47 protein-coding genes are annotated in these 50480 nt (G+C 66.9%); 20 read left to right on the plus strand and 27 right to left on the minus strand.

Annotated features, from left to right (window positions below):
* From A5779_RS05065 to A5779_RS05075, 3 genes are all read right to left on the minus strand, one after another.
* Positions 1-191: hypothetical protein (locus A5779_RS05065; protein ID WP_131811564.1), on the minus strand; the 191-nt coding region annotated here is incomplete at its 3' end.
* Between the two features lie 22 nt (positions 192-213).
* Entirely contained in the window at positions 214-1809 is a 1596-nt protein-coding gene (locus A5779_RS05070; RefSeq protein ID WP_064879608.1) for a sensor histidine kinase, read from the minus strand.
* A complete protein-coding gene (locus A5779_RS05075) occupies positions 1787-2491 on the minus strand; it encodes a response regulator transcription factor (RefSeq protein WP_064879676.1) in 705 nt (234 codons plus the stop codon). Before A5779_RS05075 ends, A5779_RS05070 begins: the two co-directional genes overlap by 23 nt.
* A gap of 178 nt (positions 2492-2669) precedes the next feature.
* Here A5779_RS05075 and A5779_RS05080 point away from each other — a divergent pair, with 178 nt between their 5' ends.
* Positions 2670-3125 (plus strand): hypothetical protein, encoded by a 456-nt coding sequence (locus tag A5779_RS05080; RefSeq protein ID WP_064879610.1) that lies wholly within the window; start codon positions 2670-2672, stop codon positions 3123-3125.
* Here the strand turns inward: A5779_RS05080 and A5779_RS05085 are convergent.
* Together A5779_RS05085 and A5779_RS05090 are read right to left on the minus strand one after the other, a co-directional pair.
* Complete coding sequence (locus A5779_RS05085) at positions 3122-3361, minus strand: hypothetical protein (RefSeq protein WP_055116241.1); 240 nt, start codon at positions 3359-3361, stop codon at positions 3122-3124. The genes A5779_RS05080 and A5779_RS05085 overlap by 4 nt on opposite strands.
* A gap of 409 nt (positions 3362-3770) precedes the next feature.
* Positions 3771-4025 carry a hypothetical protein gene (locus A5779_RS05090; RefSeq protein ID WP_064879612.1) on the minus strand — a complete coding sequence of 85 codons (255 nt, stop codon included), beginning with the start codon at positions 4023-4025 and terminating at the stop codon, positions 3771-3773.
* Positions 4026-4187: 162 nt separating this feature from the next.
* Here A5779_RS05090 and A5779_RS05095 point away from each other — a divergent pair, with 162 nt between their 5' ends.
* Genes A5779_RS05095 through A5779_RS05105 form a run of 3 tightly spaced genes read left to right on the plus strand, consistent with a single transcriptional unit; the run spans position 4188 to position 7959 of the window.
* Positions 4188-5165 carry an oligopeptide ABC transporter permease OppB gene (locus tag A5779_RS05095; RefSeq protein WP_064879614.1) on the plus strand — a complete coding sequence of 326 codons (978 nt, stop codon included), beginning with the start codon at positions 4188-4190 and terminating at the stop codon, positions 5163-5165.
* The gene (locus tag A5779_RS05100; RefSeq protein WP_064879616.1) at positions 5162-6112 is read left to right on the plus strand and encodes an oligopeptide ABC transporter permease OppC; all 951 of its coding nucleotides are present in this window, start codon (positions 5162-5164) and stop codon (positions 6110-6112) included. The genes A5779_RS05095 and A5779_RS05100 overlap by 4 nt, the downstream gene beginning before the upstream one ends.
* Complete coding sequence (locus tag A5779_RS05105; RefSeq protein WP_064879618.1) at positions 6109-7959, plus strand: oligopeptide ABC transporter ATP-binding protein OppD; 1851 nt, start codon at positions 6109-6111, stop codon at positions 7957-7959. Before A5779_RS05100 ends, A5779_RS05105 begins: the two co-directional genes overlap by 4 nt.
* A 2-nt stretch (positions 7960-7961) precedes the next feature.
* On the opposite strand, the gene A5779_RS05110 is transcribed toward A5779_RS05105, so the two are convergent.
* Positions 7962-9326 carry a hypothetical protein gene (locus A5779_RS05110; protein WP_064879620.1) on the minus strand — a complete coding sequence of 455 codons (1365 nt, stop codon included), beginning with the start codon at positions 9324-9326 and terminating at the stop codon, positions 7962-7964.
* Positions 9327-9416: 90 nt separating this feature from the next.
* On the opposite strand from A5779_RS05110, the gene A5779_RS05115 reads away from it, so the two are divergent.
* The gene (locus A5779_RS05115; RefSeq protein ID WP_064879622.1) at positions 9417-11099 is read left to right on the plus strand and encodes an oligopeptide ABC transporter substrate-binding protein OppA; all 1683 of its coding nucleotides are present in this window, start codon (positions 9417-9419) and stop codon (positions 11097-11099) included.
* Positions 11100-11107: 8 nt separating this feature from the next.
* Complete coding sequence (locus A5779_RS05120; RefSeq protein WP_064879624.1) at positions 11108-11617, plus strand: hypothetical protein; 510 nt, start codon at positions 11108-11110, stop codon at positions 11615-11617.
* On the opposite strand, the gene A5779_RS05125 is transcribed toward A5779_RS05120, so the two are convergent.
* Genes A5779_RS05125 through A5779_RS05145 form a run of 5 tightly spaced genes read right to left on the minus strand, consistent with a single transcriptional unit; the run spans position 11598 to position 15176 of the window.
* Positions 11598-12842 (minus strand): alpha/beta hydrolase, encoded by a 1245-nt coding sequence (locus A5779_RS05125; protein WP_064879626.1) that lies wholly within the window; start codon positions 12840-12842, stop codon positions 11598-11600. The genes A5779_RS05120 and A5779_RS05125 overlap by 20 nt on opposite strands.
* A gap of 25 nt (positions 12843-12867) precedes the next feature.
* Positions 12868-13134: a cytochrome C oxidase subunit IV family protein gene (locus A5779_RS05130; protein ID WP_064879680.1), complete on the minus strand. Its 267-nt coding sequence runs from the start codon at positions 13132-13134 to the stop codon at positions 12868-12870.
* 2 nt (positions 13135-13136) lie between these two features.
* Positions 13137-13655, minus strand: coding sequence for a cytochrome c oxidase subunit 3 (locus A5779_RS05135; protein WP_236734655.1), 519 nt, complete (start codon positions 13653-13655; stop codon positions 13137-13139).
* A gap of 46 nt (positions 13656-13701) precedes the next feature.
* Positions 13702-14373, minus strand: coding sequence for a hypothetical protein (locus A5779_RS05140; RefSeq protein WP_234789915.1), 672 nt, complete (start codon positions 14371-14373; stop codon positions 13702-13704).
* A 44-nt stretch (positions 14374-14417) separates the two neighbouring features.
* Positions 14418-15176, minus strand: a complete 759-nt coding sequence (locus A5779_RS05145) for a hypothetical protein (RefSeq protein WP_064879682.1) — start codon at positions 15174-15176, stop codon at positions 14418-14420.
* A gap of 121 nt (positions 15177-15297) precedes the next feature.
* Between A5779_RS05145 and A5779_RS05150 the strand changes: the two genes are divergently transcribed.
* Positions 15298-15909, plus strand: a complete 612-nt coding sequence (locus A5779_RS05150; RefSeq protein ID WP_064879630.1) for a TetR/AcrR family transcriptional regulator — start codon at positions 15298-15300, stop codon at positions 15907-15909.
* A gap of 45 nt (positions 15910-15954) precedes the next feature.
* Positions 15955-17169: an acyl-CoA dehydrogenase family protein gene (locus tag A5779_RS05155; protein ID WP_064879632.1), complete on the plus strand. Its 1215-nt coding sequence runs from the start codon at positions 15955-15957 to the stop codon at positions 17167-17169.
* Here the strand turns inward: A5779_RS05155 and A5779_RS05160 are convergent.
* Together A5779_RS05160 and A5779_RS05165 are read right to left on the minus strand one after the other, a co-directional pair.
* The gene (locus A5779_RS05160) at positions 17166-19799 is read right to left on the minus strand and encodes an AAA family ATPase (protein WP_064879634.1); all 2634 of its coding nucleotides are present in this window, start codon (positions 19797-19799) and stop codon (positions 17166-17168) included. The two genes, A5779_RS05155 and A5779_RS05160, sit on opposite strands and share 4 nt — an antisense overlap.
* Entirely contained in the window at positions 19796-20947 is a 1152-nt protein-coding gene (locus A5779_RS05165) for a metallophosphoesterase family protein (protein ID WP_064879636.1), read from the minus strand. Before A5779_RS05165 ends, A5779_RS05160 begins: the two co-directional genes overlap by 4 nt.
* Positions 20948-21062: 115 nt before the next feature.
* On the opposite strand from A5779_RS05165, the gene A5779_RS05170 reads away from it, so the two are divergent.
* Positions 21063-21584 carry a SixA phosphatase family protein gene (locus A5779_RS05170; protein WP_207549029.1) on the plus strand — a complete coding sequence of 174 codons (522 nt, stop codon included), beginning with the start codon at positions 21063-21065 and terminating at the stop codon, positions 21582-21584.
* Here the strand turns inward: A5779_RS05170 and A5779_RS05175 are convergent.
* Positions 21581-22126 carry a DUF3558 domain-containing protein gene (locus A5779_RS05175; RefSeq protein ID WP_064879638.1) on the minus strand — a complete coding sequence of 182 codons (546 nt, stop codon included), beginning with the start codon at positions 22124-22126 and terminating at the stop codon, positions 21581-21583. The two genes, A5779_RS05170 and A5779_RS05175, sit on opposite strands and share 4 nt — an antisense overlap.
* The gene (locus A5779_RS05180) at positions 22126-22719 is read right to left on the minus strand and encodes a DUF3558 domain-containing protein (RefSeq protein ID WP_082941536.1); all 594 of its coding nucleotides are present in this window, start codon (positions 22717-22719) and stop codon (positions 22126-22128) included. Before A5779_RS05180 ends, A5779_RS05175 begins: the two co-directional genes overlap by 1 nt.
* 114 nt (positions 22720-22833) lie before the next feature.
* Between A5779_RS05180 and A5779_RS05185 the strand changes: the two genes are divergently transcribed.
* Genes A5779_RS05185 through A5779_RS05195 form a run of 3 tightly spaced genes read left to right on the plus strand, consistent with a single transcriptional unit; the run spans position 22834 to position 28670 of the window.
* Positions 22834-24579, plus strand: coding sequence for an ABC transporter ATP-binding protein (locus A5779_RS05185; protein ID WP_064879640.1), 1746 nt, complete (start codon positions 22834-22836; stop codon positions 24577-24579).
* Positions 24576-26468: an ABC transporter ATP-binding protein gene (locus A5779_RS05190; RefSeq protein WP_064879642.1), complete on the plus strand. Its 1893-nt coding sequence runs from the start codon at positions 24576-24578 to the stop codon at positions 26466-26468. The genes A5779_RS05185 and A5779_RS05190 overlap by 4 nt, the downstream gene beginning before the upstream one ends.
* Before the next feature lie 36 nt (positions 26469-26504).
* On the plus strand, positions 26505-28670 hold the full coding sequence (locus tag A5779_RS05195) for a molybdopterin-containing oxidoreductase family protein (RefSeq protein ID WP_064879644.1): 2166 nt from the start codon (positions 26505-26507) through the stop codon (positions 28668-28670).
* On the opposite strand, the gene A5779_RS05200 is transcribed toward A5779_RS05195, so the two are convergent.
* Positions 28667-29206 (minus strand): ATP-binding transcription factor AbmR, encoded by a 540-nt coding sequence (locus tag A5779_RS05200; RefSeq protein ID WP_064879646.1) that lies wholly within the window; start codon positions 29204-29206, stop codon positions 28667-28669. The two genes, A5779_RS05195 and A5779_RS05200, sit on opposite strands and share 4 nt — an antisense overlap.
* Positions 29207-29282: 76 nt before the next feature.
* Positions 29283-29486, minus strand: coding sequence for a hypothetical protein (locus A5779_RS05205; protein WP_036448363.1), 204 nt, complete (start codon positions 29484-29486; stop codon positions 29283-29285).
* 142 nt (positions 29487-29628) lie between these two features.
* Between A5779_RS05205 and A5779_RS05210 the strand changes: the two genes are divergently transcribed.
* Positions 29629-30510 (plus strand): AIM24 family protein, encoded by an 882-nt coding sequence (locus A5779_RS05210; protein WP_064879648.1) that lies wholly within the window; start codon positions 29629-29631, stop codon positions 30508-30510.
* Here A5779_RS05210 and A5779_RS05215 read toward each other — a convergent pair.
* The 6 genes from A5779_RS05215 to A5779_RS05240 all read right to left on the minus strand — a co-directional run bounded on the left by A5779_RS05215 (position 30491) and on the right by A5779_RS05240 (position 36536).
* Positions 30491-31750 carry an MFS transporter gene (locus A5779_RS05215; protein ID WP_064879651.1) on the minus strand — a complete coding sequence of 420 codons (1260 nt, stop codon included), beginning with the start codon at positions 31748-31750 and terminating at the stop codon, positions 30491-30493. The genes A5779_RS05210 and A5779_RS05215 overlap by 20 nt on opposite strands.
* Complete coding sequence (locus tag A5779_RS05220) at positions 31747-32835, minus strand: PLP-dependent cysteine synthase family protein (RefSeq protein WP_064879653.1); 1089 nt, start codon at positions 32833-32835, stop codon at positions 31747-31749. The genes A5779_RS05215 and A5779_RS05220 overlap by 4 nt, the downstream gene beginning before the upstream one ends.
* Positions 32836-32906: 71 nt before the next feature.
* Positions 32907-33290 (minus strand): putative copper homeostasis (lipo)protein LpqS, encoded by a 384-nt coding sequence (gene lpqS, locus A5779_RS05225; RefSeq protein ID WP_064879655.1) that lies wholly within the window; start codon positions 33288-33290, stop codon positions 32907-32909.
* Positions 33287-35503, minus strand: a complete 2217-nt coding sequence (locus A5779_RS05230; RefSeq protein WP_064879656.1) for a heavy metal translocating P-type ATPase — start codon at positions 35501-35503, stop codon at positions 33287-33289. Before A5779_RS05230 ends, lpqS begins: the two co-directional genes overlap by 4 nt.
* On the minus strand, positions 35500-36315 hold the full coding sequence (locus tag A5779_RS05235) for a DUF8832 domain-containing protein (protein ID WP_064879657.1): 816 nt from the start codon (positions 36313-36315) through the stop codon (positions 35500-35502). Before A5779_RS05235 ends, A5779_RS05230 begins: the two co-directional genes overlap by 4 nt.
* A 14-nt stretch (positions 36316-36329) precedes the next feature.
* Positions 36330-36536 carry a heavy-metal-associated domain-containing protein gene (locus tag A5779_RS05240; protein WP_064879659.1) on the minus strand — a complete coding sequence of 69 codons (207 nt, stop codon included), beginning with the start codon at positions 36534-36536 and terminating at the stop codon, positions 36330-36332.
* Between the two features lie 98 nt (positions 36537-36634).
* Here A5779_RS05240 and A5779_RS05245 point away from each other — a divergent pair, with 98 nt between their 5' ends.
* A complete protein-coding gene (locus A5779_RS05245) occupies positions 36635-37351 on the plus strand; it encodes a response regulator (RefSeq protein WP_064879686.1) in 717 nt (238 codons plus the stop codon).
* Positions 37348-38451 (plus strand): HAMP domain-containing sensor histidine kinase, encoded by a 1104-nt coding sequence (locus A5779_RS05250; RefSeq protein WP_064879661.1) that lies wholly within the window; start codon positions 37348-37350, stop codon positions 38449-38451. Before A5779_RS05245 ends, A5779_RS05250 begins: the two co-directional genes overlap by 4 nt.
* On the opposite strand, the gene A5779_RS05255 is transcribed toward A5779_RS05250, so the two are convergent.
* From A5779_RS05255 to A5779_RS05270, 4 genes are all read right to left on the minus strand, one after another.
* A complete protein-coding gene (locus A5779_RS05255; protein ID WP_064879662.1) occupies positions 38448-39107 on the minus strand; it encodes a DUF305 domain-containing protein in 660 nt (219 codons plus the stop codon). The two genes, A5779_RS05250 and A5779_RS05255, sit on opposite strands and share 4 nt — an antisense overlap.
* A 63-nt stretch (positions 39108-39170) precedes the next feature.
* A complete protein-coding gene (locus A5779_RS05260; RefSeq protein WP_064879689.1) occupies positions 39171-40268 on the minus strand; it encodes an adenylate/guanylate cyclase domain-containing protein in 1098 nt (365 codons plus the stop codon).
* A gap of 4 nt (positions 40269-40272) precedes the next feature.
* Positions 40273-41553, minus strand: coding sequence for a GAF domain-containing protein (locus tag A5779_RS05265; RefSeq protein WP_064879663.1), 1281 nt, complete (start codon positions 41551-41553; stop codon positions 40273-40275).
* Positions 41554-41694: 141 nt separating this feature from the next.
* Positions 41695-42750 carry a 2,3-butanediol dehydrogenase gene (locus A5779_RS05270; protein WP_064879664.1) on the minus strand — a complete coding sequence of 352 codons (1056 nt, stop codon included), beginning with the start codon at positions 42748-42750 and terminating at the stop codon, positions 41695-41697.
* A 153-nt stretch (positions 42751-42903) separates the two neighbouring features.
* Here A5779_RS05270 and A5779_RS05275 point away from each other — a divergent pair, with 153 nt between their 5' ends.
* From A5779_RS05275 to A5779_RS05295, 5 genes are all read left to right on the plus strand, one after another.
* Positions 42904-44733, plus strand: coding sequence for a flavin-containing monooxygenase (locus tag A5779_RS05275; RefSeq protein WP_064879666.1), 1830 nt, complete (start codon positions 42904-42906; stop codon positions 44731-44733).
* An 82-nt stretch (positions 44734-44815) separates the two neighbouring features.
* Positions 44816-45520: a polysaccharide deacetylase family protein gene (locus tag A5779_RS05280; RefSeq protein WP_064879668.1), complete on the plus strand. Its 705-nt coding sequence runs from the start codon at positions 44816-44818 to the stop codon at positions 45518-45520.
* Positions 45517-46008 (plus strand): DNA-deoxyinosine glycosylase, encoded by a 492-nt coding sequence (locus tag A5779_RS05285; protein ID WP_064879670.1) that lies wholly within the window; start codon positions 45517-45519, stop codon positions 46006-46008. Before A5779_RS05280 ends, A5779_RS05285 begins: the two co-directional genes overlap by 4 nt.
* A gap of 59 nt (positions 46009-46067) precedes the next feature.
* Entirely contained in the window at positions 46068-46910 is an 843-nt protein-coding gene (locus tag A5779_RS05290) for a sensor domain-containing protein (RefSeq protein ID WP_082941537.1), read from the plus strand.
* 150 nt (positions 46911-47060) lie between these two features.
* Positions 47061-50228 (plus strand): ATP-binding protein, encoded by a 3168-nt coding sequence (locus tag A5779_RS05295; RefSeq protein WP_064879674.1) that lies wholly within the window; start codon positions 47061-47063, stop codon positions 50226-50228.
* Positions 50229-50480 lie beyond the last annotated feature (252 nt).

The following is a 50480-nucleotide window of genomic DNA, read 5'->3' on the forward strand; positions in this document are numbered from 1 at the left end:
TGCGCGGCGGCCGAGTAGAACGCGTTGGCCCACCCGCTGATCGACAGGTTCCACAGGTAGAGCACCGCGGTGCCGGCCAACAGCAGGCCCACCGCGATGCGCTGGGTGATCGGGGTCGAGTTGCGGGGCTTCGACTCCTCGGGTGTCGCCGCCGGCACCTCGGCAGCGGGATGCGCGGCAACAAGGGTCACGTTCTCATCGTTGCCGTGGCCGCTAGGTGCCGGATTGGTCCGTCCTGTGCGTGCCCTGTGAGCTGACGACCGGCAGCCGCACCACGAATTCGGTCGAGCCCGCGGTACTGCTCACCGCGATGGTGCCGCCGTGCGCCTTGAGCACCGCGGCCACGATCGCCAGCCCCAACCCGGTGCTGCCCTCCCTTCGTGACCGCGACGAGTCTCCGCGGGCGAACCGTTCGAACACGTCGGGCAGCAGTGTTGCGGGTATGCCAGGACCGTCGTCTGCGACGCTCAGCAGCACCGCATCCCGGTCGGGTTTCAGCGACACCGTGACCGAGGTGCCCGACGGGGTGTGTGTTCGGGCGTTGGCCAGCAGGTTGGCCAGCACCTGGTGCAGCCTGGCCTCGTCGCCTTCAACCACCACCGGTTCCTCGGGTAGATCCAACGCCCACTGATGGTCCGGGCCGGCGATGTGGGCGTCACTCACCGAGTCGACGATCAGCCTGGACAGATCCACGCTGTCGCGCTCCAGAGGCCGGCCGGCATCGAGGCGCGCCAACAGCAGCATGTCCTCGACCAGTTGCGTCATCCGCGTGGTCTCGGACTCCACCCGGTTCATCGCATGGGCCACGTCGGCGGGCAGGTCATCACGTTTGCGCTGGGCCAGCTCGGTATAGCCCCGGATCGCCGCCAGGGGCGTTCGCAACTCATGGCTGGCGTCGGCGACGAATTGACGCACCCGCGTCTCACTGGCGTGCCGGGCCGACAGCGCGCTGGCGATGCGGTCGAGCATCCGGTTCAGCGAGGTACCGAGCTGACCCACCTCCGTGTGGGCACTGGCGGGGTCGACCGGCACGATCGGTGTCGGCAACTCCACCTCGCCGCGGTCGAGTTCGAGATCGGCCACCCGGCGTGCCGCCGCCGAGACGCGAGACAGCGGGGCGAGTTGGCGCCGCAGGATCAGGATGCCCGCTGTCGTCGCGGCGATGAGCGCGATGGCGGCCAGTACACAGAACATGCCGAGGACCCACAGCAGAGTGTCGTCGACGACGGCCGTCGGCAGCCCGGTCACGATGGTCTGCGGGCCGCCGTGACGCGGGTGCAGGCCGATGAGCCGGTAGCGGCCCAGTCCGTCGAGGTCCACGGTTTCGGGTTCCCGGGTCGCCGGCACCTGGGACAGCTGGACGGCCGCGGCCGCACTGACCTCGACGCGGTCGCCGTCGGCGGTGATGACCCCTGCGTCCACCGGACGGTTCGGCGCCACCACCGCTCCGACCGTGCGGGCGGCCTGCCCCGGGGCATTGAGGAATCCGGGTCCCGGCCCCTCCTCAGGGTCGAACGGAACCCGGTGATGACGGTGCATTCCCGGCGGGGGTGGGGTTCCCGGTGGTGGCGGCGGCAATTCGAAGATGGCAGCCGAGCGGCGGCCGGCCTCGATCAGTTGATCGTCGAGCTGGTTCATCAAAAACCGTTGCAGCGCAAACTCTGTCGCCACTCCGATACTGGCGCACACCACCGCCAGCAGGGCCACCTGGGTGACCACCAGCCGGGCCCGCAGCGTCCAGGTCCGCGGTGACCACCAGCGGGTGACGCTTGCCCCGGCCGTCACCTCAGCGCGCGGGCCGGAGGACATAACCCGCACCGCGCAGCGTGTGGATCATCGGTTCCCGTCCGCTGTCGATCTTCTTGCGCAGATACGAGACGTACAGCTCGACGATGTTGGACCGGCCGCCGAAGTCGTAGCTCCACACCCGGTCGAGGATCTGGGCCTTGCTCAGGACCCGCTTGGCGTTGCGCATCATGAAGCGCAGGAGTTCGAACTCGGTGGCGGTCAGGGTGATCGGATCACCGGCCCGGGTCACCTCATGGCTGTCCTCGTCGAGCACGAGATCGCCGACGACGATCTTGGCGCCGCCGTCCTCACTGGTGACTCCGGTGCGCCGCAGCAGTGCCCGCAACCGCAGCACCACTTCCTCGAGGCTGAACGGTTTGGTGACGTAGTCGTCGCCGCCGGCGGTGAGGCCCGCGATGCGGTCCTCCACCGAATCCTTGGCGGTCAGCAGCAGCAGAGGCAGGCCGGGAATCTGTTCCCGCAGTTTGCGCAGGACGTCCAGACCACTCATGTCGGGCAGCATCACGTCGAGGACGACCACATCGGGCGGGCTGTCCCGGGCAGCGGCGATGGCGCTCGCGCCGTCACCTGCCGTCGCGATGTCCCAGCCCTCATAGCGCAGCGCCATCGACACCAGTTCCGCCAGTACGGGTTCGTCGTCGACTACCAGGACCTGGATCGGATTGCCATCGGCGCGGCGCATGACGGCGCGCCCGGACTCGGAATCGGTGCCATTGGTCGTGCTGCTCACCCGCTCATTATTCGTCCGTTCGTTAGGCCCCGACTGAGCGCTTTCTATGTGCCGGCTGTGAAACAGCGCCACATCTGCGCCAGAGCCCGCACACAGCCGGCACACAGCCGGCCCCGGCAACGTGGACCATATGAGCATCCGACCCGCTGTTGCCTCAGTCGGCATCGCGGCGGCCATTGCTGGGCTCGGCGGCGCGGCGGTGTATGCCGCCACCGATACGCAGGGCCCTGGCCACCACGGTCCGCCCAATGCAGAGGGCGGGCCCCCGCGCTGGATGGGCGGGCCGGGAATGGACGGACAACCCCACGACGGGACCGATCCCGCCACGATCCACAGCGAGGCCGTGCTGACCGAAGGCGGCGGCTACCGTACGACGCTGTTTCAAACCGGCACGATCACCGAGCTGTCCGCAACGTCGGTCACGGTGCGCAGCAACGACGGATTCACCCAGAGCTACGCCCTGCCTGATGCCGTCAAACCGCTGTACGGAGTCAACGACCGGGTCCTGATCCGAGCCACCCGCACCGGGTCGGCATCGACGGACAAGCCGACTGTCACCAGCATCGGCGAGGCACCCCGCCCCTAGCCGTTGCCGTACCCGTCGGGCAGGTCCACCTTCACCTTCGGCTTGGCGAACGATGTCTCGAGTTCGGTGGGAGCCGTTGTCTTCGTTACGGTTTCACCAACATTGACGGCCGGGACCGCGCCACTGCTCGGCGCCTCGGCCACCATCGCACCGAATGCGCCCATCGCTGCAAGTGCGATCGCCCCGACACCGGCCATCGCGTACTTGGTCCGCTTGTTGCGTTCGTCTCCTGTCACAGAGACCTCCCTACCGGGGCCTGCGGGCGAGGTAAACCCGACTTCGCAGGCCCCGGTCGGCGAGATCAGCCGCGATCAGTGTGGCGTGGCAAACCCCGACGGGGTGGTCGCCGAGACCGACGGAGTGCCCTTCGAGGTCTCAGGGGCTGTCGGCGGAGTCGTCTCGGTAACCGTTTGTCCAGTGGTGATGACAGGTGGTTCCTCCCGCTGCTGGGCTCCGGCGACGCCTCCGCCCATCGCGACTCCGAGCACGGCGGTAGCTAACCCACCGATCGCGCCCATTCCGGCAGTGACCAATTTCAGATTTCGCTGAATGTTTTCCTTCGCGCTACCCAATGCGCTCACCTCCGCGCGACGTATAGCCACGGCGGGTGGCGGTGAAACCACTACCCGGCACTTTGCGCAGTGATCAGTGCGTGACGGCGAACCCGGACGGCGGCGTGTAGCCCCTCATCGCAGGCACTGCCATCGAAACCTGCGGTGCAGTCGGAGGCGTCGTCTCCGTGCTGGTCTGGCCGACGTTCATGTGGGATCCGGAAGCCAGGGACTCGCCGGCCCCCGAGTGAACGTCCGAGACCGCTCCGAACACGCCCAGCCCCACCACGGCCGCACCACCGGCGACCGCAGCGATCACTTTCACATTCTTCAGTCCGCTGACCTTCATGTATTTCAGTGAACGCCTGATTGCTATGCCGAAGCTGTGAGCCGACTACCAGTTACCCATCGAGCGCGGGGCGCGCCGAACCTCACATCACCGCGATGACCGGGTTCCGGTGCCCGGCTGCTCTACCCTGTCTGGCATGCAGCCGTGGGCAGGAACAACCGGATGACGCGCTTTCTGGCGCGCCGGCTGCTCAACTACATCGTGTTGCTGGCCCTGGCATCGTTCCTGACGTTCACGCTGACGTCGCTGAACTTCAAACCCCTCGACAGCCTCGAGCAGCGCAATCCGCGGCCGCCGCAATCCGCGATCGACGCCAAAGCCGCTGAACTCGGCCTCGACCAGCCCATTCCGCTCCGCTATGCGAACTGGGCAGCCGACGCGGTCCGCGGCGACTTCGGAACCACGGTGACCGGCCAGCCGGTGGTCGACGAGTTGTGGCGACGCATCGGGGTGACCCTGCGCCTGCTCGTCATCGGCGCGATCTCGGGCGCGGTGATCGGCGTGGTGGTCGGCGCGTGGGGAGCGATCCGCCAGTACCGGCTGTCGGACCGCGTCATCACCGTGCTGTCCCTACTGGTGATCAGCACGCCGTCCTTCGTGATCGCCAACATGCTGATCCTGGCCGCACTCAACGTGAACTCGATTCTCGGCGTGCAAATTTTCGAGTACACGGGGGAAACGGCGCCGGTGCCCGTCGGCGGCGCCTGGGACCAGTTCGTCGACCGGCTGCAGCACCTCGTGCTGCCGACGTTCACCCTGGCCCTGATGGCCATCGCCGGCTACAGCCGGTACCAGCGCAACGCGATGCTCGACGTGCTCGGCCAGGACTTCATCCGCACCGCCCGGGCCAAGGGGCTGACCCGACGTCGCGCCCTGTTCAAACACGGGCTGCGGACCGCACTCATTCCGATGGCCACCCTGTTCGCCTACGGGGTGGCCGGGCTGGTAACCGGTTCGGTGTTCGTCGAGAAGATCTTCGGCTGGCACGGGATGGGCGAATGGGTGGTGCAGGGCATCGCCACCCAGGACACCAACATCATCGCGGCGATCACGGTGTTCACCGGGACCGTGATCCTGGTCGCCGGCCTGCTCTCCGACGTCATCTACGCGATGCTCGACCCGAGGGTGCGAGTCACATGACCCAGACGTCTGCTCCCACCGGGGATGCCGCCGCGGCCCGCTCGGGCCTGCACACCGAGGAATTCGCCACCCGGCGCACCCTCGTGTTCCGCCGGTTCCTGCGCAACTGGCCCGCCGTGGTGTCGCTGACACTGCTGGTGATCATGTTCGTGGCCTGCTACGCGCTGCCTTCGGTGCTCCCCTACAGCTATTCGGACCTCGATTACTACGCGCTGCAGGAGCCGCCGTCGACCGACCACTGGTTCGGCACGAACGCACTCGGGCAGGACATCTTCGCCCAAACCCTGCGCGGCATGCAGAAATCCATGCTCATCGGTGTGTGCGTGGCGTTCATCTCGACCGTCATCGCCGCCACGGTCGGCTCGGTCGCCGGATATTTCGGCGGCTGGCGCGACCGCACGCTCATGTGGATCGTCGACGTGTTGCTGGTGGTGCCCAGCTTCATCCTGATCGCGATCGTCACGCCCCGGTTGAGCCAGTCCGATCGGGTGTTCTGGCTGATCGTGCTGCTCTCGGCGTTCAGCTGGATGATCAGCTCCCGCATCGTGCGCGGGATGACGCTGAGCCTGCGGGAGCGCGAATTCGTCTTGGCTGCCCGCTATATGGGTGTCAGCAGCGCGCGCATCATCGTGCGGCACATCCTGCCGAACGTGGCGTCCATCCTGATCATCGACACCGCGCTCAACGTGGGAGTGGCGATCCTGTCCGAAACCGGTTTGAGCTACCTGGGATTCGGCATCCAGGCCCCCGACGTCTCGCTGGGCACGCTGATCGCCGACGGCACCAAGTCCGCCACCACCTTCCCCTGGGTGTTCTTGTTCCCGGCCGGGGTATTGGTACTGATCATCCTGTGCGCCAACCTGATCGGAGACGGCCTCCGCGACGCCCTCGACCCGGGCAGCGGCCGGTTGCGACGGCGGAGTCGGCGGAAGGGCGGCACCCGATGAGCCGGCTACTCGAGGTATCTGATCTGACGGTGGACTTCCCTACCGACACCGACGCGGTACACGCGGTGCGGGGCCTGAACTTCCATGTGGATTCCGGTGAGGTGGTCGCGCTCGTCGGCGAGTCCGGTGCCGGGAAATCGGCCAGTGCCATGGCGGTGATCGGGTTGCTGCCCGAGTTCGCCGAGGTGTCCGGATCGGTGCGGCTGCGTGGCGAGGAACTGATCGGGTTGTCCGACGCGCAGCTGTCACGGGTCCGGGGCAACACCGTCGGCACGGTGTTCCAGGACCCGATGTCCGCACTCACGCCGGTCTACACCGTGGGTGATCAGATCGCCGAGGCGCTCGAAGCCCACAACCGCGATCTGGGGCGGCGCGCGGCGCGGTCCCGGGCCGTCGAACTGCTGGAGCTGGTCGGGATCGCCCAGCCGGAACAACGCGCCCGCTCGTTCCCGCACGAGTTGTCCGGCGGCGAACGCCAGCGGGTGGTCATCGCCATCGCCATCGCCAACGATCCTGATCTGCTGATCTGCGATGAGCCCACCACCGCCCTCGACGTCACGGTCCAGGCCCAGATCCTCGACGTGCTCAAGACCGCGCGCGACGTCACCGGCGCCGGGGTGCTCATCATCACCCACGACCTCGGTGTGGTCGCCGAATTCGCCGACCGGGCACTCGTGATGTACGCCGGACGGGCCGTCGAGGACGCTCCGGTGGCCAAGCTGTACGAGAACGCCCGGATGCCCTACACCGTCGGCCTACTCGGCTCGGTGCCACGCCTGGATGCCTCGCAGGGCACGCGTCTGGTCCCCATCCCTGGTGCACCGCCGTCGCTCACGACGGTACCGACCGGCTGCCCGTTCGCGCCCCGCTGCCCGCTGGCCATCGACGAATGTCTGGCCGCCGAGCCAGAACTCATCGAGCTGGCGCCGGATCACCATGCAGCCTGCATCCGCACCGATCAGGTGAGTGGGCGCAGTGCCGCCGAGATCTACGGGTTGGCGGGCGGCCCCGAGACCGACGTCACCGCCCCGGAGAAGCTTTCCGGCGACGCCGATGTGGTACTGCGGGTGCGCGAGCTGACCAAGACCTACAAGCTCACCAAAGGCGTGGTGCTGCGCAGGCAGGTCGGTGAGGTCCGCGCGGTCGACAAGGTCAGCTTCGACCTGCGCAGCGGCCGCACCCTCGGCATCGTCGGCGAGTCCGGATCGGGAAAATCCACCACCCTGCACGAGATCCTGAATCTGTCTGCACCGCAATCGGGCTCGATAGAAGTGCTCGGCTCGGACGTGGCCACCCTGGACCGCAAGACGCGGCGTACCCTGCGAACCGACCTTCAAGTGGTGTTCCAGGACCCCGTGGCTTCACTGGACCCGCGGTTGCCGGTCTCGGATGTGTTGGCAGAGCCGTTGACCGCCAATGGCTTCGACAAACCGCGCATCGACGGACGGGTGGCCGAGCTGCTCGAGTTGGTGGGCCTGCGACGCGCCGACGCCGCCCGCTACCCGGCCGAGTTCTCCGGGGGACAGAAGCAGCGCATCGGGATCGCCCGTGCCCTGGCCCTGCAGCCCAAGATCATCGCGCTCGACGAGCCGGTCTCCGCGCTGGACGTCTCGATCCAGGCCGGGATCATCAACCTGCTGCTGGACCTGCAGGACCAGTTCGGCCTGGCCTACCTGTTCGTCTCCCACGACCTGTCGGTGGTCAAACACCTGGCCCACGATGTCGCGGTGATGTACAAGGGCGCCGTCGTCGAACAGGGCTCAGGCGAGGAGGTGCTCGCCAACCCGCAGCACGCGTACACCCGCAAGCTGCTGGCCGCCGTGCCGCAACCAAAGCCGGCCGACTGAGTTCACCTGTTGTACGGAGTCTCGCGGACCCAACTGAAGCCCCTCTCCACCAACGGAAACGAGTTCGGATCCACCTTGGTGCACCAGGCGTGAATGCGGTGTCCGGCGTAGTCGTCGGCGTCGATCACCAAGCGGTCGGGTCCCGGCCACCAGTAGGTCAGGCGCACCCGCACCGGCGTCTGCCTGGAGGTTCCCAGCTCGATGTAGTGATTCAAGTCGATGAAATGCCGACTCGCATCGATCGTGCCGCCGTATTCCTCGAACGAGTCGTCCATGTGCTGGATGGTCAGCCGCATCGGGTCGGCAAGGTTGAACGAACGGTCGAAAATCACTCGACGCCATTGTAATTCGTCGGTCAGCAGCGGATCACGCCGGTAGCCCTCGGCCGAGAAGCCGTCGACGCGGTAGATGCCGTAGAGCTCGGGAACCGGTCTGGCCCACTGTTGCCAGTTCTGCGCCGCAGTGACACCGAACAGCATCGCACCGACCAATAGCTGGGCCACCAACGCGATTCGGTTGGCCCGTCCCGAGGTGAACAGCTGGGGTGTGCTCGCCGCGGGAACGGCGCGATCAGAGAACAGCACCGCCGCCAGCCGCGCGGCGTAGGGCGCCAGCAGGAACAGGCTCATCAGCAGCAGCATCGACGACACGGTCTTGAGTCGGATGTCGTAGGTCATGTTGAGCAGGAAGACCTGCGACATGTCGATCGCTGCCAACAAGGCGCCGGCCGGCACCGCCCTCGGGATCAGCAGTAATACTCCGGCCAGCAGCTCGGCCGACCCCAGTGCGATCTGGTAAGGCTGCGAGATGCTCACCTGCGACCACAACACACCCTGTGGGCTGAAGTTGCCGAAGGGCTCGACCAGACGGTTCAGCACAAACGGCATCTGGGTGGGAATGGCCTTGGCCATCCCGAAATAGAACATCGCCGTGGCCAGTACGAATCGCAGGTACAGGGTGAGCCAGGCAGCCAAGCGCGCGTAGTTGTCGCGATGACGGTCAAGTACCGACCAGACGACAGTCGCAACCGTGGAGACCACCAGCATCAGGAACAGTGCAGTCCACTGGAATGCACTGTCGCTGCCCACCTGCATGCTCTCGATCCGCAGTCCGAGAACTCCGGATGCGGTCCAATCGATCAACGGACGCACCGCCTCAAGCAGGCCCGCAACCGAGGACCACGGCAGAGGGATCCCGGCGCCCGCCAACAACACCGGAGTAAGCCCCACAAAACAAGCCAGCCCGAAAAGTCCGAAGTAGCAGAACCCGAAGCGGAAACCGATTCGCGTCGCCGGCGACCAGCGAACATCGGTGCCAGTCGTGTCCGTCACGGCCGCGCCTCCCCCGTCGAAAAACCCGGGTCCCACGGTATCGGCTGCCGTTCCAACGCAACCGTCGAACCGGCGCTGCCCGAGTCCTGACCCCATAGCGGCCCGCGTACCTCTAGCATCGGCGGCATGAACGGATTCAATATCCGACGATTGGCTATCGCCACCGTTGTTGCCGGCCTCGCTCTCACCGGATGTTCCGGCGGTGATCGGGAGACCCCCTCCGCCGGCGGAAACGCCGAGGTCGGCACCACCAACGACATCAATCCGCAGGACGTCGCGAACCTGCGTCAGGGCGGCAATCTGCGCCTGGCCCTGACCGAGTTCCCCTCGAACTTCAACCCGCTGCACCTCGACGGCAACACCGGCGACGTCGGCGCGCTCACCAGGCCCACCATGCCCCGCACGTTCGTGATCGCCGCTGACGGATCGGCGACAGTCAACACCGACTACTTCACCAATGTCGAACTGACGGGCACCAACCCCCAGGTGGTCACCTACACGATCAATCCCAAGGCGGTGTGGACCGACGGCACGCCGATCACCTGGGAGGACATCAAGTCCCAGACCGAGGCCAACAGCGGCAAGGACCCGGCGTTCGTCATCGCCGCGCCCAACGGCTTCGAGCGGGTGGCCTCGGTGACCCGCGGCGTCGATGACCGCCAGGCCGTGATGACCTTCGCCAAGCCCTACGCGGACTGGAAGGGCATGTTCGCCGGCAACGGCCGGCTGCTGCCCAAGAGCATGACCTCCACCCCAGAGGCCTTCAACAAGGGTCAACTGACTGCGCCCGGGCCGTCGGCGGGCCCGTTCATGGTGACCAACATCGACCGGGGCGCTCAGCGGATCACGTTGAGCCGCAACCCGAAATGGTGGGGTACCCCGCCGCTGCTGGACACCATCACCTACCTGGTGCTCGATGACGCCGCCCGCATCCCGGCGCTGCAGAACAACACCATCGACGCGACCGGCACCGCGTCGCTGGACGAACTGACCATCGCCCGTAAGACCGCGGGGATCAGCATCCGACGGGCACCGTCGGCCAGCTGGTACCACCTGACCTTCAACGGCGCACCCGGCTCGATCCTGGCCGACCCGGCGCGGCGCCGCGCCGTCGCCAAGGGCATCGATCGTCAGGCGCTCGCCAACATCACCCAGCGGGGTCTCACCGACAACCCGGTCCCGCTGAACAACCACATCTTCGTCGCGGGTCAGCAGGGTTACCAGGACAACGCCGCGTCGGTGGCGTTCGACCCCGAGAAAGCCAAGGCCGAACTCGACGCGCTGGGCTGGAAAGTGCCTGAAGGACGGCAGTTCCGGGAGAAAGACGGCAAAGAACTCGTCATCCGCAACGTGTTCTACGACGCGGGCAGCACCCGGCAGGTGGCCCAGATCGCGCAGAACATGCTCGGCCAGATCGGGGTGAACCTGAAGCTCGACACCAAGCCGGGTACCGGGTTCTTCACCAACTACATCATCAAGGGCGACTTCGACATTGCCCAGTTCGCCTTCCTCGGAGACGCTTTCCCGCTGAGCTCGCTGACCCAGATCTACGCGCAGGACGGGGCCAGCAACTTCGGCAAGATCGGCAGCCCGGAGATCGACGCCAAGATCGAGCAGACGCTGGAAGAGCTGGACCCGGCCAAAGCCCTGACCCTGGCCAACGAGTTGGACAAGATGCTGTTCGACGAGGTGTTCAGCCTTCCGTTGTTCCAGTCGCCCGGAAACGTGGCGGTGCGCAGCAACCTGGCCAATTTCGGGGCCCCCGGCCTGGCCGACACCGACTATACGAAGGTCGGCTTCCTCAAGTAGCGCCGCCCGTGCACGTCGAACTGATCGGCGACACCACCGTGCGCATGGCTCCGGGTATGTACAGCTGGTGTGCTCTGCTGACGTTCGCGATCCCGGTGGCGGTGTCGGGCACCGACCTGATCGACAGTGTCCTGACCCATCCCCGCTACCACCACGACTGCGCTTCCCCGTGGACTGGGAAACCCGACCCCGTGCATGGTCCCTACCGGCTGGACTCCCTCAATGCTGATGGCTTCCAGCGATGTTCACACGCCGACGCGGTGGCAACCCTGTGGTCATGGCCTGCGACCAACCTGAACCCGTGGGTCAGCGCCGAGTTCCTGCTGTCGCGCGAACTGGTGATGGCGTGGACGGCGCCGATCCTGAGTACCGCCGACGAGATCTACCGGTTGAGCGTGCCGCGGGAGGGCAACGAGCATTCCTACGGATGGGTTGTCGGCCTCAGCGGGTTCCACGAGTTCATTGCCGTATGCCGCCCGCGTGGCTCGGCCACCGTCATCATTGCCACGGACGATTGACGGCCGGCACCGCCGATTCCACAGCCGTGGCCGCCGCTATCGCCGAAACCGCGACCCGGATGGCAGGACGTGCGGGCAGGGCATCCAGTTCGTCGGCGGTGGCCGAAAGTTGTTCGGCCACACCGTCGCGCACGGCACGGATCACTGCGAACGCCGCACGCTCCCTGGTATCGATCACGCTGTGCACCACCGTCGGCATGGAAACCAGCACGGCCCCGGGCACCAGCTCGGCGATGTGCTCCGCAACGGCCGGCGGTGTGGTCAGGTCCCGGCCACCGGACAGTACGACGGTGGGCCAGTGAAAGTCCGGTAGCTCGGCCGGCAGGTCGAAGGGCTCCACCTCGAAGGGTTCGAAGAACTTTGCGCTGCCGATCATGTCGGCCATCTCCAGCGCCGGGTCCAGCGGGAGGCCATCGGGCACGCCGGCGTAGTTCAGTTCGCGGAAGGCGATCCGCCCGACGAGGTCTACCTCGTTGCGGTACGGCGCTTTTCGCGTCGACAGTCGACTCAGCCGGGCGAGCCCCGACCAAACCACCGTGCGGCCGCGCAGCAGCAGATCGAGTTGGCGGTCCAGCAGGGCAGCGCCACCGAACCCGTACAGCAGACCGGCCAGTTCTCCTCCCCTGGTGGCCAATGCCCCGCCGGCCACCAGGCGCCGGACCTTGGGCGCAAGGTCCGCAGTGTCCGGGTCCGTACCCTCCCACAGGAGACTGCGGACGGCGCTGCGCACCACTTCGATATCGGCGGTGGACAGCAGCGGCGAGTCCAGCACCATCGCCGCGACCCGGTCCGGGTGGCGGACACCGAAGCCGGCGGCGATGTAACTCCCGTACGAGGTGCCGTACAGCACCGCCTCGTGCACGCCCGCGTCGTCGAGCACCGCGGCCACGTCGTCGACCACCTGCTCGACGGTGATGGCCGCCGGCGGCAGATCCGCACCCGCGTCGGTATGCCGCGACATCCCGACACCGCGGTGCTCGATCATGATCACGTCGAATCCGGCCGCAGTCGCCCGCCGGCGCAACGAGCGGTACGGCTGGATCGATGCCACGCCGGGACCGCCCGGGATGATCACCACCGGATGCGCGGATTTTCGTCCGGACCGCACGTAGAACAGGTCGAACCGCTCGTCAGAACCAGGGCTGACCGGGCGCCGCACCGCGCGCACCCCCGGTAGCGAAGCCAGCTTGTCGTGCACCCGCCTGCGCTTGGCGTTCATGGTCATTGCGCTCCATTGTGCCGCGCGATGCTCACATCAGATAGATGGTGAAAATCGCTCCGAACAGCACCACCAGCCACCCGTCCGTGGCGAGTTTGAGCCACCTCGGCGCGGTCCGGACCTCCATGAACTGCCGGATGATCAAACGGGACTTGATCAGCGTCAACGCAAGCACCAGCGCGGTGATCGGCACGCTGGCCCGCAACGCGTCCGAATACTGCGCCGGTGCCAACCACCAGGATCCGACGGTGATGGCGACCAGCACCAGCCACGTCTGAGTCACAGCCTTGTCGGTCATCATCACCTCACCACGTACAGCAGGCCGAAGATGATCACCCAGAGCAGGTCGACCATGTGCCAGTAGACCGCGCTCGCCTCCACGACCGATGCGCGACGACGGGACGGATTGCGCAATTCCCGCACGATCACGCCCAACACGATGAGCCCGATCAGGACGTGGATCAGGTGCACACCCGTCAGCACGTAGTAGAACGAGTAGAACATCTCGGAATTGGTGTGCCCGTTCCGGATCTTGACGACCCATTCATAACCCTTGCAGGCCATGAACATCAGACCGCCGACACCTCCGGCGTAGGTGAGCCGGATCGCCGTTTCGTGCCGCCCGGCGCGGGCGGCCAGCACCGCACGGGCCACCAACCAGGAACTGGTCAGCAGGATCACGGTGTTGGCCACACCGATCGTGATGTCGAGATGCTGTTGGGCCCGCAGGAATTCGTCCGGATACATGGTGCGGTAGATCATGAAGACGATGAAGTAGCCACCGAAGATGACCAGGTCACCGAGCACCATCACCCACATGTGCCCGTCGCCGGGCAGGTGCTCCGACGCGGCCTGTGGTCGCGAATCAGTCTGCGTCACTGCATGTTTCCTCACGCTTGAGCGCCTGCCGGAGCAGCACGATCAGGGCAGACAGCCAGACGGAGAAGACCACCACCGCCCACCAGAAGGCGATTGATCCGTTCCAGGCGAACGGCCCTGACTCGAACACGAACATCTGGGTGGCGATCACCTCGGTGATGATCTGCCAGATGGTCACATAGGCGAACCACGCCGGGAAGATCTGGTTCTTGTCGTAGAGGATCGCAATCGCGAACACCAGGTAGGCCGCCGTGAAACACCCCAATGATCCGTTGTAGGAAAGCATTCCGAGGTCATAGAGCAGGCTGATCAGTTCCGGGTCACGGTCCGGCCGAAACGCCGCCGTGAGAAAGCACACCGATACCAACAAGAACCCGGGCAGCGCGCCGACGCCCATGCCGCCGATGTAGCCGTAGGCGAACACCGACCCCACCGACATGCGCTTGATCTGGTAGGCGACCAATCCGTTGGTCATCGCCGCCCCGCCGAGCAGGATCAGCAGCAGACAGAAGCCGATCTTGATGGTCAGACCGTGCTCGACGAAGAACGCCACCTTGTCGGCAGCGGTGACATCGGGGCGCGGCGGCGGCGTCACTCGGGTCAGGATGCAGATGATGACACCGAAGGCGCCGTACCAGAGCGGGAAGAACCAGGTCATCAGCCGCACGTCGGGTCTGCCCGGCGGCGCCTCGGTCTGAACTGTCACGCCCGCACCCGAGCTTCCACGACCCCGTCTTGAACAGCCTGGCTGAGTACCGCGCGGCGCAGCACGAAGAACATCACGATGACGAAGACCGCGAACGCACCGTTGCGCAACCAGAAGGCCAGCACACCGTCCCACGCCAGCGGCCCGGTGTGGAAAACCGCAGCACCCGCCGCCGGGATCATCGCCACCGCGGTGGCCAGCGAGTAGTGCCCGACCCAGCGCGGAAACACCGGTTCGGGCCCGTTGTCGAAGTAGACCGCCACCGCCAGCAAGACGAACTGCGACACCACCATGCCCACCGGAGCGACCAGCACGATCCAGGCCAGGTCGTTGAGCAGCATGATCAGTTCGGGATTGCGGTCCGGGCGAAACGCCGCCACCAGGAAGAACACGTTGGACAGCGCGAAGATCGTGGCACCGCTGACCGCAGCAGTCAGGTAGCAGTAGGCGAACACATGGCTCTGGGTCTTCATCCGCTTCATCTGAACGACGATCACCATGAAGAACGGCAGGATCAGGATCCCGCACAGGTTGAACGTCACCTGGCTGAACCGGATCCACGCGGTGTGGTCGGCATAGAAACCGGCAACCTGCTGCGCGCTCCAGGTGGGCGACATGGGTGGCCAGAAGCCGGGGAAGGCCAGCGCCGCCACCAGCAGGACCGCACCGACTGCCGGTCCGGTCCACAGGCTCACCCACTGGGCCTTGATGTTCCCGGCTTTCGGCAGGTCTTGAACCTGCTCCAGGATCTGCACGCCGACCTCCAAATACTGACTTCAGTCAGATCAACTATTACTCGAAACCGTAGCGGCTCCACGGTTCAAAGGAAAGACCAGAACTGAGTACAGTCAGTTATTACTGCCGTAGCATGAGGCCGTGCTCCACGCCACTCCCCGCAGCCGCAAGGGCCAGCAGACCCGCGAACGGTTACTCGGGGCCGCGATCGCCGAGTTCAAGCGCGGGGGCATGGCCGCTGCCGACACCGCAGCAATCGCATCCGCCGCGGGCGTCGCCCACGGCACCTTCTTCTTCCACTTCCCCACCAAGGAACACGTCCTGGTGGAGCTGGAACAGCGCGAGGAAGCCCGGATGGCCGCCGAGCTCATCCGGCGCTTCGCCGCACCGCACGATGTGCGCGCCACCCTCACCGAATCCGTGCGCATGCTGGAGAAGTTGGAGCGGCGGCTGGGCCGTCCGCTGTTCAAAGATTTTCTGGCGCTGCATTTTTCCACGACCCGCCCGCCCTCGGAGGAATGGGAACACCATCCCGTGCTGGTCGCATTGATCGAAGAGCTCCAGCGCGCCAGGGACGCCGGCGAGATCCCCGACACGGTAGACGTGTTGCACAACGGCGCATCGTTTTTCGCCGGGCTCTACGCACTGCTGATCACCATTCCCGACACCCCCGAGGTGCGGGTCCAAGTGATCGACGAATACCTGACCACCTATCTCTACGGAATGCGGGTGAGGGGCTTAGGTTCGGGCTGATCCAAACACGTGCCCAGCGATAGCCGGTCCGGATACAACGGTGCCATGACCACCGTCGAGAACGTGACCCACCTCCGGCCCGGAACCCCGGAATGGGATGACCTGCTGGCCTCGATCGCCTCAGGCGCCAAGGACCGCGACCTGAATGACGAGAACCCTTTCGATCAGGTCGCGGCGCTCAAGCGGGCCGGGTTCGGCACACTGCGCCTGCCCGAGTCCCTCGGCGGCTCAGGATTCACTGTGCCGCAGCTCTTTTCCGCGGTGATCGACGTGGCCAAGGCCGACCCGATCGTCGCTCACATCTTCCGGACCCACTTCTGGTTCACCGAGGAGCGCCTACGCAATGCCGAGGATCCGGTGTCGGCGCACTGGCTGGGCAAGATCGCCGAAGGCAAGATCTTCGGTAACGCATTCAGCGAGAAGGGCTCATTGGCCGTGGGCAGCCTCGTGTTCAACACCCGGCTGCTGGCCGACGGGGCCGGCACCTACCGGCTCACCGGCGAAAAGTACTACAGCACCGGCACCCTGTTCTCGGACTACCTGACCGTGACCGCCACCACCGACCACGACTCGGTGGCCAACGTCCTGGTGCCGACCGACCGCGAAGGCGTACGGCTCGTCGATGACTGGGACGGCTTCGGCCAGCGCCGCACCGGAACCGGCACCACGACGTTCACCGATGTCACGGTCGCTGCCGACGAGATCCTCTCCGATACCCCGTATGACGCCGACCCGGTCCCGACCGTGCAGTACGCCTCACTGCAGTTGTTCATCCACGCGGTGGTCGCCGGAATCCTGGCCAATGTCGTCGACGACGGCGTGGCGCTGCTGCGCTCCCGCGAGCGCAACTTCAGCCATGCCGTCACCGAACGACCCACCGACGATCCCCTGCTGCAGCGGCAACTCGGAGTCTTGGCCAGCACGGCCTACGTCGCGAGGGCCGCCGTGCTGGACGCGGCGGCAGCGATCGGCGCGGCGACGGATTCTGCCGTCGACGGGGTGCCCGACCTTCGGCTCGCGGCGGAAGCCCAGCTCAAGGTCGCCAAAGTGAAAGTGCACCTCGACGACGTCGCACCCGAGGCCGCCACCCGACTGCTGGAACTCGGTGGGGCCAGTGCGGCCTCACGGCAGCGCAACCTGGACCGGCACTGGCGAAACATCCGGACCATCACCCTGCACAACCCGGTGGCCTACAAGGCTCGGGTGATCGGCCAGAACCTGTTGCACGGCACGCCCGTTCCGTCCAACGCCTACTTCTAGGCCGTCAAGGCGATGTGGTGCGCGCCCTGGATGCTCGCGTAACGCTCCGGGCTGCAGGTGAGCACGATGACCTGCCCGTCTCCGCCGACGGCGTCGAATACCGCTCCCATCTTGGTCAGCCGGTCCGGATCGGTGAATCCGAGGGCGTCGTCGATGACCACGGGCACACTGTCCTCCTTGGCCACCATCGCCGCGCCGGCCAGCCGCGCGACAATGGCCAGCTGCTCCTTGGCGCCGCCCGACAGCGATTCGTAGGGCACCGTGCGCCCGGACAACGTGCGGGTCCGGATGTTGAGGTCGCTGTCGACGTCGACCTCGAAATCCTCACCGAAGACGAGCCGGCCCAGCCGCTGCACCTCGAGACGGAACGGATCGGCGTAGCGCTGACGGGTGGCATCGCGGTGGCGCGCCATCACCGTCCGCAGCGTCTCGGCCGCCCGGGCCCGGCGGTGCACCCGGAGGTACTCGGCGTGGGCGTGCTCGCGTTCGGTCTCGGCAGCATCGAGATGCCCTTTGCGCCCCTGGGTGCCGTAGACCCTGAGTTGCGCAGCCAACTCCCGCAGCGCATCAGCGGCCGCCCCGTGGCGAGCATCCAGGGCCGCCGCGCGACGGACCGCCTCGTCGAGGGCGGCCTTCACAGAATCCGGTGCGGTGGCCGACAATTCGGTACGCAGCGCGGTCGCGTGGCCTGCTGTGGCGGTGGCCTCCTCCTCGGTGGCCTGAGCCTTGACCGCCAACTCATCGTCGCCGGCCTGCGCACGCTGGACCTCCAACCGGCCACCGGCCACGGTCAGCTCGGCCTGCGCCGTGGTGAGCTTCTCGCGCAGCACGCTGCAGCGGGTCGACTTCTCCGTGAGCTTCTGGGCCGCCGCGGCGATCACCTTGCGGCTGGTCTCACTGTCGGCCACGGCCTGGCGGTGCGCCTTCACCGCGGTATCGAGTTCAGTGCGGGCGGTGGCGATATCGGTGGGCCCGGCCAGCTCGAACAACGCGGCCTCGTCGGGCTGCCCGGCACTCAGCTGCGCCAGACGGGCCCGCAGATCCGCCAACTGGTCATCACCCGTGAGCGCTTCTACGGTGGCGCGCAACCGATCCCGGCTGCCGACCAGTTCCCGACGCCGGGCATCGAGGGCCCGCGCGGCTTCCACGCCGTCGACCCCGGCCTCGGCCAGCGCAGCCGTCAACACGTTCTGCGCCTCGTCGAGACGGGCCTGTGTCTGCGCGGCCGGCGTGCCCGGCACCACACGGACGGTGAGCACACCGGGCACGGCGATCTCGGTCTCGGCGGTGGTGTTGACCGACCAGGGACTACCGGCCTCCAGAGCGACCCCGGCTGTGCCCACTCGGACATCGAGGTTCTCGACGGCGACGAGTTCGATTCGCGCCGAAGCCAGTTCGGCCTGCCCTGCAGCACGTTCCACCGCGACCGCGGCGGCCTCGATGGCCCGCATCCCCGCGTCGTCGAGCGTGATCCCGGTCAGGTCGCGGTTGATCCGGTCGAGTTCACGCACGCCGGCGTCGATCTTGCTCAGCCTGGCGGCCAACCGGTCGGCCTCGTCGCGGTCGGTCATCTGCGTGAGGGTGGCGCGGGCGGCCTCAACCCTGGCTTCGTGCTCCTGGGCTGCCAGCCGAGCCTGTTCGGCCACGGCCTCGGCGGCCTCGTGAACCTCACGGGCGGTGGTGGACTCACCGTCGGCCACACCGAGCGCGGCCTGCAGTTCGGTGATCGTGGTGGCCCGCTCGTCGAGGTCGGCGCGCAGCCGTCGGCGTTCGGTGAGGGCCGCGGCCGCGGCGGCCTGCGCCACCCGGGCGGCCTCGGCCACCACGTCCGCCTCTTTGAGCCGTTGCACCAGTACGGCGACCGCCTCGGCGTCCTTGCGCGCCGCAACCAGGGCGGCGTGGGCCACTTCGCGCTCACCGGCCAGTCCGGTGACCTCGGCACTGAGCTCGGCATGCCGGCGCACGGCGTCGTCGACCTCGGCCACCGCCGCGGCACATTGCGCCATCTCGCCTTCGGCAGCAGCCAGCCGCTTGGTCACCGCCGCCCACTCACCGGTGGGCCGGCCGGTGGCGGTGAAGTAGCGCAGATACTCCGCGTCGATGCGTTCGACCAGCAGCGGCTCGTCCCCGGAGAGCGCGACCGCCTCACCGGCGGCCACGTCCAGGGCCCGGGCCAGCGCGTCCGAGCCCGAGAGGTCGACCGGTGCGGTCGAGCTGGATTGCAGGACCCGCTGGGCCTGCCACAGGCTGGTGTCCACCGTCTCCGCGAGCATTGTCAGCACCCGCTCGTGCGCCTCGTCCCCGCTGAGCTGCTCGCGTACCGGCGCCAGCACTGTCAGCTGGGTCTCGGCACGCTTGTGAAAGCGCTTGCGATACATGAAACGGTAAGGGCCGGTAGATATTTCGGCCATCACCTCGGCGCCGACGTCGGCATGCGTCGGCTTGACCTGCTTCACTTCCTTCTTGCCCGAGCGGTCTTTGGCCTCGAGCAGCAGATCCAGTGCCTCGATCATCGAGGACTTGCCGATCTCGTTGGCGCCGCTGACGACCACCACACCGTGATCGGGGAATTCGATCTCGCGGTGGGTGACGCCGCGGTAGTTGGTCAGGACCAGGCGGTGCAGTTTCATGCCGCACTCCCCCGGTCGACCAGGCGCAGCAGGAGCCCGAGCGCCGCCCTGGCGTCGTCGGCCCCGGCTCCTTCGGTACGGGCGGTGGCCACCAACTCGTCCACGGCGGCCGCCGCGAAACCACCGATACCCAGGTCGTCGAATTCGCCGTCGGCAGGCAATACTGCGATCTCGGTGTGCCGCTCCCACTCGGTGAGCGCGGCGAACAACCGGGCGTACTTGTCGAGACAGGCGTCGAGTGCCGCCTTGTCGGTCACGGTCAGTGAGCCCGTCAACGCCAGACGCACCACGGTGCGTTCCTTGTCCGCCAACAGATCCAGGTTCAGATCCAGGTCGGCCACGTCGCGGTCGGTGTCCACCTCACGGCGCAGGGTGACGAAGCGCCACCGGCCCACCCGTTCGGACTCCACCCGTACCGGCCGGTGCGGAGCGGTCTCGTCGATGTCGACCACCAGGACATGCCCCGGATCCGATTCGATGTCGTCGTAGTTGGTCACTTCGGGTGAACCCGAGTACCAGACCCGGCCCGTCGAACCGACCTCGGTGCGGGAGTGCTTGTCCCCCAACGCCACATAGTGCACGGCACCGCGCGCCAACGCGGACTCGACGGCGGCCAGCCGGATCAGCGACGGCTTGTCCTTGTCCGGATCGAGGATGTCGACGCCGCCGTGACCCACCACAACCCGGGTGACGCCGTCGGCGGGGAGATCGGCCAGCACGTCCCCGATCAGATCTGAGGTGGGCACCTTGGACCGCCACGGCGCCGCGACGATCTCCAGCCCCTGGCGCACCTCGTGCACGCCGGCGCGATCGAGCACCACGACGTTGTCGGGGCATTCGGCGGTGAACAGCGCACTGGTGTAGACCGACGCGGCGTCGAGTGGATCGTGGTTGCCCGGCAGCAGATAGACCGGCACCCCGATACCGCGCATGGCTTCCAGCGACAGGCTGACCTCGCGCGGGGCCAATTGGTTGTGCTCGAACACGTCACCGGACACCACGACGAACTCCGCACCCGAGGCCGCGGCGACCGGGCCGAGGGCCGCGACGGCCTCCCGGCGCGACGCCGAGTAACGGGGCTGGGCCTCACCGTTCAGGAAATGACGGGTCATGCCGAGTTGCCAGTCGGCGGTATGCAGAAAACGCATCGGCCCCGTCCTCTCTGTGTTGACCCCGGTGGGTTCATCTTCCGAGCAAGGCGAGTGTAGGACTGGCGGCCGACAAGTCCGGGGACCTACGACGGCATGGCCTAACCTCGTTGGAATGGCCGATTCGATCAGTCCGATCAGAACCCTGCTGCTGATGCGCCACGCCAAGTCGGACTATCCCGACGGGGTCGCCGACCACGACCGCCCGTTGGCGGCGCGCGGGATCAGAGAGGCCGGGCTGGCCGGGGACTGGATCCGGGCCAACTTCGCCGCGGTGGACGCGGTGCTGTGCTCGACAGCCACCCGGACCCGTCAGACCTTGGAACGCACCGGCATCGAAGCCCCCGTGCAATACGCCGAACGCATCTACGACGCGAGGCCGGGCACCGTCATCGACGAGATCAACGGTGTCGCGTCACGTTTCGGTACCGAGCCTTCGACTGTTCTGGTGATCGGGCACGAGCCGGCCATGTCCGCCGTTGCCCTGGGCCTGGCAGACGGCTCCAACCGCACTGCGGCGGAGAGCATTTCGCTGAAGTTCCCGACATCGGCCATCGCGGTGCTGCGAACCGGAGACCCCTGGGACCAGCTCGCGCTCGGCGGCGCGACACTGGTGCGCTTCCACGTACCCCGCTAGGAGTTGGTGGCCAGCGTCAATTCCATCAGCTTGATGGCCATCGGGCAGGCATCGATCCCGGGCGCCTGCGGATTGACCCACCAGCCGACCACGCCGGCCGCGTCACTGGCGACACCGCACGCCCCGTTGAGCCCGTTGGGCTTCATTACGATCGAATCGACACCGGCGATCCGCCGCTGCTCGATCGCGTACTGCAGCTTCTCGGCCGTTTGACGCTCGTTGTCCAGGCTGCCCTGCTCGTACCAGAACCGGGTGATGTCGACCAGGCCGGCCGGGTTGGCCGCCTGCCAGCGGCACACCGCGCCGACGAAGGTGCTCTGGATGTCGAGCGGGTCAGCACCCACCGTCTTGGCCAGGATGTCCGTGGTCAGGACGTCGCATTCCTTGAGCAGGTTGGGATACGTCTTCTCGGACTTGTTGTTACTGGGGCCGCCACTGGACCCTTCCTTGGCCGCGGCGCCGTCCACGGTGCGCGTGCACCCGGTCAGCCCGGCGAACACTGCCAGCACCGCGAACGCTCCGGCAACCCCACGTCGCGTCATCATTTGGAATTCACAATCGACTGGCGGGTCAGCTCCTTGGCGACCTCGCACGGATCGGGATAGGGCTTCTGGTCGAAGCTCACGGACCACTCGATGAAATCGTCGTCGAACTGGATGCCGATCTCACACAGGTTGACGTCGCCGGCCTTGAGCGGGTTCTCCCCGACTGCGATGAAACCGCCGTGACCCTCGATGTTGATGTCCTCCACGCTGGTCCGCGACAGCTCCTCGGTCTTGCGTTCGCGCCCGATGGGGCTGCCCCGGAACCAGGTGAAGGAGAAGTGCGGCCCCAGGATGCTGCCGCCCTGCAGCCATTGACAGCCCGACGAATTCGTCGCGGTGTTGACCAGTCCCTGCACCTGGGTCAACTCGGTCACCGTCTGATCGCTCACGCCGCCGCAGTGCGGGAAGTGCGGGCCGTGGCTGCCTGTGCCACCGGCACTCTGCGTCTCGGTCTGAGGAACCTCCGGGGACGCGGGCTCGTCGGTCGAGCACCCGGCGAACACCGGGACCATTGCCGCAGCCAATACCGCCAAGGCTCTGGCATTGCGGAGTAGTGGCTTGGTGGCCGTGCGGGCAGTCACGCCATGCACTGTAGCTGCAACACCTATGCCCCATAGCGACACACCGACTGACCTGGACTTTCGGCAACCGGACACGGAGGCGGTCGCACACGACCGACAGCGGCGGTGTGCAAGAGTAGCCAGATGCTCTGGGCGCTGCTGCGACGGTACGTGCGGCCGTACCGGCGGCTGCTCGCCATCGTCGCGGCACTGCAGGTGATCAGCACCCTGGCGTCGCTCTATCTGCCGACGGTCAACGCCGCGATCATCGACGACGGCGTGGCCAAGGGCGACACCCGGCGCATCGTCGAACTCGGCGGGGTGATGCTCGGTGTCACCGGTCTGCAGGTGGCATGCGCGATCGGCGCGGTGTTCTTCGGATCGCGCGCGGCCATGAGTTTCGGCCGCGACCTGCGTTCGGCGATCTTTCACCACGTCACCACGTTCTCGGCCGAGGAGACTGCCCGCTTCGGCGCCCCGTCGCTGCTGACGCGCACCACCAACGACGTCGGCCAGATCCAGCAGCTGCTGCAGATGACCGCCACCATCCTGATCACCGCGCCGATCATGTCGATCGGCGGAATCCTGATGGCGTTGCACCAGGACGCCGGACTGTCGTGGCTGTTGCTGGTCAGTGTTCCGGTGATGGCACTGGCGAACTTCTGGATCATCAGACACCTGTGGCCGATCTTCCGTCGCATGCAGAAGGTGATCGACGGCGTCAACCGGGTGATGCGCGATCAGCTGTCCGGCATCCGGGTGATCCGCGCGTTTGCGCGCGAACCCTTCGAGCAGCACCGCTTCGCCGATGCTAACCAGTCCCTGTCGACCACCGCGCTGGAGGCCGGTCGGTGGCAGGCGCTGATGCTGCCCGCCACCACCCTGGTGATCAACATCTCCAGCGTCGCGCTGATCTGGTTCGGCGGACTGCGCATCGACTCCGGCCACATGCAGGTGGGCTCACTGATCGCGTTCCTGGCCTACTTCATGCAGATTCTGATGGCCGTGTTGATGGCGACCGTCCTGGCAGTGATGCTTCCGCGCGCCTCGGTCTGCGCCGAGCGTGTCAGCGGTGTACTGGACACCCGGCCTCAGATCACCAGCCCACCCGACCCGGTCCGACCGGTGTCCATAGCCGGCGAGATCGAGTTCCACGACGCGTCATTCAGCTATCCCGGCGCCGATCGCCCAGTGCTGCAGCAGGTCTCGATGCGCGTGGAGCGCGGAACCACCACCGCTGTCGTCGGATCCACCGGATCCGGCAAATCCACCCTGCTGGCCCTGATCTGCCGGTTCTACGACGTCACCTCGGGCGCGGTACGCGTCGACGGCGTCGACGTGCGTGAACTGGACCTCGAACAGCTGTGGTCGTCGATCGGCCTGGTCCCCCAACGCGGCTATCTGTTCTCCGGAACCATCGCCGAGAATCTGCGCTACGGCGCTGCGCCGGGACAGGAACTCACCGACGAACAGATGTGGGAGGCGCTGCGGATCGCGGCGGCCGACGACTTCGTGGCGGCCCACCCCGAGGGGCTGGACCGCTTGGTGGCGCAGGGCGGCATCAATTTCTCGGGCGGGCAGCGCCAACGGCTGGCGATCGCACGTGCGGTGATCCGCAGGCCCGCGATCTACCTGTTCGACGATGCGCTGTCAGCCCTCGATGTGCACACCGATGCCCGGGTACGCACCGCGCTGCGCGAAGTGTCGGCCGACGCCACCGTGGTCATCGTGTCGCAACGGATCTCGACGGTGATCGAGGCCGACCAGGTTGTCGTGGTGGAGGACGGCCGTATCGTCGGCATCGGTACGCACGAGTCGTTGCTGACCGACTGTCCCACCTACGCCGAGTTCGCGGCGTCGCAGGCCATCACTGCCGGAGATCCGCGATGACCGGGCACGTGCTGCGCCGCTCGGGGACGCCTGTCGCACCGGTCGCGCGCACCCGAGACTTCCGCGGATCGGCCCTTCGGCTGCTCAGGCGCCTGTTGCCACAACGTGGCCTGGCGATCTCGGTGGTGTTGCTCGGAATGGGTGGTATCGCGATCGGCGTGATCGGCCCCCGGATTCTCGGGCACGCGACCGATCTGCTGTTCAACGGTGTGATCGGGCGCGGACTACCCGCGGGCCTGACCAAGGAGCAGGCCGTAGCGGCCGCCCGGGCCCGCGGTGATACGACGTTCGCCGACCTGCTGTCGGGAATGAACGTGGTTCCCGGCCACGGGGTGGACTTTGCCGCGGTGGCCCGCACCCTGGCCCTGGCGCTGGGCCTGTATCTGCTTGCCGCGGTGCTGGTCTGGCTGCAGGCGCAGTTGCTCAACGTCACGGTGCAGCGCACCATGGTGGCGCTGCGGGCCGACGTCGAGGACAAGCTGTACCGACTTCCACTGTCCTACTTCGATTCCCGGCAGCGTGGCGAGGTGCTCAGCCGGGTTACCAACGACATCGACAACATGCAGAGCTCGGTGGCGATGACCGTCAGCCAACTGTTGACGTCGGTGCTGACCGTGTTCGCGGTGCTGGTGATGATGCTGACCATCTCGCCACTGCTGACCCTGCTCACCGTCGTCACCGTGCCGCTGGCGCTGTGGGCCATCCGCTGGATCACCCGTCGGTCGCAGCCCTTGTTCGTGGCGCAGTGGCGCAACACCGGCCGGCTCGCGGCGCACATCGAGGAGACCTACAGCGGTTTCACGATCGTCAAGACCTTCGGGCACCGGGAGGCCGCCCAGCGGAAGTTCGACGAACTCAACGACGAGGTCTACCGGTCCAGCATCGGGGCGCAGTTCTTCTCTGGACTCGTCGGCCCCACGACGATGTTCATCGGCAACCTCAGCTACGTGGCCGTCGCCGTGGTGGGTGGGTTACAGGTGGCGACCGGACAGATCACGCTGGGCAGCATCCAGGCATTCATCCAGTACGTGCGGCAGTTCAACCAACCGCTGGGCCAGGTGGCCGGGATGTACAACACGCTGCAGTCCGGAATCGCCAGCGCTGAACGGGTCTTCGAGCTGCTCGACGCCGACGAGCAGTCCTCCGAGCCGGCCACTGACCTCGAGATCCACAGCGGCCGGGTCGAATTCGAGCAGGTGAACTTCGGCTACCTACCGGACACCCCGGTGATCGAAGACCTCTCTCTGGTGGCCGAGCCTGGTTGTACCGTGGCGATCGTCGGCCCCACCGGCGCGGGCAAGACCACCTGCGTGAACCTGCTGATGAGGTTCTACGACGTCGATTCCGGCCGGATCCTGATCGACGGTGTCGACATCTCGACGGTGAGCCGGCAATCGCTTCGGTCCTCGATCGGCATGGTGCTGCAGGACACCTGGCTGTTCGGCGGCACCATCTACGACAACATCGCCTACGGCCGGCCCGACGCGTCCGAGGACGAGGTGATCGAGGCGGCCAGGGCGGCATACGTGGACCGGTTCGTGCACACCCTGCCGAACGGGTACGACACCCGGGTCGACGATGACGGCGGTGCCATCAGCGCCGGTGAGAAGCAGCTGATCACGATCGCCCGTGCGGTGCTGGCCCGGCCGAAGGTGCTGGTGCTCGACGAGGCCACCAGCGCGGTGGACACCCGCACCGAACTCCTGATCCAGCAGGCGATGGCCGAATTGCGCCGGGACCGGACGTGTTTCATCATCGCCCACCGGCTTTCGACCATCCGGGATGCCGACCTGATCCTGGTGATGGACGCCGGCCGGATCATCGAGCGCGGCACCCACGAGGAACTCATGTCGCGGCATGGTCGGTACTGGGAGATGACGCAGGTTTAGCAACGCAACTCCATTACAAATTGTAGTGTCACTGTAATGACGACCCGTACCGTGCACACGTTCTGCCGGTACTGCCTCGCCTCCTGCGGCCTTGAGGTGACGGTCGAGGACAATCGCGTCGTCAAGATCGGTCCCGACAAGCTCAACCCGCACACCTGGGGTGATTTCTGCGCGAAGGGCCGCACGGCCGGTCAGGTCGTGGAGCACCCGCGGCGGATCGTGGCGCCGATGCGCCGGGTAGGTGACCGCTACGTCGAGGCGAGCTGGGACGAGGCGATCAGCGACATCGCCCAGCGCATGAACCGGATCATCGACGCCGGGGGCCCGGATGCGGTGGCCGCCTACTACGGCAACCCGGCCGGTTACTCGTCCTCGAACCTCGTATTCATGAACGCCTGGCTGGACGCCGTCGGAACGTACAACCGCTACGCCGTCGGCTCGGTGGACCAGAACGCGCTGCACGTGGTGGCCGAAGCCATGTACGGATCACCACTGATGGTGCCCGTCTCCGATGTCGACAACTGTGACTACTTTCTGATCATCGGCGCCAATCCTGCCGTGAGCGCGTGGAACTGGGTGGAATCGGTGCCGGGCGGCTGGCGCCGGGCATTGGCCCGCCAGAGGCGGGGCGCCCGCATCGTGGTGGTGGACCCGCTCCGCACCGAGAGCGCACAGGCCGCGGACCTCCATCTGCCCGTGCGTCCCGGTACGGATTGGGCGCTGCTACTGGCGATGGTCAAGGTGATTCTCGACGAGGGTCGCGAACACCGCGCCGACTGTGCCGAGCTGGCCGTCGGGGTGGCGGACCTACGTGCGCTGACTGGCGAAGCCGACCTCGACGACCTGGCGGCACGCTGCGATGTCCCCCGCGACGTGATCGAGCGGGTGGCTCGCGAATTCGCCTCGGCGCCAGGGGCGATGGCCATTACCCGTACCGGGGTCTCGCTCCATGCCGCGGGCACCGTGGCGGAATGGCTGGGGCATGTGCTCAACCTGATCACCGGGCGGATGGACCGCCCGGGTGGTCGTCGCTTCGAGCCCGGGTACGTCGACACGCTGCGGCTGGCCGGGTTGGCGGCCACCCGCCCGCACACCAGCCGGGTGGCGGGGCGTGAGCTGGTCGCGGGGGCGCACGCGTTGGCCGAGCTGCCCGACGAGATCGCCACGCCGGGCCGCGGCCAGATCCGTGCCCTGCTGATCAATTCCGGTAACCCGGTGATCTCGGGGCCCGACGGCGCCAGGCTCGACGAGGCTCTGGCTCAGTTGGACCTGCTGGTGGCCATCGATCTGGTGCAACGCGAGAGTCACCGGCACGCGCACTGGCTGCTGCCCGCGGCGCACTGGCTCGAACGCGACGATCTGCTGGCCTTCACCAGCGGTATGCACGACGAGCCGTACGTGCAGTACGGCGGGAAGGCCGTCGAACCGCCGGCCGGCGCCCGCGAGGAGTGGCAGGTGTTCACCGATCTGGCGTTGGCGATGCGCCGCCCGCTGTTCGGCGCCAAGGGCTTCAACGGGTTCATCCGCGCGACCCGGTGGCTGGCGGCGCGGACCCGGCGGCCCAGGTTGGCCTTCGGGCCGCACTGGATGGACCGACTGATCATCCTGACCTCACGCAAGGTCGACGGGCACAAGCTCACCTGGCGCGAGCTCAAAGCTCATCCGCACGGCCTGGTGCTCGGCCCGCGGCAGTTCGGCCGGTTCCGCGAGGCGTTGCGCACCCCGGACCACAAGGTCCATGCGGCTCCCGCCGAGTTCGTGGCCCGAGCCTGTGAACTGCTCGCCACACCGGATCCCGAAGCGCCGGAGGGGTTCCCGTTCCTGCTGGGCAACCGGCGCCGACGGCATTCGATGAATTCGTGGCTGAACGAACTGCCCGGCCTGCATCCGGGCGGCAAGGGAAACGAGGTACTGCTGCACCCCGAGGACGCCGCCGCGCTGGGAATCGCGTCAGGCGACCGGGTTCGGGTGTTCTCACCGACCGGGCGACTGGAGGTGACCGCGGCCCTCAGCGACCGGCCGCGCCGCGGGGTCGTCGTGCTCGATCACGGCTGGGGCTCAGGAGTATTCGACCCCCGTAAGGGCAGCCCACCGGATACCTACGGGGTCAACCGCAACCTGCTGGCCGACCGGACATCGATAGATCCGCTGTCGCAAACATCGGCGCTGGGCTCGGTATATGTGGGAGTCGAGCGACTCTAGGAGCCGGGACCCTCGGCACGCAGATCGTCGACCGCCTTCATCGCGTCGCGCAGCTTGTCCAGCCACTCCTCGGTGTGCTGGCCCACCAGTCGCACGGACCAGGCCAGCGCGTCCGAGCGGGACCGCGCCACACCGGCATCGACCAAGGTGTCGAGTACCTGACGCTCGGGCTGCTTGAGCCGCGTCATCACCGGTACGGCGATGTGCGTGAACAAGATTCGCTCCACATCGTCGCCGTCGCCCACCCCGGTGCCTATTTCCACGCCCCAGGAGACCTTCCGGTCGAAACGGCCCTGAGCCTCGTCGGCGATGCGCATGCGCTCACCGCGCGTCTCCTCCCGGAACCGCGACGCCCGCCCGGAGGCCCGGGCTTTGGTCTCGGCTTCCTCCGGATCAGGAAGCCGGCCTATGACGGTGATCTCTTCACGGTCGACGATCACAGTCGGATCGCCGGTGAACCAGGTGTCGGGCAGGCGGCCCGCGAACCACTCGGCGGCCTCGTCCGCAGACCGGCGATGGTGTTGATGTTTATTCATGATTACATGATTACACCGTTACATCGCTGATGGGACGGCGTTCACCACCGGCGAACGCCAATTCTTGGTTTCCGGTCTAGTTGCGCTTGAGCAGCAGGGCGGCGCCACCGGCCAGGACCAGGGCGACCAGCAGCAACCCCGCCCAGCCCGGGCCGGCGATCCACCACACGGCGCCCAGCACGATGATCGCCGGTGACACGGCGAACAGCACCATGCCGGGGTGCTGCTTCAAGACCGCGAGCGCACCCTGGGCACGGAGCGGGTCGATTTCCTTTGCCATGGCACCAGAATGCCAGGGGTTCGCCCCGTTCGTGACGCTGTGGCAGCGCCGCGGCAAAAATTTCGCCACCTGGCTACGAACGCAACCTGAAAGCACCGGTCGGACACCGTTCAGATCGGTGCTCCATCTGTAGCCTGAGGCGATGACTGTGAACGGAACCCCGCAACCCGGTTGGCTGCCTGATCCCGAGGGCCACTACGAATACCGGTGGTGGGACGGGCAATCCTGGACCGATCAGGTATCCCATCAGGGCCAGGCCGGCCGCGCGCCGATGGGAGCAACGCCGCAGCGACCGCAGGCGCAGCAGGCACAGGTTCAGCAGGCACAGGTTCAGGCCCAGCCCCAGGGTGGCGGGTTCGCCGGCATCAGCGGCGAACTCGTCGACGGCCGGTTCAGCGAGAAAGAGGCGACGCCGATCGCCAACCAGAACAAGAAGATGCTGCGGGTCCGCCTGGGTGACCCGTTCATGGCCCGGCAGGGTTCGATGGTCGCCTACCAGGGCAACGTCGACTTCGCCTTCGAGGGCGGCGGCGCATCGAAGTTCATCAAGAAGGCCCTCACCGGCGAAGGTCTTCCGCTGATGCGCTGCCAGGGTTCCGGCGATGTGTTCCTGGCCGATCAAGGTTTCGACGTGCACCTGCTGCAGCTGTCCAACTCGGGTCTGTCGGTCAGTGGCAAGAACGTGCTGGCCTTCTCGTCGAGCCTGGACTGGAACATCGAACGGGTCCGCGGCGGCAGCATCGCCACCGGCGGCCTGTTCAACACCACACTGCGCGGCACCGGATGGGTAGCGCTGACGACCGACGGTCCGCCGGTCGTGCTCGACGCCGCCGAAGCCCCGACCTACGCCGACACCAATGCCGTGGTGGCCTGGTCGGCACACCTTCAGACTCAGCTCAAGACGAGTTTCAAGGCGGGCGCGCTGATCGGCCGGGGTTCCGGCGAGGCCGTGCAGGTCTCGTTCCACGGCAACGGATTTGTGATCGTGCAGCCCTCGGAGGGCGTCACCGTTCCGATGCAGTGAGCGACGCGGGCGCCAGCTTCCCGCCGTCCCTCGTCAACGCATAGAGCGCCGCCGCGGACCTCGCCGAGCTGGTGTGGCTGGGCCTCATAGCGATCGGGCTGGTGTCCGCGGCGCGCGCGGCACCGATCAACGAGCCGGTGGCCAGGTTGCCCAGCAGGATCCCGACGCCGACGACGGTGTTGTAGAACCCGTAGTGGGTGGCGACCAGTCGATCTCCCGACAGCGCCACGACGGTGTCCATCTCGAACGGGAACACCGCGGCCGAGCCCAGCGCCAGCAGTGCCGACGAGACGAGCAGTGCCGCCACCGCAGCGGCCGGCCCGAACCGGTCGCCGTCGGGCACCACCGCCATCGGAACAAAGGCCGCCGCCAGCACCAGCAGGCCCACCACCAGGCTGCGCCGCGGCCCCCAGCGGTCGGCGAACCACCGCGTGATCCGTAGCTGGCCACCCACCGCGATCAGACCGGACACCACGAATATCGCTGCCACCAGTGCGGTCTCGTTTCCGGGGCGCAGCTGTGCCGCCTGCAGCGGCAATGCCAGATACACCTGGAACGACAGTACGTAGGAGCCGATCATCGCCACTGCGAACAACACGAACCCGCGGTTGGCGACGACGCTACGCCAATCCTCCAACACCGAACTCCGCTGCTCGGCAGGCTCGGCACGGTGCCGCGGCAGTGCCAGCAGCTGAGCCACGGTCAGCACCGCGAACACCCCGGCCGCAACTCCGGCAGTCACCCGGAAATCGAAGGCCAGCAACGCCATTCCGGCCAGCGGACCCAACAGGATTCCGGCCTGGTAGAACACGTTGAAGGTGGCGAAGGCCTCGACCCGCCGGTCACCGGCGTCGGCGGCCAGATACGCCCGCACCGCGGGGTTGAACAGGGCCCCGGCGAAACCTGTTGCCGCCGAGGCGATGAGCATCGCCGGCAACGAGTCCGCGATAACGAGCAGCCCGAACCCCGCGGTGCGCAACAGACACCCGGCGACGATCAGCGGCTTGTACCCCAGCCGGTCGGCCAGAGTGCCGCCGACGATGAACATGCCCTGCTGCGAGAAATTCCGCACGCCCAGCACGAGCCCCACCGCCCACGCGGCCAGACCGAGCGGGCCGGCCAGATAGCCGGCCAGGTACGGCATCAGCATGTAGAAGCCCAGGTTGATGCCGAACTGATTGACCATCAACAACCGACTCGGCAGGTCGAAACTACGGAACTGTGCGATGAGTCCGCTCATCCGGCGACCGCCATCGGGTCGGTGACCGTCTCGCAGCGGGTCCAGGACTGCACCACGCGATCGCCTGGAGTGTCGATCGTCTCGGGTTCATCGGCCGGTTGGTGCTCGAGCAGACCGAGATCACGGCAGTAGTCGTCGTTGTAAACCGTGTCGAAGTACCGCTGTGGGCCGTCAGGGAACACCGCGGCAATCGTGGTGCCCGGCGGATGGTTTCGTGCCGCCCAGCCGGCCACCAGACCGACCGCCCCGACGCTCCATCCCCCGCTGGCGTAGTACGTCGACGCCAGCGTCCGGGCGGCCCACACCGCGTCGGCCGGAGTCACCCAGTGGACCTCGTCGAACGCGCCGTAGTCCACATTGCGGGGATAGATGCTCGAGCCGAGGCCCCGCATGACGCGGGTCGCGGCAGGCTGACCGAAGATGGTCGAGCCGATCGTGTCCACGCCGATCAGGCGCAGGTCCGGGTTGAGTTCCCGCAGGACCCGCGCCACGCCGGCCGAATGCCCGCCCGTTCCGACCGAGCAGACCAGCACGTCGACCCGGCCGATCTGCGCGTTCAGTTCCAATGCGAGCGGCCGATAGGCCTCGACGTTGTCCGGGTTGTTGTATTGGTCCGGGTACCACGAAGTGTCGTCGGCCGCGAGCAGTTCGGCCACCCGGTCCCGTCGGGCCTGCTGCCAGCCTCCGGTGGGGTGTGGTTCGGTGACCGTCGAAACCTCGGCACCGTAGGCGGTCAACATGCGCTCGATGATGGGCTCAAGGCCCGGATCGGTCACCAGGGTCACCGGATGGTGATAGATCGTTCCGGCGAAGGCGAGCCCCAGCCCCAATGTGCCACTGGTTGATTCGATGATGCGGCCACCGGGTTTCAGGTCACCTCGAGCCCGGGCCTGCTCCACCATGTGCATGGCGGGGCGATCCTTCATCCCCCCAGGATTGAAGCCCTCGAGCTTGGCCCAGAATCCGCGCCCGGCATCGGCGAACGGAGTGGACACCCACAGGGTGGGAGTGTGGCCGACCATGGTGTTGGGCCCACGGTTTCGGCGCAGAACGTGGAAAGAACGGGTGGACAGGGCATGGTTCATGGATTCGTCGATTCTGTATCGGACCGCGCAGAGCGCGGCGACTGACCTGGACAGCGTCAAGACGCTGTCTGTCAGCGGCGCGCGATACAGATCCGGAGCAGCAGTGCTTGCCCGGCGAGTGGGATCCGATGACGGTCAGGTGGACCCCGCTGCGCCCGAACGGCGGCACACCCGCACAGCACCGCGCAGCCGACGATGAGAACAACCATCGAGAACGCCGCCACGGCAAGGTAATTCCTCGGGAGCACGGCGGCGGTGAATCCGTCCGGCATGTGGGAAGGGGCATCGTCCCCGATATGAGGGTGATCGAGCGTCAGCTCACCACTGTCGAAACCGATTGCCGCAGCGACCGGGTGCGGCAGGTGTGCCGGGTGATCGTGATCGGTGATCTTGGCCAGCCCGGCAAAGGCGGCCGCCCACAGGACGATCGCCATCAGGGCCGCGAGCGACTTCATCGGAAACGTCTCAGCCGCAGGCTGTTACTGACCACGAACACCGACGAGAACGCCATCGCCGCACCGGCAAGCATGGGGTTGAGCAGTCCGGCCGCCGCCAGCGGCAATGCTGCGACGTTGTAGGCGAAGGCCCAGAACAGATTCCCCTTGATGGTGGCCAGCGTGCGCCGGGACAGCCGGATGGCGTCGGCGGCGGCCCGTAGGTCACCACGCACCAGCGTCAGATCGCTGGCCTCGATCGCCACGTCGGTGCCGGTTCCCATGGCCAGGCCGAGGTCTGCCTGAGCCAATGCCGCGGCGTCGTTGACACCGTCGCCGACCATGGCCACCACCCGGCCCTCGTCCTGCAGCCGTTTGACCACATCGACCTTGTCCTGTGGCAGTACCTCGGCGTAAACCTCGTGCACGCCGACCTGTTCGGCGATGGCATGCGCTGCTGCCTCGTTGTCGCCGGTCAGCATGATCGGCTCCAGACCGAGGCCGCGCAGCTGCTCGATCGCCTCCTTGGAGGTGGGCTTCACCGCGTCGGCGACCACCAGCACGGCACGCGCCTGGCCGTCCCACCCGACGGCAATGGCGGTGCGGCCCTGGCTCTGCGCCTCGCGCATCGCGGTGTCCAGGTTCGGGGGCAACTGCTGTCCCCAATCGGCGAGCAGTTGACGTCGCCCGACCACGAGGGCGTGGCCGTCGACGACGCCCTGTACCCCGAGGCCCGCCACGTTGGCGAAATCCTCGACCGAGGGGAGCTCGCCCAGCTTGTCGCGGGCGCCCTTGGCGATGGCCCGGGCGATCGGATGCTCGGAGCCGTCCTCGACCGCGCCGGCCAACCGCAGCACCTCGGCGGGATCCTCACCGGCGGCGGTGATCACGTCGAGCAGTGTCATCGCCCCGGTGGTCACCGTCCCGGTCTTGTCCAGCACCACGGTGTCCACGTGGCGGGTCGACTCGAGAACCTCGGGCCCCTTGATCAGGATGCCGAGCTGGGCGCCGCGGCCGGTACCGACCAGGAGCGCGGTCGGGGTGGCCAGGCCCAGCGCGCACGGGCAGGCGATGATCAGCACCGCCACCGCGGCGGTGAACGCCGCGGCCACCGATCCGCCGGTGCCCAACCAGAACCCGAGCGTGCCCACCGCGAGCGCGATGACGATCGGCACGAAGACCGCCGACACCCGGTCCGCGAGGCGTTGTGCCTGCGCTTTTCCGGATTGCGCGTCCTCGACCAGCTGCGCCATCTGGGCCAGCTGGGTGTCGGATCCGATCCGCTTGGCGCGCACCACGAGCCGGCCGCCGACGTTGACCGTGGCACCGACGACCTGGTCGCCGGCTTCCACTTCGACCGGAACCGATTCGCCGGTGAGCATCGAGGCATCCACCGCCGACGAGCCCTCGACCACCTCTCCGTCGGTGGCGATCTTCTCGCCGGGACGGACCACGAATTCGTCGCCCACAGACAGTGACTCGATGGGAATGCGTTGTTCCACACCGTCTCGGAGAACGGCGACGTCCTTGGCACCGAGCTCCAGCAACGCACGCAGGGCCGCGCCGGCGCGCCGCTTGGAACGCGCCTCGAAGTACCGGCCGGCCAGAATGAAGGTGGTGACGCCTGCGGCGACCTCAAGGTAGATGTTGCCGGTGCCGTCGGTCTGCGAAATCGCCAGCGAGAACGGATGCGTCATGCCCGGCATCCCGGCGGTGCCCCAGAACAGCGCGTACAGCGACCAGCCGAATGCCGCGATGGTGCCCATCGAGATGAGCGTGTCCATGGTGGCGGTGCCGTGCCGCAGATTCGTCCATGCCGCGCGATGGAACGGCAGCGCGCCCCACACCACGACCGGCGCGGCCAGCGTCAGCGAGAGCCACTGCCAGTTGGTGAACTGCAGCGCCGGGACCATCGCCATGGCCACCACCGGGATGGTCAGCGCCGCCGAAACCATGAGCCGGGTGCGCAGTGCCGCGGTCGGATCGTCCTCAGGATGATGCTCGGCCGACTCGGTGGCAGGCAATTGTGCTGTGTAGCCTGCGGTTTCGACGGCTTCGATCAGCTGTTCGGGCGTCACCTCGCCCGCGACGTCGACGGTGGCCTTCTCGGTGGCGAAGTTCACCGTCGCGGTGACGCCGTCGAGGTTGTTGAGCTTCCGCTCGATACGTCCGGCACATGAGGCACACGTCATCCCACCGATCTCCAGTACGACGTGGCCGGTGGCGGTGCTCACGGTGCCCCCTCAACGGTGAATTCGGCGGTGTGCACCGCGTCGCGATGCTTGAAATCCAGGAACAACCGGTACTCACCGGCGCTGGGAAGTGTGGCGTGAAAGGCGATCTGAGGGCCCGGCGCAGTGGCGGGGTCGGCGGCATCACTCATCGGATGGACGTGCAGGTACTCCAGATCCGACGCGCGTAGCGCGACCAGGTGCCCGTAGGCGCCCAGGTACGGCTGCAGGTCGGTCACCGGCTTGCCGTCCCGGCTGACCGACAGGGTCAGCTCCGACGGCTGCCCGGCCTTGGCCACCCCGGCGAGCGTGACCGCATATCCGTCGACCATGGCGATGTCGGCAGGCGCGGGCAGCGGTTGCTGCTGGTACCTGCCGGCGACGTTCAGGTCCGCGCCGAGGGTGACCGCATGACCGTCGCCCGGCACGAAGTCGGCGAACACCCGGTAGTCCCCGGGCTCGGCCAGATCCAGCGGAACAGTCCACGTGCCCGATTCGTCGAGCACCGGATGCACATGCTGGTAGCCGGCGAGGTCGCGCCGTACCACGATCAGATGAAGCAGTTTTTCGTGGCTCTCGACGTACTCGGTCACCGGCGCGCCCGCGCTGTCGACGATCTGGAACCGCAGTGGCACCGTGCCGCCGGCGGGCAGTGCGGCCTCATCGAGTTGGAGCGTGTACGCCGCGGCGTGATCGGAGTCGTGGCCGGCAGTCGGGGCGCTGCTCGGCGTGACCGCCGAGCCCAACCCGAACGACACGGCGAACACCACGACGAGTCCGACGACGAACCCGATGAGCTTCTGCGGCGCACTCATGATCGACTGTGGTCTCAGCTCGCGACGGCGTAGCCGGCCTCGGCGACCGCATCGCTGATGGCGGACGGATCCAGCTGGTTCTCGCTACCGATGGTCACCAGCCCGGTCGACAGATCAACATCGACGGTGCGCACACCGGGGATGCCGCCGACCTCTTCACGTACCGACGTGGCGCAGTGCCCGCAGGTCATGCCGGTGACGGTGACAGTCTGGGTATTCATCAATTTCCTCCTGAACCAGCTTGGCAGTCGTCTCATACTATACCCCCCTAGGGTATTAATTTCCTATGGTCCCCGTCCCACTCCTGCACTATGGGCTGATGCAGCACGTACCGGGTGGCTACCGGGCCCTGGTGGTCGACGACGAGGCCCCGCTCGCCGAGGTCATCGCCAGCTATCTGACCCGCGATCAATTCGAGGTCACCGTCGCCCACGAAGGGGCCGAGGCGCTGCGCCTGGCCCGCGAGGTCGACCCCGACGTGGTTGTCCTGGACCTCGGCCTGCCCGGCATCGACGGTGTGGAAGTCTGCCGACAATTGCGTACGTTCTCCGACGCCTACGTGGTGATGCTGACCGCCAGAGACACCGAGACGGACACCATCGTCGGCCTGTCGGTGGGCGCCGACGACTACATGACCAAACCGTTCAGTCCGCGGGAACTGGTGGCCCGAGTGCGGGCCATGCTGCGCCGACCCCGCGTCCCCTCCCCCGCGGCGGCCGACGGCCGGGTGTTCGGCGCGCTGCGCATCGACGTCGACGGACGCCAGGTTTTCCTCGATGACGAACCGATCATGCTGACGCGCACCGAATTCGACGTGCTTGCCGCTCTCTCGGCCCGGCCCGGAGTGGCACTCAGCCGTCGCCAACTCCTCGAATCCGTATGGGAAACCACCTATGTCGGTAACGAACACCTCGTCGACGTCCATATCGGTCACCTCCGCCGCAAACTCGGCGACGACCCGGCCGACCCGCTGTACGTGATCACCGTGCGCGGCGTCGGATACCGCATGGGCACGGTGCAGGACGGCCGGCGATGACCGTCGGTCTGCGCACCCGGCTGCTGTCGGCCCAGGCCCTGGTTCTGGTCGCGGGTGCCGGCACCACCGGGCTGGTGGCCGCCGTCGTGGGGCCGCCGCTGTTCCGCGAACATCTGCACCGCGCAGGGGTTTCCGGCGACTCGGCCGAGCAGATGCACGCCGAGGAGGCGTACGTCTATGCCACGGCCATCTCGATCGCGGTCGCGTCCTGCGTCGCGATACTGGCGGCCCTGATCGTTACCTGGTATGTCGGTAGGCGGCTGCAGCGATCCCTGACCGAGGTGACCCGGGCCGCGACAGCCATCGCCGACGGCCACTACGACTCGCGGGTGCCACCGGCCCATCTCGGTGACGAATTCGACTCCCTGGCCAGCTCTTTCAACCAGATGGCCGGACGACTGGAGGCTGTCGACGCCGGTCGTCGCCGGCTGTTCAGCGACCTTGCTCATGAGATCCGCACCCCGGTTTCGGTATTGGAGGCCTACTTCGAGGCCATCGAGGACGGCGTGAGAACCCTTGACCCCGAGACCGTCACGATGCTGCGCCAGCAGACCCACCGGCTGGTCCGGTTCGCCGGCGACGCTGCCGCCCTGGCCAAGGCCGAGGAGAGCCCAGCCACGATCACCCCGGTACCGGTCGCGACACGCACTGTGGTGGCGGCCGCCGTAGCCGCAGCGCAGGACCGGTTCGACGAGAAGGGCGTGACCTTGCGGTCCCAGGTCGCCGAGGACCTGCCGGCGTTGTGGGCCGATCCGCACCGGCTGGCCCAGATTCTGGGCAACCTGCTCGACAACGCGCTGCGACACACTCCGGCAGGAGGACAGGTGACGATCGGCGCCACCACCGGTCCCGAGAGCGGCACCCTGACGCTGACCGTGACAGATACCGGCGAGGGCATCCCCGCCGAGCACCTGCCCCATGTCTTCGAACGCTTCTATCGGGCCGACACTGCACGCGACCGCGACCACGGCGGGTCAGGCATCGGGCTGGCGATCGTGAAGGCCCTGGTCGAAGGGCACCGCGGACGGATCGAGGTGAGCAGCCCGGCGACCGGCGCGGGTACCGGGACCACCTTCACGATCATCCTGCCGACCAGCTAGAGCGAACCCAGGATCTGGCGCATGGTGTCGATCTCCTGCTGCTGCGTCTTCACGATGGTGCGGGCCATCTCGACCGCGGCGGGATACTGACCGTCCTTGATCTCATCCTGAGCCATGGTGATCGCGCCCTCGTGGTGGGCGATCATGTGCGTCAGGTACAGCTTGGCCGCCTCGGCGCCCTGCGCGTCGCGCAGCGCGGTCATGTCGGCCTCCGACACCATGCCCTGCATCGCGGGCATGTCGCCCTGCCCCATGTTGCCGTGGCCCATGTCGCCATGGCCCTGCTGCGGCATCGGGGGCATCGGCGGGTTACCCCACTGCGTCAGCCAGCCCTGCATCTGCGCGATCTCGGGAGCCTGCGCACCCTTGATCTGGGTTGCCAGTTCGGTCACCCGCGCGTCGATGCCCTGCTTGGCCAGCAGCACGTCGCTCATCTCGACTGCCTGCTGATGGTGCGGAATCATGTGCTGGGCGAACATCACATCAGCGTCGTCGTGCGCTGAGTTGTCCGCTTCACCCGGCGCCTGCGGGCTCGCCGCCGTCGCCGAGGTGGCGGTGGTCGCATCGGCCGCCCCGTCGGTGGACTGGTTGCTACAGCCGGCCACCAGGGCCGCCGCCACGACCGCGCCGGCACCCAGCATCATCAGTTTCGTCATGCCTCAAGGTTCCCCAGGCTCGATGTGGCTGTCCTAGTCGTTCGATGAAGATTCGATAAAGGTCTACGCGATCCGGGCGCGGAACAGCTTGACGTCGTTCTTGACGCCCTTGAGGTGGCGGGCTCCGGCGAACGACCAGCTGAACCGGTCCCCCTCACCGACCGCGGTCCGGGTGGACTCCGCCACGAGTACGGTCCCGGGCCGGGCCGCCCCGGTAACCCGACTGGCCAGATTCACCGAACCCCCGAACCAGTCTCCGGCCCGGCTCACCGCAGGCCCGGTCGCCAGACCGACGCGCAGCCGCGGGAACTCGTCGTCGATTTCGGTGACGGCCACCAACCGCAGTGCCGCTTCCAGAAGCGCCGCCGCATCGGTGCTGACGAGCATCACCGCATCGCCGATCGTCTTGATCAACCGCACCGGGCCCACCGCCACCTCGTGAGCCGCCTCAGCCAGCCGATTCGCCAGCCGCTCAAGGTCTTCGGGCTGTACCACCTCGCCCAGCCGGGTGAACCCCACGATGTCGGCGAACGCGATGGTGACCACCCGCGCACCGGGGAGCGGAACCCCCTCGGCTCGCTCGGATGCGCTGACCGCCTCGGTCTCCATCGCATGGCGCAATTGCACGAACAGCATGTCAGAGATCATCGGACCGATCAGCGGGGCCGCCTCGGCCACCAGCGCCTCACTGGCCTTGGCGGTTTCCAATTCCGTTGCCGCCGGTGTCAATACCGCCGCCAGCGCGGCGTAGCGCATCACCTCGGCGGCCCGGCTGAGCCCCTCGGAGAGCACCCGGGTGATCTGCACGATCTGATCCGGGTCGATACCCAGTTCCAGGAAGCGCTCGGCGAAGCCCACCGCTTCGGCGTCGGCCCGCAACAGCACCGCAGCGTCCGGATCCTCGACCGTCGCCAGCCCCATCGCCCGCTGCAACCGCTGCACCAGCTCGATGTCCAGCCCTGTTTGCTCGCTGATCTCGCGGGTCGACACGTAGGTGCCGTCATCTCCGGCAACCCGGCGCGAGGCGAGCAGCATCGGGGTGCCGGCCTGGCGGATCTGATCGGCGCTGATGCCGCGAGCCAGAAGCCATTCGACCAGCTCGGCGCGCTGCGCACCGGCCTCGCCGTCGAGTCCGTCCAGGAGTGTGGGGTCGGCCGTCATCAGGTCAAGGTATACCGCGCACGGCATGCACCGCCGGAGCCGTCGACGAGGTGAGCAACATCGACATGTCCTGTGGGTACCGAACGTCCACGACCACCGAATCCCCGAACCGGTAGGGCCTACCCGCCACGAGGCCGGCGAACTGCTTACGCAGGCGCGACATTTCGGCACGCACGGTCACCACTCGCGACCGGTCACCGTAGAGATCCTCGGCGAGTTCCGGTGCCGACCGGCCCTGCTCACTGGTCGCCAGCACCAGCAGGATCTCTGCATGGCGACTGGAGATGCTGCGCCGCCAATTGCCGAACTGGCCGGCCATCTCCAGCGAAGGCTCCCCGTCACGCAGGTCGAGGATGACCTTCGATGGCGCCGCCGTGGACTCCGCGTCGTCCGCCACCCGGACCAGCCACCCACCCGGCAACGACTCCACATCGCACATGCCCAGCGGCGGGATCCACACGCGGCCAGGTAAACCATTCTCGGGCAACAGAATCCGATTGTGCATCGGCAATGACGCCACGGCCGCCACCCAGCCTTCGGCGTCGACCGCCAGCGCCGGACCACCCACCCTGGCCAGCATCGGGGCGGCGACTGCGCGCAGCTGGTTCAACGTCCGGTCGTGCGCTTCGCGGAGCTGGGATTCGGCCAGCCGCGCCACCAGATCCACCAGGGCCACCGTCGTCGGGTGCACCGTCGGAGCCGGGCCCGACACGTCGACCACCCCGATCACCTGCCCGGTGCGCGGATCGCGGATCGGGGCACCGGCGCACGTCCACGGGTGGTGACTGCGCAGGAAGTGCTCGGCCGAGAAGATCTGCACCGCGCGATGGGAGGCCAGCGCGGTGCCGATGCCGTTGGTGCCCACCGCGTTCTCACTCCAGGACGCACCCTCGATGAAACCCAGCCGGTCGGCGAGGCCCAGCACCCGCGGCGATCCGGACCGCCACAGCACCCGACCGCGGGCATCGGCGATGACCAGGATGTTGTCGCCCTCTTCGATCACCGATTCGAGCCCGCGCGTGACCTCGTCGAGTACCGACATGAGCCCCGACTGTTGCCTGAGCAAGTCGAGCCCGGTGGTCTCGACGCGGGGCGGAATGTGATGGTCGGGGTTGATCCCCTTGGCCCGCAACCTGTTCCAGGAATCTTCGATGACCGAACGCGGACGCGCGGGCGCGCGGTCACCTGACATGGTCGCGTCGTACACCGCCGACAACAGCATCGCGTAACGCCGCGGGTCCTCACCAGAGGAAACCGCGGGCTCGGGTACCGACGAACCAGCCATCACCGCCGATTGTGCTCCACATCACTACATGACGCCACGAAAGCCCTCCGATCGACGAACTGACCCTCACGTCAAATTCGGCCGGGCATGCTCGAATGTTTTTGCTTTGTCAGCTATTTCAGGCCGCCTTGCCGTGCGATATCACGATGCACCTGCGCTCGGGTCGACCAGAACCTTCATCTTCTTACCTGCATGCAGAGCCTCGAATCCCTCGTCGATCACGTCGTCGATGGCAATGGGAGTAACCCACCCCTTCGGGTCGTACAGCCCCTGCGCCATGAGATCGATGACCGCCTCGAAGTCGGCCGAGGTGTAGCAGAGGGAGCCCTGGATCCTGGATTCGTTCATCACCAGGTTGAGCAGCGGTGTCGCGAGCGGTTTCTCGTAGATCGCGACACTGATCGTCGGCCTGCGCGCCCCCACGCATGCTGTCGCCGCGGCGATGGCCGGCGCGACTCCGGCAGCGTCATACGCCGCGTCGGCACCCCGGCCGTCGGTGCGATCGGCGATGAACGCGGGAACGTCGGTGGCGGTCGGATCCAGGGTCCTGGCCCCGAGCGTCTCGATCGCCGCGCGCCGGGTGGGCGACGGCTCCACCACGAACACGTCGTCGAGACCCTTGCCGCGCAGCGCAAACCAGAGGCCGATGCCGATCGGCCCGGCCCCGAAGATCACCGCAGTATGCAGCGGACCAACCTCCCCGAGCGTCGCGGCGTGGTAGGCGACCGACATCGGTTCGACCAACGCGCCCAGCTCAAGCGACACGTTGTCGGGCAGGCGGTGCAACATGTCGGCCGGAACGACGGTGTACTCGGCCATGCCGCCGTCGGACATCAGGCCGTGGAAACCGATCTGCCGGCAGACGTTGTAGGTACCGGCCCGGCACGGTGCGCAATTGCCACATCGGTAAATGGGCTCGATCGCAACCCGGTCGCCGGGCGCATACCCGGTGACACCGGCACCGACCTCGGTGATGGTCCCGGAGAACTCGTGCCCCATGGTCAGCGGCAACTGCCTGCCGGTCAACGGATGCGGCTCGGTGGGCACAAAAATCGGGCCCGCGTAATATTCGTGCAGGTCAGTGCCACAGATTCCATTGAAACCGACTTTGATCTTGACGGTGCCGGGCGTGGGGTCGGGCTCCGGGACATCGGCGATCTCGACCTTGTTCGGTCCGTAGTACACGGCTGCTTTCATGGTGGATGTTTCTATGCCCACGCCCCTGCACGTCGTAAGGGTTGCAAGGCGTTGCGATGTCTCCCCGCAGGTCTTTTCGCACGCAAATGCCTGTTGCGATGCAACCCCGTGCAACCCTTGTTGCCGTGTTGGACACGGTGTGGGCTGGGCCACATGACACAGACCACCGCCGCACCGCTGACCACACTGTCACCGCAGGAACGGGTTGACACCTGGCTGGCCGACTTCGAGTCCGCGCTCGCTGACCGGGACATCGAACGCGTCGTGGCGAAGTTCGCGACCGACAGCTTCTGGCGGGATCTGGTCTCGTTCACCTGGAACCTCAAGACCGTCGAGGGCCACGAGGGCATCACCGACATGCTGGCCGCGCGGCTGAACGACACCGATCCCTCGGGATTCCGGACGGCGGAAACCCCCACCGAGGACTTCGACGGCGAGCACGTCATCACCTCGGCATTCATCGAGTTCGAGACCTCGGCGGGACGCTGCAAGGGCCACCTGCGGCTGCGCGACGAACTGGGCTGGACCCTGTTGACCACGCTGCAGGAACTCAAGGGCCACGAGGAGCACAAGGGCACCAACCGGCCGTTGGGCGCGATTCACGGCTCGGATCCAGACACTCGCTCGTGGTCCGAGAAGCGTCTCGACGAGGAGCTCACCCTGGGCTACTCCCAGCAGCCCTACACCCTGGTCATCGGCGGTGGGCAGGGCGGCATCGCCCTCGGCGCCAGGCTGCGCCAACTCGGGGTGCCCGCCATCGTCGTCGATCAACACGAACGCCCCGGCGATCAGTGGCGCAAACGCTACAAGTCGCTGTGCCTGCACGACCCGGTCTGGTATGACCACCTGCCGTATCTGCCCTTCCCGGCGAACTGGCCGGTGTTCGCCCCCAAGGACAAGATCGGCGACTGGCTCGAGTTCTACACCCGGGTAATGGAAGTGCCGTACTGGAGCTCGACCACCTGCCTGTCCGCCACCTACGACGAACACGAACAGCGATGGACCGTCGAGGTCAACCGCAACGGCGAAGCGGTGACCCTGCGGCCCGTGCAACTCGTGCTCGCGACGGGCATGTCGGGCAAGCCCAACATTCCGACGCTGCCCGGCCAGGAAGTGTTCCGGGGCGAGCAGCACCATTCCAGCCACCACCCCGGCCCGGACCGGTACCTCGGCAAGCGCGCAGTAGTGATCGGCGCCAACAACTCCGCCCACGACATCTGTAAAGCGTTGTACGAGAACGACGTCGACGTGACGATGATCCAGCGATCCTCTACCCACATCGTCAAGTCGGACTCACTGATGGAGCTGGGCCTGGGCGCCCTGTACTCGGAACGCGCAGTGGCTGCCGGAATGACCACCGAGAAGGCGGATCTGACCTTCGCGTCACTGCCGTATGCCATCATGGCCGACTTCCAGCGGCCCATCTACGACGCGATCCGCCAGCGCGACAAGGACTTCTATGCGCGACTGGAAGCCGCCGGATTCGACCTGGACTTCGGCGACGACGACTCCGGCCTGTTCATGAAATACCTGCGCCGCGGCTCGGGCTACTACATCGACGTCGGCGCCTGCGAACTGGTCGCCGACGGCAGCATCAAACTCGCCCACGGCGAGGTCGACCGGCTGACCGAAAACTCGGTGATCCTGGCCGACGGCACCGAACTCCCCGCCGACGTAGTCGTGTACGCCACCGGGTTCGGATCGATGAACGGCTGGGCGGCAGACCTGATCAGCCAGGAAGTCGCCGACCGGATCGGCAAGGTGTGGGGTCTGGGTTCCGGCACCACCAAGGACCCCGGTCCATGGGAAGGCGAACAACGCAACATGTGGAAGCCCACCCAACAGCCCAACCTGTGGTTGCACGGCGGGAATCTGCACCAATCCCGGCACTATTCGCTGTATCTGGCGTTGCAGCTCAAGGCCCGCTACGAAGGCCTGGCAACGCCGGTGTACGGACTGCAGGAGGTCCATCACCTGAGCTGACGACTTACGACATGGCGCCCCGAACGTGACTCCCCCCACGCCGTTCGGGGCGCCCGCGTGTGCGCGGGGTATACATGCGAGGGTGCGTCGATGGTTGTGGAGTCTCGCCGTTCTGCTGATCGTCGCCGTTACCGTGTTCGCCGCCGGGTACTGGGTGTCGAAGTCACGCACCTTCGCCCTCACCGGGCACCTGGTGCACCGGGTCGACACCTCGGCCAAGGTCGTCGCCCTCACTTTCGACGACGGTCCAACCACGCATACCCCTGAGGTGCTGCGGATGCTCAGCGACGCCGGGGTTCGAGCCACCTTCTATCTCACCGGTGCAGAATTGAGCACTGCACCGCAGTTCGGCACCGCGATCGCCACGGCAGGCCACGAGATCGGCAACCACAGCTACTCGCATCGACGGATGGTGCTGACGGCGCCGGCCACCGTCGCCGACGAGATCGAACGCACCGACACCGCGATCCGTGCCACCGGGTACGGGGGCCCGATCACCTTCCGCCCGCCGTACGGCAAGAAGCTCTGGACACTGCCGCACTACCTGTCCACCCATGATCGGACGATGGTCACCTGGGACGTCGAACCTGATTCGTCTTCCACGGCTGATGCCGATGCGATCGTGGCCGAGACCGTTTCCGAGGCACGGCCGGGCTCGATCATCCTGTTGCATGCCATGTATGACAGCCGCGCTCCCTCGCGTGCCGCAGTACCCCGGATCATCGACGAATTACGCTCGGCCGGTTACCGATTCGTCACCGTATCCGAACTTCTGGCCGGCCCGTGACGGAGCTCCTGCACGGACTGGACCCCCTCGTCGGGCAGCGGCCCCGGGTACTGATCCTCGGAAACATGCCGAGCGTGATGTCGTTGGCCTCGGGCCAGTACTACGGCAATCCACGCAACGCGTTCTGGCGAATCACCGGGGCGCTGTTCGGGTTCGATGCCGATGCGCCCTATCCAGATCGTGTTGATGCCCTGCTCACGCACCGGGTGGCGGTGTGGGATGTGCTCCGGTCCTGCCGGCGAGTGGGCAGCCTGGATTCGGCTGTCGAGCGGGACAGCATGGTGCCCAACGACTTTGCGGAATTCTTCGCCGCGCACCACACTCTGGAGCGAGTGGTGTTCAACGGGGCTGCCGCCGAGACCAACTACCGGCGCCTGGTCGGCACTCCCCCGTCGCCAAGCGCGCGGGCCCCCTCGACCAGTCCCGCCCAGACCATGCGCTTTGAGGGCAAACTGGCGGCCTGGCGGGCAGTACTGGAGACAAGCTGACAATATTCAGCGGTTGATCACCTGTTGCGACCCAATCGACCGTTACGCTTTCCGCCACCATGACATATCCACCGCAAAGTCCGTGGCCGCCTCAGCCGCCGCCCTGGCCACCCGTCCCCGTGCCCCCGGCCGCACCCGCGCCGCGGCGTGGCAACAAGACCGTCGCCTGGGTGATCTTGGGAGTGGTGGTCTGTGCCCTACTCGTGGCGGGACTCATGTACTTTCTCGGCACCGGGGAGCAGACCAAGACGGTCAAGGATTCCGCTCTCCAGCGCACCCTGCTGACGCCTGCCGAAGCAGGCAACATATTGGGAACCCCATCGCTCGTAGGGGACCCCAATTACGACGACGGGGCCGTTCAGTCCACCTGGGACACCGAGCGCGGGAATGATCCGTGCGTGATCGGCGATCCGGCCACGGCGGGTTGGTACCAGGACACCGGTTCGACGGCGGTACGCAGGCAGTTCCTGCAATCCCCCGAAGGGGACGGAACCGGGCCGGAAATGTTGTTCGACCAGGCGGTGATCGCATATCCCGATACCGACACCGCGCGCAAGGTGGTTGAGGACATTCGAGGCAAATGGCAGCAATGCGTCGGCCAGGACGTGACCCAGACCGTTCCAGGCGAAGATCCATGGCCCTGGCATATCGGTGACGTCTCGGAGAGCGATGGCGTGGTCGTGTCGTACGCAACGGACCTCAGCGATGACGCCAACGGCTGGGTATGCCACTTCGGCATGGCACCGCGACACAACGTGGTGGTCCAGACACAGGTGTGCGGCACTACGGCCAACGCGGATTTCATCGGACAACTGGTGGCCGAGATGAGCCAGAAGGTTGACACCGTCGCGGAATCGCACAAAACGCGTCATCGCCATTTCCGATTCGGACGGCACCACTAGGCGCCTACCGGTCCGGCGTCGGCGCAGGTAGTTGCTCGATTCGTCGTTGCTGCGGAAAAGGCCCATCGTGACGGTGGGCCATCCCCGCCCCTTCGGCGTTGCTGCGTTCTATTCTCGATGCAGCAGGTTCTCCGATGGCGGGGGCTTCGAATGACGGAAACTGCGACGTGCCGCACGTGTGGCACCGAACCGCGGGCCGGCGCCCGGTACTGCGATGCGTGCGGCGCACCCGTCACATCGACTCCGGGCGCCGAATACAAGCAGGTCACCGTCTTGTTCGCCGATGTCGTCCGGTCCATGGACATCGCAGCGACCCTGGGCGCCGAACGGCTCCGCGAGATCATGAGCGACCTGTTCAACCACTCCGCCTCCGTGGTCCGTCGATACGGCGGCACCGTCGACAAGTTCACGGGTGACGGCATCATGGCCATCTTCGGCGCACCGGTTGCGTTGGAAGACCATGCTTTTCGGTCCTGCCTGGCCGCGCTCGAAATCCTGCAGGAGACCGCCCTGCTGGCGGTGCAGGTGACTGCCCGCGACGGCCTCGATCTGCAGCTTCGCATCGGTCTGAGCTCAGGTCAGGTCATCACCGGGGAAGTCGGCACCGACACGATGAGCTACACCGCGATCGGTGAGCACGTGGGCATGGCCCAGCGCATGGAATCGGTCGCGCCGCCCGGCGGAGTGATGCTCACCGAGTCGACCGCACGCCTGGTCGAAGACACCATGATGCTGGGCGAGGCTGAGATGGTCCAGGTCAAGGGAGCCGAGCACCCGATCCAAGCCCGCCGGCTGCTGGAACTCAATTCCGCCCACAACCTGCTCCATGTCGGAGGATCGACCCTGGTCGGCCGAGGCTGGGAATTGTCCGCCCTAGAGGGCATCCTCGAACGTTCGATCCAGGGCCACGGCAGCATCGTCCTGTTGGTGGGAGGACCCGGTATCGGCAAGAGCCGACTGGTCAGCGAACTCGCGGCAAAGGCCGCCGCACGCGGGGTGCCGGTGCACTCCACGTTCTGCGAGTCCCACACCAGTGAAATCCCATTTCATGCCATCACCGGCCTGCTGCGGGCGGGATTCGGCGTGGCAGACCTCGACCGTGAGGCGGCCCGCTCGAAGCTCCGAGACCAGGTTCCCGACGACACCACAGAGAGCCTGGAGTTACTCGACGACCTGCTCGGCATCGGCGACCCCGACGTCGTTCTGCCGATGATCGACCCAGATGCCCGGCGGCGGCGCCTCACCACCCTGGTCAACGCCGCGTCGCTGGCACGGAGCGCCCCGGCGGTCTACGTCGTCGAGGATGCCCACTGGATCGACGGGGTCAGCGAATCGATGCTGTCGGATTTCCTGTCGGTGACACCGCAGACGCCGTCCCTGGTCGTCATCACCTACCGCCCCGAATACCACGGTGCGTTGAGCCATGTCCATGGCGCCCAGACCATAGTGCTTGCACCACTGGATGATTCAGAGACCTCGGCCTTGATCAACGAGATGCTGGGGACCGGCGACGGGGTCGCCGACCTGACCGACACCATCGCCGGGCGCGCCGCGGGCAACCCGTTCTTCGCCCTCGAGATCGTGCGCGACCTGGCCGAACGGGGCCTGCTCCACGGCGAACGCGGAGCCTATGTGCTGTCCGACGGGCAGGGCCGGGTGAGCGTGCCTGCCACGCTTCAGGCCACCATCGCCGCGCGGATCGACCGGCTGGACCCGGCGGCCAAGCGAACGCTCAGCGCCGCTGCGGTGATCGGGTCCCGGTTCAGCGCGGGGCTGTTGGCCTGCCTGGACACCGAACCCATCTTCGAGGATCTGATCGAGGCCGAGCTGATCGATCAGGTGCAGTACACGCCCTACGCGGAGTTCGCATTCCACCACCCGATGGTGCGGACTGTCGCCTACGAATCACAGCTGAAATCCGATCGCGCCGAACTGCACCGGCGCCTCGCCGACACCATCGCCGCACGCGAACCCGAACTGGCCGACGAAAACGCTGCCTTGATCGCCGAACACCTGGAGGCCGCCGGCGACCTGCATGCGGCATACAACTGGCACATGCGCGCCGGAGCATGGGCGAACAACCGCGATACCGCCGCAGCCCAGATGTGCTGGGAGCGTGCCCGCCAGATCGCCGACCTGCTGCCCGCCGACGATCCGGACCGGCCCGCGATGCGAATAGCTCCTCGTACTCTCGTGTGCGGCAACGGTTTCCGCAGCAAGGTCACTGTCTCCGGCGCCCGGTTCGAGGAACTGCAGGAGCTGTGCGAGGCCGCCGGAGACAAAGCCTCGCTGGCCATCGGCATGGCCGGGCTGACCGGTGAACTGATGCTGCAGGGCCGGGTGCGCGACGCGTCACGACAGGTTTCCGAGCACATGACCCTGATCGAATCCATCGGCGACCCTGCGCTCACCGTCGGCTTGTCGGCGACCCCGATCTCGCTCAAGATCGAGAGCGGCGAAATGGGTGAGGTGCTGCGCTGGTCGCAGATGGCCATCGATATGGCCGACGGCGACGCGACCAAGGGAAATTTCATCGTCGGCTCACCGCTGGCAGCGGCCTTCGCAGCGCGCAGCATCGCCAAATGGGCTCTGGGCCTTGATGGTTGGCGTGCCGACCTCGATCATGCACTCGCCATGGCTCGCAACACCGACAGGTTCACCCACGCTCTCGTCATCACCTGGACGTACTTCACCACGGTGTCCTGCGGGGTACTGCTCGCCAGCGACGAAGCGCTGCGGGACATCGACGGGGCGCTGCAGATCACCGAAGGGGCCGGCGACGACATCGCGCTCGGCCTGGCGCGGGTGACCATGGGATACGCCCTGCTGAACCGAGATTCGCCGGCCGACCGCGAGCGAGGATTGACCATCCTCGGCCAGGTTCGCCAGATGTGCGTGAGCGGACGGTTCTATATGTCCGAGCTGGTCGGCATCGATGTGTACACCGCGCGAGAACGGGCCAAGCGCGGAGACCGGGCCGGGGCCATCCGGGTGCTACGCGAAGCGATCGACGACCTCTTCCACAGCGGGCAGCTTCCGTACAACATCTTGGCGACCGGGATCCTCGCCGAGGCCCTGCTGGACCGCGGCGCCGAGGGCGATGTGGCCGAGGCCGAGGCGGCGATCGCCAGACTGGCGGCGACCCCCGCCGAGGACGGCCTGATCATTCGCGACATCATGCTGCTGCGGGTCCGGGCACTCATCGCCCGCGCCAAGGGCGACGACGCGAGCTACCGCACATACCGTGACCAGTACCGCGATATGGCGACCCGGCTCGGCTTCCAGGGGCATATGGCACAGGCCGCCGCACTGCCCTGACTGGGCTGCATTCGGTGATGCGCGGCCGTCTGCCTCGAGTCGCGGTCCAGTGCAACGTAATCGACTGTCGCTGTGGATGAATCGTGCGCTGTGGATAACCCCTCGGCGTGTCAGTGGATCGGCGTAGTGTCGAACACATGTTCGAGGCTGATTCCGATGTGGCGCTGATCGACAAGATCAGTGGCGCGGCGCGGGCGGAGTCGGCGGCGATCGCGGGGCGGCTGGCCGCGATCGGGGCGTTGGACAGTCTGC

This window comes from Mycolicibacterium peregrinum (genome assembly GCF_001665625.1).
GTDB classification, from domain to species: Bacteria; Actinomycetota; Actinomycetes; order Mycobacteriales; family Mycobacteriaceae; genus Mycobacterium; species Mycobacterium peregrinum_B.

Coding starts and splice junctions, on each gene's coding strand:
- A5779_RS05250 (WP_064879661.1), top strand. CDS start 37,348: ATGACCGTCGGTCTGCGCACCCGGCTGCTGTCGGCCCAGGCCCTGGTT.
- A5779_RS05140 (WP_234789915.1), bottom strand. CDS start 14,373: ATGACCTGGTTCTTCCCGCTCTGGTACGGCGCCTTCGGTGTCATCATC.
- A5779_RS05240 (WP_064879659.1), bottom strand. CDS start 36,536: ATGAATACCCAGACTGTCACCGTCACCGGCATGACCTGCGGGCACTGC.
- A5779_RS05210 (WP_064879648.1), top strand. CDS start 29,629: ATGACTGTGAACGGAACCCCGCAACCCGGTTGGCTGCCTGATCCCGAG.
- A5779_RS05190 (WP_064879642.1), top strand. CDS start 24,576: ATGACCGGGCACGTGCTGCGCCGCTCGGGGACGCCTGTCGCACCGGTC.
- A5779_RS05155 (WP_064879632.1), top strand. CDS start 15,955: ATGACCACCGTCGAGAACGTGACCCACCTCCGGCCCGGAACCCCGGAA.
- A5779_RS05090 (WP_064879612.1), bottom strand. CDS start 4,025: ATGAAGGTCAGCGGACTGAAGAATGTGAAAGTGATCGCTGCGGTCGCC.
- A5779_RS05260 (WP_064879689.1), bottom strand. CDS start 40,268: ATGACGGCCGACCCCACACTCCTGGACGGACTCGACGGCGAGGCCGGT.
- A5779_RS05195 (WP_064879644.1), top strand. CDS start 26,505: ATGACGACCCGTACCGTGCACACGTTCTGCCGGTACTGCCTCGCCTCC.
- A5779_RS05125 (WP_064879626.1), bottom strand. CDS start 12,842: ATGACCATGAACGCCAAGCGCAGGCGGGTGCACGACAAGCTGGCTTCG.
- lpqS (WP_064879655.1), bottom strand. CDS start 33,290: ATGAAGTCGCTCGCGGCCCTGATGGCGATCGTCCTGTGGGCGGCCGCC.
- A5779_RS05270 (WP_064879664.1), bottom strand. CDS start 42,750: ATGAAAGCAGCCGTGTACTACGGACCGAACAAGGTCGAGATCGCCGAT.
- A5779_RS05105 (WP_064879618.1), top strand. CDS start 6,109: ATGAGCCGGCTACTCGAGGTATCTGATCTGACGGTGGACTTCCCTACC.
- A5779_RS05220 (WP_064879653.1), bottom strand. CDS start 32,835: ATGAACCATGCCCTGTCCACCCGTTCTTTCCACGTTCTGCGCCGAAAC.
- A5779_RS05265 (WP_064879663.1), bottom strand. CDS start 41,553: ATGGCTGGTTCGTCGGTACCCGAGCCCGCGGTTTCCTCTGGTGAGGAC.
- A5779_RS05185 (WP_064879640.1), top strand. CDS start 22,834: ATGCTCTGGGCGCTGCTGCGACGGTACGTGCGGCCGTACCGGCGGCTG.
- A5779_RS05175 (WP_064879638.1), bottom strand. CDS start 22,126: ATGACGCGACGTGGGGTTGCCGGAGCGTTCGCGGTGCTGGCAGTGTTC.
- A5779_RS05235 (WP_064879657.1), bottom strand. CDS start 36,315: ATGAGTGCGCCGCAGAAGCTCATCGGGTTCGTCGTCGGACTCGTCGTG.
- A5779_RS05170 (WP_207549029.1), top strand. CDS start 21,063: ATGGCCGATTCGATCAGTCCGATCAGAACCCTGCTGCTGATGCGCCAC.
- A5779_RS05295 (WP_064879674.1), top strand. CDS start 47,061: ATGACGGAAACTGCGACGTGCCGCACGTGTGGCACCGAACCGCGGGCC.
- A5779_RS05275 (WP_064879666.1), top strand. CDS start 42,904: ATGACACAGACCACCGCCGCACCGCTGACCACACTGTCACCGCAGGAA.
- A5779_RS05130 (WP_064879680.1), bottom strand. CDS start 13,134: ATGACCGACAAGGCTGTGACTCAGACGTGGCTGGTGCTGGTCGCCATC.
- A5779_RS05080 (WP_064879610.1), top strand. CDS start 2,670: ATGAGCATCCGACCCGCTGTTGCCTCAGTCGGCATCGCGGCGGCCATT.
- A5779_RS05290 (WP_082941537.1), top strand. CDS start 46,068: ATGACATATCCACCGCAAAGTCCGTGGCCGCCTCAGCCGCCGCCCTGG.
- A5779_RS05115 (WP_064879622.1), top strand. CDS start 9,417: ATGAACGGATTCAATATCCGACGATTGGCTATCGCCACCGTTGTTGCC.
- A5779_RS05200 (WP_064879646.1), bottom strand. CDS start 29,206: ATGAATAAACATCAACACCATCGCCGGTCTGCGGACGAGGCCGCCGAG.
- A5779_RS05165 (WP_064879636.1), bottom strand. CDS start 20,947: ATGCGTTTTCTGCATACCGCCGACTGGCAACTCGGCATGACCCGTCAT.
- A5779_RS05255 (WP_064879662.1), bottom strand. CDS start 39,107: ATGACGAAACTGATGATGCTGGGTGCCGGCGCGGTCGTGGCGGCGGCC.
- A5779_RS05070 (WP_064879608.1), bottom strand. CDS start 1,809: ATGTCCTCCGGCCCGCGCGCTGAGGTGACGGCCGGGGCAAGCGTCACC.
- A5779_RS05215 (WP_064879651.1), bottom strand. CDS start 31,750: ATGAGCGGACTCATCGCACAGTTCCGTAGTTTCGACCTGCCGAGTCGG.
- A5779_RS05245 (WP_064879686.1), top strand. CDS start 36,635: ATGCAGCACGTACCGGGTGGCTACCGGGCCCTGGTGGTCGACGACGAG.
- A5779_RS05160 (WP_064879634.1), bottom strand. CDS start 19,799: ATGAAACTGCACCGCCTGGTCCTGACCAACTACCGCGGCGTCACCCAC.
- A5779_RS05075 (WP_064879676.1), bottom strand. CDS start 2,491: ATGCGCCGCGCCGATGGCAATCCGATCCAGGTCCTGGTAGTCGACGAC.
- A5779_RS05100 (WP_064879616.1), top strand. CDS start 5,162: ATGACCCAGACGTCTGCTCCCACCGGGGATGCCGCCGCGGCCCGCTCG.
- A5779_RS05205 (WP_036448363.1), bottom strand. CDS start 29,486: ATGGCAAAGGAAATCGACCCGCTCCGTGCCCAGGGTGCGCTCGCGGTC.
- A5779_RS05095 (WP_064879614.1), top strand. CDS start 4,188: ATGACGCGCTTTCTGGCGCGCCGGCTGCTCAACTACATCGTGTTGCTG.
- A5779_RS05135 (WP_236734655.1), bottom strand. CDS start 13,655: ATGTGGGTGATGGTGCTCGGTGACCTGGTCATCTTCGGTGGCTACTTC.